Source organism: Corynebacterium sp. (assembly GCF_030538285.1).
Lineage (GTDB): Bacteria > Actinomycetota > Actinomycetes > Mycobacteriales > Mycobacteriaceae > Corynebacterium.
The window spans coordinates 1-57,671 of the sequence record NZ_JAUNUG010000007.1 but is presented as its reverse complement, the minus strand read 5'-3'; the positions used below and the strand labels follow the sequence as shown (position 1 = coordinate 57,671).

Sequence of the window (57,671 nt, the reverse complement as noted above, 5' to 3'; positions counted from 1 at the left end):
CGGTTCTACTGGCCGCGGGGCTAAAGGGCATCCGCGAGGAGTACGAACTGGAGGACCCAGCGGAGGACGATATTTCTGCCCTGACCCGGCGGGAGCGTATGGCCATGGGGTACAAGGACCTGCCGGCTTCCCTCGACCAGGCGTTGCGAGTGCTGGAGAAATCGGATTTCGTCGCCGATATCCTCGGCGAGCAGGTTTACGAGTACTTCCTGCGATCCAAGTGGAACGAGTGGCACAACTACCAGGAGCAGATCACGCCCTGGGAGTTGCGTAACACCCTGGACTACTAGCCTGAAGGAGCTACGCACGTGGCGAGCATGAAACGGAAGTCGGTCCCCTCCCTGGCGGTACTCAAGCTTTCCGGCCCGCGGGCTGCGGAGGATCTCACCTGGCTGGGGTGGGACAACGAGGAATCCGTGGCACTGTTGTGGGCTCTGGCGGGGGCGGGTGACCCCGATCTGGCGCTCAATACCCTCATCCGTGTGATGACTGCGCTTGGCGATGACCGTGATGAATTCGACCAAGCGCTGCGCGCGAACCCTGGCCTGCGAGTGCGGTTGTTTGCCCTGCTGGGCGGTTCCACGGCCCTGGGTGATCACCTCGCGGCGAACCCTCACCTCTGGCACGAGCTCAGCCTGGGGCTGCCCACCGGTGAGGAACTCATGCAGGCGATGCTGCATGCCGTTGAGGCTCGCCCCGCGACCGTTGAGATCGACGATGAGTCTGAAGACTTCGCTGACACCGCCACTGAGGACCTCTCCACCCCCGGTACCTATCGGGCGGGGATGAGCGGCCCGGAAGCGGCCACCGCATTGCGGTTGATTTACCGCACGTTGGTCATGCGCATCGCAGCATACGACCTGGCCGGCACTTTCGAGGCACGGCGCGATGCGGTCCCGGAGCAGCCACACATCGAGTTCACCACCGTCACCGAACTGCTGACCGCGCTTGCCGACGCCGCGCTGACCGCTGCCCTCGCCGTCGCCGTCACCGGTGTATACGGGGATGACAGCGTAGATACGCGGCTGGCTGTCATGGCGATGGGCAAATGCGGTGCCGGGGAGCTGAATTACATCTCCGATGTCGACGTCATCTTCGTCGCCGAGCCGGTCACCACCAAGGCCACCCGCTTGGCGGGGGAGTTCATGCGCATCGGATCGAAGGCCTTCTTCGAGGTCGATGCCAACCTGCGTCCGGAAGGGAAATCCGGGGCGCTGGTACGCACCCTCGACAGCCATATCGCCTATTACCAGCGCTGGGCGGAGACCTGGGAGTTCCAGGCCCTGCTCAAGGCGCGACCGATGACGGGTGCGATGCAACTGGGTCACCGCTACATTGAGGCGTTGGCGCCGATGGTGTGGACGGCGTCGCAACGCGATTCTTTTGTCGACGATGTGCAGGCGATGCGGCGCCGCGTGCTGGAGAATGTGCCCGAGGCGATGCGTGAGCGGGAGCTCAAGTTGGGCACCGGCGGGTTGCGTGATGTCGAGTTCGCGATCCAGTTGCTCCAGCTCGTGCACGGCCGCTCCGATGAATCCTTGCGTGTGCTGGCTACCGTCGAGACCTTGGATGCGCTGGTCAAGGGAGGTTATGTCGGCCGTGAGGATGGTCATCAGCTCATCGAAGCCTATGAGTTCCTCCGGCTCCTCGAACACCGCCTGCAGCTGCATCGCCTGCGCCGCACCCACACCATGCCTGCCGACGATGATGACAAGAACCTCACCTGGCTTGCCGCCACCGCAGGTTTCACGGCGACGGGTAAGAAGACTGCAGTGGAGGAGCTGCAGAAGCACCTGCGCCAGATCCGTCTGCTCATCTCGGATCTGCACTCGCGCCTGTTCTACCGTCCGCTGCTGCACACCGTGGTCAATCTCTCGATCGACGAGATCTCGCTCACCCCGGAGGCGGCGAAACTTCAGCTCGCAGCGTTGGGATACCGCCACCCGGCCCGCGCTTTCGAGCATCTCACCGCCCTCGCGGCGGGCGGCTCACGCAAGGCGAAGCTGCAGGCCATGCTGCTACCGACACTGATGACCTGGTTGTCGGACACCGCCGACCCGGATGCGGGCCTGCTCAACTACCGTAAGCTTTCCGACGCTGCGTACAACCGCGTGTGGTTCTTGCGGATGCTGCGCGATGAGGGCGTGGTCGGTCAGCGGCTCATGCGTATCCTGGGCACCTCTCCCTACACTTCTGATCTCATTATTTCTTCCCCGGATTTCGTCAAACAGCTTGGCGACGGGGCCGCCGGACCGCGCGTTATGGTTCCTGCCCCGGATCAGGTGTGTAAGGCGTTGGTGGCGTCATCGAAACGCCACGCCGATCCGGACCGGGCAGTGTCCGTGGCCCGTTCCCTGCGGCGCGTGGAGCTCGCGCGCATCGCCTCCGCGGACCTGCTCGACTTCATGCCCGTCGACCAGGTGTGCATGGAATTGTCGCTGGTGTGGGATGCTGTGCTGCAGGCCAGCCTGCTGGCGGAGGTGCGGTGGAGCCTGAAGGAACATGGCCTGGAGGAACCCCCGGCACGCATCGCCATCATCGGTATGGGGCGTCTCGGCGGCGCGGAGCTCGGCTACGGATCCGACGCCGACGTCATGTTCGTGTGCGAGCCCGCCGAAGGGGTCGAGGACACCGATGCCGTGAAGTGGGCCATCGGTATCTGCGATGAGATGCGGCGCCGCCTGGCAAAACCCTCCGGTGATCCGCCACTGGAGGTTGATCTGGGCCTGCGCCCGGAGGGCCGGTCGGGTGCTGCCGTGCGCACCCTGGAATCCTATCGGCGCTACTACGAAAAATGGGGCGAGGTGTGGGAAACTCAGGCTCTGCTCCGCGCCACTGTGGTCGCCGGCGACCCGGATCTGGGTACCCGTTTCCTCACCATGATTGACCGGTTCAGGTACCCGGCGGAGGGGGCGTCGACAAGCGATATCCGCGAGATCCGCCGCATGAAGGCACGTATCGACGATGAACGCCTACCCCGCGGCGCCGACCGCAACACCCACACCAAACTGGGACGCGGAGCCTTGACCGACATCGAATGGACCGCTCAGCTGCTGACGATGATGCATGCGCATCAACATCCCGAGCTGCACAACACCTCCACCCTGGAGGTGCTCGACGTGGTGAAGAACAAGGAGATTTTGCCTGCTGAGCAGGTGGATGTCCTGCGGGAGGCGTGGTTGTGCGCCACCAACGCCCGAAACGCGTTGGTGCTGGTCAAGGGGCGGCGCACGGACCAGTTGCCCGGCCCTGGACCGGCACTCGCGCAGGTCGCTGGCGCGGCCGGCTGGGATCCGGAAGATTATCAGGGCTTCCTGGAGCACTACCTTCGCCTGACCAGGAAGGCCCGGCAGGTCGTCGACGAGGTGTTCTGGGGCGAGGTGGTCATCGAACCTTAAACGGGGTCAGGTGGAGCCCCTAAGGGTGGTGACAGCCCCCGAGTCTCGCACCTACGCTGGGGGTGGCACAAAAGTTCGCCCTCGTAAAGGAGCCCATCATGTCCCTTTCCCTGTCGATCGATCTCAACAACGCCACCTTCGCCGACCTGCGTGCGCTTGTCGACGCCGCACGCACGGCCGGTGTCCAGGACTCAGTCAAGCTCGACCTCGAAGACACCACACTGCTGGTAACCGCCGACGCCGCGGAGCGGGACGAGGTCAGCTCTTCCGCAGCGGGGGAGCGACCCCGCCCGGAACCGCCGCGCAGCCCTTTCGGCGGGCAGGGCAGCCAGATCGGTGACGCCGCGATCCGCAGTGTCATCGATATTCTCACTGGACGTCAGGAGCCGCCGCGCCGCACGGAGTGAGCAGCGTGACTAGCATTGGTCTATGTTCATCAATTCGGTGCGGGTGGAGGCCATCCGGGAAGATTCCTTCATCCGCCAAATCCCGGTGGTGCGCCACCTCGAAGAGTTCGACGCTTTAAGGTTCTCCACCCCGGTGACCTGCTTCGTCGGTGACAACGGGGCGGGTAAATCCACCCTGGTCGAGGCGATAGCCATCGCCGCGGGTTTCGACGCCGCTGGCGGCCCGCTGCGCGATCTGGATTTCAGGGGAGTCATTCACCCCACCCATTCGCCTCTGTCGAAATGGATTCATCTGCGCGGCAACGATATTCCGGCGCACGGCTACTTCCTCCGTGCCGAAACTCACTACGACACGGTGACAATTTTCGATTCCCGCGAGGAAGCGGAACGCTCCCGCCACGCCATGTCGCACGGCGAATCGGTGCTGTCCGTGCTCGAGGAACAGGTCGACGGCCCAGGCTTGTACATCCTCGATGAGCCCGAGTCTGGCCTATCGGTGGTGCGGCAGATGGCGCTGGTGGCGGAGATTCACCAGGCGGTTAAGCGGGGTGGCCAGTTCATCATCGCGACGCACTCACCCATCATGATGGCCATCCCGGATGCGTCCATCATCGACATCACCGAAGACGGGTTGGAGGACACCGTTTACGAGGAAGCTGAGGCGGTGGTGGCCACCCGCGAGTTCCTGGAGGATCCGTACGGCACGATCCGCTACATCCTGGGTTAAGCCACGGCCGGGCGGCTGCTCCGGCGAGCGACGCCCTTCGACACCGTCGAGACGAGACCTTCGAGGGGGCCGCGTCCCACGGAAAAGTACCAGAAGGTGGCGAAGAACCCAGCTACCAGGAGTTGGACGAAGGTCCACAGATAGGGCTGATCAGCGGTGTGGATGAGTCCCATGGTGACCAGATGAACCGCGTACAAGGTCAGCGACATGCTTCCGGTCGCGATCAGCGGGGTGAGACCCTTGCCGGCGACCTGCGCGAGCAGTAGGAACAGTCCGATCGCGATCAGGCCGAATCCGATCCCGCCCAAAAGGGCCAGGGGGGTGTTTGTATGAGGACCATCAGTAGCCAGCCACCACCAGGTGTCAGTGGGGAGAGAAGCATTGGTCTCCGGGCCGTACACATCGACGTAGTAGGCGCGCTGGATATCAAAACCCGGGGTCTTTTCCGTGATGTGGCCCCATCCGCCGAAATCCACCAGCAGCGTGTTCGACAGCATCGGAGCGATGAGCAGGAATGCGGTGCCGATGATGAGGATGTAGATCTGGGTGGCCAGCGTGCCCAGCGGAAGCCGGCCGAGTCCGATTCCTACCAGGACGAAGGTGATCCATGTCACTGCGGGATAGGTGCCGCCAACAAGCATGCTCAGGAAGAGGTCACTAGGGCGGGTGAAGAGGGTGACCCAGTCAGCTGCGCGATCCGCCTCGAAGGGGATGGTGGACAATCCGGCGAACATGAGGACCGGGCCGAGTACGAGCATGATCGCCGCCAGCACGAACGCCTTCACCGCATTGAGGACGGTGAATGGGATGGCCAGGATGAACAGCAGACCGTAGTACGGGAGGATGTTGTATACGGGGAGCTCAAGGTGGTTGAGGCTTAGCCCCAGGGCGAAGATCATCATCGCGCGAATTAGCAAAGCGACGGCGCTGGATCTCCAGCGGGCACCAGTGTGTGGTTTATCGCGGCCGGTCACGAGAGCGAGTGCCAGCCCGGCCATGATGGCGAACAAGGCGGCGGCGCGGCCACTGAACAACGCGTGGAGGAACGTCGGGTCACCCGTGTAGGGGTTCACGGGCGGTGCGACGTGAACCACGATCATCCCGAGGAGGGCGAAACCACGGACAGCATCGAGCCCGAGTAATCGTCCGAGCTTCTTGGTCCGGACTTCTTCTTCCGGTAGGTCGGTGGGATCGATAGCTCCGGACCAGATGTCTCGGGCGGGGCGGGGGCCGGGCTGCGGGTGTTCCCCGGGGGTGAGATCACCTTCGGGGACCTGGAGCTCGGGACGGCGAGTGTTGACTTGTAGGGTCATGGTCTTCTGGCTCCTAGGCGCTGGCTGACGGGTGGGGTGAGGTTGGCACCATCTGGGCGGGGTTTCCTTCCCAGTCGGTGTGAGCTGGGATGGAATCTCCACGCAGAACGAGTGACGCGGGGCCGATGGTGGAGCACTCACCGACCGAGGATCCTGGGAGGAGGAAACTGTTCGGGCCCAAGGTGGATCCTGCGTGCAGTGTCACCGGTTCCAGCGACATGACGCGGTCGTGGAACAGATGGGTTTGCACGACGGTGCCGCGGTTGACAGTGGCATGGTCGCCGATGGTGATCAGGTCGAACTCGGGAAGCCACCAGGATTCGACCCAGGCATGGCGACCGATGCGAGTGCCCATGGCCCGGGCCCACAGGTTGAAGACGGGGCTACCGAGGCTCATGCGGACGAGGCTGGGGACTGCCAGCGGTTCTGAGATGTTGTCGGCCAGCTCGCTGCGCCACACGAACGATGAAAACAGGGCCTTTTGTTCGGTGCGGAAACGGCCCACCAACAGCCACTTGGCAATGATCGGGATGAGACTTGCGACGATGCCACCGCACAGGACAACCGGGCCAGCCCACAGGGCCGCCAGCAACAACCCATAAGCGCGATCGTCGGCGGCTACTCCGTGCATGTAGATCTGGGTGAGGACGTAGATGATTGTCACGTCGATCCAGGCGGCGATGACCGCGGGGGCCATGCGGAGCAATTCGACGGCGGCGCGCGCCAGCTTCAAGCGTTGCGGTGGGCGGTAGGTCACCGCTGTGTCCGATTCGATGCGTTGGCGGGGGATGTCCATTGGTGGGCGCCCCAACCAGGTCGTACCACTGCGTGGGTGATACGGGGCCGTGGAGAGGACGGCGACGAGGGAATCCCGTGGCAGGTCCCGGTCGGGTCCGACGATGCCGGAGTTTCCGACGAAGCTGCCTTCCCCGATGACGGTGGTGCCCACATGCATCCACCCCTGGCGGTGGCGCGGGGCTGAGGCCAGGGCATGGTCGGCGACGAAGCTGCGGTCTTGGATCCATGTGAGGTGGGGGATAGTGACGATCGTGGAGATCTCGGTATCTTTGCCGACTTTGGCACCCATGAGGCGCAGCAGGGTCGGGGTGCACCATGATGCGTAGAGGAAATAGGTGGAGATGAGTGTGCGCTCCATGAGGGCTTGTGTCATCCACACGGCCCAGGCGGGGAGGCTGCGCTGCGGGTAGAACCCAGGGGTAATCCAGGCCGACATCGCGCGGACGGTGGTGATCACCAGGGAGACCCACGTGAGCATGGTCAACAATACGAACGCGGGAGCCCAGGCCATCAGGACCGGAAAGACGTCGTTGAAGCTGCGGGTGTACATCACCATCTCGAAGATCATGAACACACCGGGAATGATGGACAGCAGCGGCAGGATTTTGATCCAGGCGAGTCCCAGCCAGCTTAGGATCCGGAAGTCGAAGGCACCCATCTGTTCCGCGGGGGCGGATGCCGGCCAGTTCTGACCGGCTTGGCCGTACATGACCAGGGGCGAGCCTCCCCACAGTTCCTGCGCTGGCACCGCGCGGTCGACGCGGGCTCCAGGGAGGATCTCAGCTCCTTCATGGATAGTGACACCCGGGCACACGAAAGTACGGGTCCCGACGCGGGCATCGCTTTCGATGGTGATGGCCCCGATGTGGAAGACATCGCCTTCTATCCAGTGCCCGTCGATGTCGACCTCGGACTCCACCGAGACATTGTCGCCCACTGTCAACAGGCCCGTGACGGGGGGTTGTGTGGACAACACGCAGTCTTTACCGACCCTATTGCCCAGGAGGCGGTAGAGAAGTGGGGCGGTCGGAGTTCCCAGGACGTAGTCGAGATTCTGGAATGTGAGCAGACGTTCCGCCGCCCACACACGGAGATGGGTGAGACCGCCGCGTCGATAAGCACCGGGGCGAAGCCCCCGGGTCAGGAGGCGGACACCCACGGTGGCCTGGATGATGCGTCCGGGAATGGAAAAGACGAACAACCACGCGGCGATAATCGGGATGGCGGGCGGACGAGGAACCCAGGCGGCTTCGAGAACAACGGACAGTAGGAGTACCACGAGGAGGGATCCGGTCACGTACTTGAGGCCATTGATCATATAAAGCCCCGCGATGAAAGCTGACTGGATATATCCCGAGTACCAGGGCAGCGGCTCAGGAAGGGGCCGTTCCACCCTGCTGGAGGACAGAGTCTCCAGGTAGGCTCCCATTTCACCGAGCGTCCGGTTGTTGTAGAGCTCGGCGATATCGGCACCGGGATACCGTTCGCGCAGCTCCGTGACAAGCTTTGCCACCGCAACCGAGGAACCACCGAGGTCAAAGAAGTCACTTGCCGTCGTCAGGGGGACCGGGCCCAGCTGATCGGCCCACCGTTGCGCCAGCCACTTCAGCTGTTCCGGGATATCGGAAGTGCCGGTCGAATCGGACGGGAGCGGCCAAGGCAGAGCCTTGCGATCGACCTTGCCCGAGGTCTTCATCGGCATTTCCTCCAGTTGGTGGAGCACCGGGGTGATACCTGCGGGGAGGACACTGCCAAGTTCCTGGCGAATGGCCTGCAGATCTAGCGGCTCGCCATCTTCTGAAACGAGGTAGCCGACCAGGACATCGGAATCCGCGGCAGTTTTGTGGAGTGCTGCGGCACCTGACGACACACCAGTGGCGTTGGTGAGGGCGTCATCGAGCTCACCGAGTTCTATGCGGCGACCACCGAACTTGATCTGGTCGTCGGCACGACCGATGAACACCATGCCTTCCTTGTCGGCGCGGACGATATCGCCGGTACGGTAGGCGCGATCCCACCCCATGGAAGGAAGCGGCGCGTATACTTCGGCATCTTTGATCGGGTCGAGGTAGCGGCCCAGACCAATGCCACCGACGATGAGTTCGCCGGTATCCCCCCACGCCACGGGCTGACCATCACTGTCGACGACGACCAGTTCCCAGCCTGGGATGGGGCGACCGATACGGACTGGAGGCTGATCGTCCATGAGCTCGCCGGAGACGATGACGGTGGTTTCGGTGGGCCCGTAGGTATTCCAGATTTCGCGACCGGGGTGCGTGAGCTTTGCGACGAGCGGCAGTGGGCAGGCCTCGCCGCCGAAAATGAGCAGGCGAACTTTCTCGAGGGACTCGGGGCGCCAGAAGGAAGCCAGGGTAGGCACCGTCGAGACCACGCTGATGTCCCTATCGATAAGCCATTCTCCCAGGACGTCACCCGAGCGCACCACACTGCGTTCGGCGGCGACGAGTGTTGCGCCGTAGCGCCACGCCAGCCACATTTCCTCGCAGGAGGCGTCGAAACTGACAGACAAGCCGGCCATGACGCGGTCGCCGGGGCCGAGTGGGGCGGAAAGGAGGAACATGCGGGATTCCGCATCCACCCAGGCACCCGCAGAGCGGTGAGTAATGGCCACACCCTTGGGTTTGCCGGTGGAACCCGAGGTGAAGATAATCCAGCAGTCGTTGTCGAGCCCAGGGAAACGGCGCTCGACTGCAGCCGATGGGGACGACATGGGGGTGAGCGTGAGATCGCGGCCGTAGACGGCATCCACACCGGCTTCTTCCCACACAGTACGGGCGCGATCGTCGGTGTCGTCCCAGTCGACCGGGACGTAGGCCGCACCGGCCCACAGAGTTGCCAGGATGGCGACGTAGAGATCAGTGGTGCCGGAGGGAACTCGAATGCCGACCCGTGAGCCGCAGCCAATGCCTAGCTCGGCCAGCCGGGAAGCCTCCTCGTTGAGGATGTCCTCGAGTTCTCCATAGGTCACGGTCCCGTAGCTGCTCTCGATGGCGATGACTTCAGGGTGTGTCTGGATGCTGTGTTGCAGAATGTCGATGAGGGTGCGTGGTGGGGAGGGCATCTGCACGCCGTAGATGGCGAGATGGTCGTCATCCTCCGAGAGGTGGCCCAGAGGGCAACCAGACACTTTCGGAACTAGTGCTGGTGTCATATGTCCTACCTAGTCGTCAGTTTCAGACTTTCCCGCCTTCGCTGTGGATCTCTGGGGAAGCCTGAAAAGTACCTGTACGTAAACGTGGACTTCCTGTGACGTTTGTCGAGGCGAGAAAAACTATAGTTAACCTAGGGGAATGGCTAAATTATTGTGGCTCTCGCCGAGTCCATGTGCAGACTATGACAGGGGGGAAACGCTTGCAATAGTTGAACTATCCATAGGTGTATTAATATAAGTTAAGAATGTCTGTAAGTGTCCGTACATACTTGGTTGTGTCTGTAGCTGGGCGTGGGTTGACGCGTCTTTGCAGGAACATGTGAGGGTGCGTGCAGGGAACCGGCAATCGTGCCAGGTTTGAATAGTTGCTGTGACTTTCATCACTGGCGCTGCTGATGGGGGCGGAGCGTAGCAGCGGATCTGCAATCTCCCAGTAGACGATCAGTTGTGTGGAACTGTCCGACAACGTAGAACGCTGGGAACTCAGTGGAAATCTAGGGTTTAGTCTGTCTTTCGCTCGCGATGTAGGGTATCGGCGAGCACATTGATCTGGTCGATGGTGAAGTGATCAGCTTCGCGCATGAAGTCCATGGTCACCCGTTGAAAGCCTTGCTGCCGGTAGAACAGCGAACCCCGTGATGCTGCGGTCAGGGCATCGAAGTCCGCCGCGGGATCGTCCCCCGTGTCGTAGCGGCCGGTGGACCAAATGAGGGGAAGGCTCCGGCGTTGCTCGGGGGTCGCAACGATGTCCGCATCCCAGGTGGGGGCGCCGCCGCCACCGATCATGATGGCTCCGCCACTGACTATGCCCGTCTCGGTGGGGAGGAGCCCGTAGGTGATGATTTCTGCACCACCGGAATAACCCATCCACCACACGGAGTCTTTGTCGATCTCCGGGTAGTCGACCAGGAGAAAATGGTGCAGGGACTTCAGCCAAGCGGTGTTGGGGCGGATTTCTGTCCACCAGGTGAGGTCTGCCGACGGGGTCCGAGGATTCACCACAATCAGGTTGTGGGAGTTGGCTTGGGCGGCCAGGCAGGCCATGAAACGCTGCGCCTCGTCGAACTCGTAGCCGCCGTCGCCATGCAGACGGATCAGCAGACCCACCGGCTGCTCGGGGTCGATGCCGGAGTCATATACGCGGTAGGGGCTGGTGCGACCGTCATGGGTGAACTCCGCCTCTGAGTACTCCGTTGCCACCTCGGGCTCATCCTCGGTTGCCAGGCAGGCGCATTCCTGGGCGTGTGTCGGGATGCAGGGACCGCCGCGCCGATCGAGGACGATCGCGGTCAGGGTGACCGCGAGCAGCATCATCGAGACGATGGCGACGACCAGCACAACACGATTGGTATGAGACCTCACACCAAGGATGTTAAGTCAATCTCGCCGGGGAGGTACTTCCCTGTCTGTGTGGGGGCACGTTCCTGGTCTGAGCGAACCTATTCGGAGGTCTCCACGATGCGAACGGTGCTGCGACCTTGGAGTGCGCGGCGGGTGCGGCGGCGGGCCACGATAATGCGGAAGGTGATCAGGCCGAGCCATCCGAAGCCCCACACGAGGTGGATGGCCCACCAGGAGCTGCGGAAATCATCCCAGGTGTAGGCCTGCCCCTGGGAGTAGTGGTCGAGGAGTAGGCCGACGGCCTGGGCGGCGATCATGCCGGCGAAGAAGCCACCCATGTTGGACATGCCGGTGGCGGTGGCGACGATGCGCCGGTCGAGGTCTTCGCGGATGTCATCGAATCCGTAATTAGAGGTGGGGGTGAACAGGGCCATGATGATGTTGACCACGATGATGGCGGCGACGCCGCGGGGTTCTGCGGGCAGGAAGAACCACAGCCAGGCGAACCCGATGCAGCCGGCGAAGATGATGGCGGCGACGACGCGGTTGTTGCCCAGGCGGGCGGAGATCGGACCGAGGATGGGGCCAGCGCACATGGAGGCGATGACATTGATGCTCAGGACCATGCCGATGGTGGCTGGCGACAGGCCCATGCCGAGTGTCATGAGCGGCACACCCCACAGGAGGGTGAACACGATCTGCGGCATCATTGAGGCGTAGTGGTTGAAAAACCCTTGCCAGCAGAGTGGTTCCCGGAAGACGGTGAGCAGGAGCTGCCCGATGGGCATGGCGTTGGGTGGGGATTGTTGTTCCCGGACGTGGTCGGGGTCTTTGGCGAGTTTGGCGGCCTCCCAGGTTTCCGGGGAGTCGGCGACGGCGACGCCGGCGGCGATGGCGATGAGCAGGCCGATGGCACCGAGGCTGATGAACGCGGTGGTCCAGCCAGGCCCGTGGAGGAGCGCGAGGAAGGGCACCGCGGAGAGGAACTGGCCGATTTGCCCGATGGCTGCGGTCATCTGGGTGAACAGTGGGGTCTTTTTCAGCGGGAACCAGTAGGGGAGGATGCGCATGACCGAGAGGAAGGCGGTGGCGTCACCGGCGCCGATGAGCACGCGCGCCCCGATGGCCACCCAGTAGGAGCTGGTAAAACCTAAAAGCACCTGCCCAGAGGCCATGATGAGGGCGCCGACGACGAGGAGTTTGCGGGGGCCGAAGCGGTCGATGAGCATGCCGACGGGAATCTGCGCGAAGGCGTAGACACCGATCTGGACGGCGGTGAACACGGCGATGCGGGAGGCGTCGACACTGAAGCGGTCGATCGCGTCCACCGAGGCGACACCGAAGGAGGTGCGCCCGGTGATGGCGACGACGTACACCATCACGGCGGTTACCCAGACGATGATTGCTTTGCGGGTCACCTGCTCGCGGGGGTGTGGGTTCAGTGTCGATTGAGTCACGCATCACACCATATACCTTCGGTCTGACCACAGGAAGGTAGGGGGATCAGCGAGCACACCCGCACGGGGGCCACGTATGGTGTTGAGCGTGGATTACATTTCGACGCGCGACGCCTCCCGCACCCCCGCCACCTTCACCGATATTCTGCTCGGCGGCTTGGCCCCCGACGGCGGCCTCTATCTGCCTGCTGAATACCCCCAGCTGACGGACGCCCAGCTCAATGACTGGCGCCAACTGCTGGCAGATCAGGGCTACGCCGCGGTCGCCGCGGAGGTGCTCAAGCTCTTCGTCGACGACATCCCGGCCGAGGACCTGGAGGCGATCGCCGCCCGCGCCTACACCACCCCGAAGTTCGCGCACGAGGAAATCGTGCCGGTCACCGAGCTGGAGGACGGCCTCTACATTGGGCACCTCTCCGAGGGGCCGACCGCCGCGTTCAAGGACATGGCGATGCAGCTGCTCGGCGAGCTCTTCGAATACGAGCTGGCGCGCCGGGGCGAGACGCTCAACATCCTGGGTGCCACCTCGGGGGACACGGGTTCCTCGGCGGAGTACGCCATGCGCGGCCGCCAGGGGATCCGCGTGTTCATGCTCACCCCGGCAGGGCGTATGACCCCGTTCCAGCAGGCGCAGATGTTCGGCCTCGATGATCCGAATATCTTCAACATCGCACTCGATGGCGTCTTCGATGACTGCCAGGACGTGGTCAAGGCGGTGTCCGCCGATGCGACCTTCAAGGCGGAGAACCGCATCGGCGCGGTCAACTCGATCAACTGGGCGCGCCTGATGGCGCAGGTGGTCTACTACATCACCTCGTGGCTGAAGATGACCGAGAATAACGATGAGAAGGTCTCCTTCTGCGTGCCCACGGGCAACTTCGGTGACATTTGCGCTGGCCATATCGCGCGCCTCATGGGTCTGCCGATCGACCGCCTCGTCGTGGCCACCAACGAAAACGACGTGCTCGACGAGTTCTTCCGCACCGGCAACTACCGTCCGCGCCCCTCGGCGGAGACGATGGCCACCTCCTCGCCGTCGATGGATATCTCCCGCGCGTCGAACTTCGAGCGTTTCGTCTACCACCTGCTCGGTGGCGATGCGGAGCGTATCGCCCAGCACTTCGGCATCGACGTCAAGGGCGACGGCTTTTCGCTTGCCGACGACCCCGCCTTCCCCGACGCCGCGCAGAAGTTCGGTTTCCTTTCCGGTCGCTCCACCCACGCCGATCGCCTGGACACGATCAAGGATGTGTGGGAGCGCCTGGACATCATGCTCGATCCGCACACCGCGGATGGTGTGCACGTCGCCCGCCAGTGGCGCGCGGAGGTGGACACCCCGATCGTGTGCCTGGAAACCGCCCTGCCGGTGAAGTTCGCGGAGACCATCGAGGAGGCCACGGGCACAACGCCGGAGGTCCCGGAGCGATTCGCCGATATCCTGGACGCTGATCGTCACGTCACCGACCTGCCGAATGACGCCGACAAGGTCAAGGCGTTCATCGCCGACTCCATCCGGACGACGGAGGTCTAGCCCCATGGGTGTGGAATTCAAGTTCAGCCAGGAATACTTCGAGGATTTCGATCCGGAGAAGTTCGCCGAGATGATCAAGGCACAGGCGGAAGCAGACAACGCCGAGGAAGACGGCGTCGATAAGCAGTGAACATCCGCGCCTGGGCGGCGCTGGTGGCGGCGACCACCGCCGGCGTCACGGCGCTGATCGGCACCGCCGTCACTGAGCAGCGCCAAAATCCCACCCCGATCGCCGAGATCATCGCGGCGGAGCCCGTGCAGGTCTCGGCGGAGTTCCGCGCGCCCGCATCCAGCCCCTGGGTGCCGGGGACGGCGGTGATGATCACGAAGACGCTGCCCGTGCCGGGGCAGACGATCCAGGTGGGGCAGTGCACCGTCGCGTACAGCTTTACGGCGGGGGAGCGCGCCTTCGCAGTGACGGCCTCGCACTGCGGCACCGTGGGTGATTACGTGTGGCCCGTGGCGGAGGGGACGGAAGCGGATTTCCGGGCGCCGGTCGGGCAGTTCATCTACTCGGACCTGTATGACGAAGCCTCCAGTCGGCTGGATGTGGGGATCATTGAGATCTCGAACCCGTGGCTGTCGATGTCCGCGCCCGAGCCCGCCGGCCCGACCATCGTCGCGGAGATGACGGGGCAGCTGCCGGAGATCATCTGTAAATACGGCATGACCACCGGGGAGACTTGCGGGGCGCCGATCAATCAGACGGGGATTGAGATCCTCGCTGATCACGACGGCGTCGAGTTGCGTGCCTTGGCCGCGACCGCCAGCGTGTGCGCGCGGGCGGGTGATTCCGGTGGGCCGGTGTACGCCGATATTGAGGGGCAGCGGGTGATCATCGGCTTGGTGTCCGGCACCCGGGACGCCGATAAGTCGCTGAGCTGCGATGACCCTGCGGCGGGCCCCATGACCATGTCCTATACCTCGGTCCCCGCTGTCCAGGTGGTGCTTGACCGAGTCATTCCGGAGGCTGAATACCAGTGACCCTTAGTTCACCTGTCGCCGTCCTCGACCTGGAGACCACCGGTTTAAGGGCTTCTGACCGGGTCATCGAAATCGGTGTGGTGCTTCTCGACGCCCACCTCAACCCCGAGGCCACCTTCCAGACCCTCATCCAGCCGGACCGGGATATCGCCAACTCGCACGTCCACGGCATCTCCGCCACGGATCTGGTCGACGCCCCGCGTTTCGGGGGCATTGCAGCCCAGCTGGCCGCGCTTCTCGACGGCCGCGTCCTCATCGCCCACAACGCCCCCTTCGACACCCGTTTCCTCGCCGCCGAATTCGCCCGCCTCGACGTCGACCTCCCGGCGGCCTCCGCGTGGTCCCTGTGCACCCGCGTGCTGTCCAAGCGCCTGTTGCCCGGCGCCCCGGAGAAACTGGCGGATTGCCTGACCTGCGCCGGACTGTCGAATTCCCGCCCGCACGCGGCTTTGGCAGATGCCGAGGCCACCGCCGAGCTCTTCCGCCACCTGGTGCACACCCACGGCGCGGACCTCGGAAAGGCCGCCGCGCTGCGTGTCAGCTGCCCGGACCTGCCCGCGCAGCCGCCACTGACCCGCGAGCGCACCGACACCGCCCACTGGCTGGAACGCCTCAGCGCTGGTGTGCCCACCACCGGCGTCGCGGAGATCGATGACTACCGGAAGCTGTTGCGGGGCGCACTGCTCGATCATCACCTCTCCACCTCCGAGATCAACCAGCTGCTCCACCAGGCAGGCGAGCTGGGGCTGGGCCGCGCCGAGGTCAACGACATCCACCTCGATTACCTCCGCCAGCTCGCCGTCGAGGCCTGGGCCGATGGGGTGGTCACCGCCGCCGAACGCGCGCACCTCCACGACATGGCCGTGCAGCTGGGCGTCAACCCCGAATCCGTCGATGAACTGCTCGCCGAACCCATCTACGGTGAGGTCGAGGACTACGGCCTCCAGCCCGGCGACCGCGTCGCCTTCACCGGCGCCCTCACCCTCGGCTATGAGACCTGGGAGCAGCGGTCCCGTGCGGCGGGACTCGAGGTCGGAGGGGTCACCCGCACCACGAAGCTGGTGGTCGCGGCCAATCCCGATTCGATGAGTGGCAAGGCCCGTAAGGCCCGCGATCTGGGTGTGCCCATCGTGGACGAGACGGCCTTCGCCCGCATGGTGCGCGACCTGGTGCTGGTGGATCCCCCCACCGACGAAGACGGCACCCTGGCGCCCGAGTTCAGCGAGGTCTTCCCCTGGATCGAATCCCTCGACCTGCGCCCGCGCGGACCGGAGGACATCGCGCAGGCCTGGCTGGAGCGACACCGCACGGTCCCCATGCACGAGTTGTCCCCGCGCCTGGATCCCACAGAAGTGCCGGACTCCTTGCCGCGCACCGGTTCGGTGGTCCATCGGTGGCTCAACCTCTACCCGCGGCCCTTGGATGCCTCGGCAGCGCAGCTTTCCGACGTCCCCGGCTTCGGTCGCCTGCGCGTCCACCGCACGGTCGTCGCGGCGGTGCGCTCGGCCTTGGAATCGCCTGCCGGCGATTATCTTCTCGCCACCACGGAGGACATTTACCTCGACGATGCTGCGGAAGACCCCGGCCCACCGCGGACGGTGGAGACAATCACCGAATGGCTGGCCCTGACCGGTGCCCTCCCGCAGATCCCGGAGGAGATCCCCGCCCCGGTGCTGCGTGCCCGGGACACCCTCGCCGCCGACCGCTACTGGGCCGACCCGGCAGGCGATGCGATCCGCCGCGTGAGGGGCGAAGTCGTCCGCCGCATCGGCACCGATCCCCGCGACGTCGACATCTACACCCACCGCATCATGGGCTCGCGCACCCTGGAGGAGCTGGGCACCGACCACGGCATCACCCGGGAGCGCATCCGCCAGCTGGAGACCCAGCTCAAGCGCCGCCTGGTCGAACCGGATGACACCCTCCACCTGGTGCTCGACGCCCTTCCCCAGCGCTACGGCGCCCTGGCCCCGGTTGTGGACCTCCACCGCGACCTGCCCGCACTCGCCGAGGACGGGCCAGCCCCCGGCCACACGATGCTCGATGTGCTGGCCTGGCTCGCTGACGCCTGGGAGGTCCGCGGCGACTGGTTCCAACGCACCGGTTTCGACGATGACCTCGCTGCTGCGCTGGCAGATTTCGCCGATGACTTCGGCGTTGTGTCGCTGGCTGCGGTGGCGGAGCACCTGGGCGTCGATAAGCAGCTGTTGGCCGCGCGGCTGGCCGGGGAAGTGACCATCCACGGTGAGCACCTGCTTACCCGGACCCGCTCCGCGCAGGACCGGGCGGCCGCGCTGCTGGCCATCGCGGGCGAGCCGCTCGGCGGCCCGGAACTGGTGGAGCACCTGGGCGAGGCGAACCCGCGCACCCTCTACAACGCCATGGGCGCCGATCCCCGCATCATCCGCGTCGGCCGCGACCGCTGGGCACTGGCCGACTGGGGGATGGAGGAATACTCCACGCTCGCCGAGTGGATCGGACAACGTGTGGAGACCGGGCCCGTGCCGCTGCGTCGCCTGCTCGAGGAGGCCTCCACCCTCGGCGTCGCGGAGAGCTCCGTGCGCCTGTATGCCTCCTCCGCCGACTTTCAGACCGTCGACGGGATGGTCAGCCGTGCCGAGGAGGTGCAGGAGATCGCCGCCGACCCCGACGAGACTCCCGGCCTCTACCGCATCGACGGCGACCTCCACCTGCTCACCACCGTCACCCACGATCATCTCCGCGGCTCCGGTTCGGGCGTGCCGCGCGGCCTCGCCGTCGCACTCGAGGTGCCTGTGTTGGGGAAGAAGACCCTGGTCAGCGATCTCGGTGACCTTGCCGTAAGCAACGGCCGCAGCGGCGCCGCCATCACCACCATCCGCCGCTTCCTGGAGGCCGCCGACATCAGTGAAGGCGAGCGTATCTGGCTGCAGTTCACCGCCGACGGGCGTTTCGACGTCCAGCGCGCCACCCCGCGCCGCGCGGGATCCGGCCTCGCGGAGGTACTCAACCTCACGGGTCTGGACACCTGGTTCGCGCCCAGCGAAAACGCCCTCGGACGCCTCAACACCGCGATCGGCCTCGACGCCACGGCCCCGCGCCGGCGCACCGTGTCGCGTTTCCGCCACCGCCGCCAGGATGACATCGCCGACCTCATCACCGCCCTGTAGAAAGGACCGCCCCCGTGCCCACCCCTGAATTCATCCTCCGTCTGCGCGAGAAGATCGGCACCGAAGAACTGTGGCTGCCGGCTGTCACCGCCGTGGTTATCCGGGATGTGCCGCCGGGCGCCCCCGTATGGGAGGTGCCTTCGGTGCTGTTGGTCAAGCGTTCCGATAATGGCGCGTGGACCCCCGTGTGCGGCATCTGCGAGCCCGGCGAGGACCCCCAGGTCACCGCCGTGCGGGAGGTCAAGGAAGAGACGCTTCTCGACGCCCGCGTCGAGGCCCTCCTCGGTGTCGGTGCAGTGGGCCCTGTGGAACACGTCAATGGTGACATCACCAGCTACATGGACACTGCAATGCGCCTGAGCGTCGTGGGTTCTGATGAGCCTGCGGTCGGCGACGATGAGTCGACGGATGTCGGCTGGTTCTCCGTGGCCCAGCTACCGCCGATCAGCCCGCGATTCCGAATGGTGATCGCCGATGCTGTCGCGCAGATGAAACACCCGGGTGGTTTCCGGCCGCGGATGGGGTACCGGAAGCGCTCGTAATTACGACGCTCGCAATTGCGTTGAACCTGTCGATTAATGGAAACGCATAGTGCCAGGTGAAACCTGGCATGCGCTGAGCGTTATGGTCGTAAATGCGAGCATCGTAATTACGGGTGGCTAGATCTTCTTCACGATCGAGCTTTTGAGTTTCATCTGCCCGAAGCCGTCGACGCGGGCATCGATGTCGTGGCCGTCGGTGGCGTCGACAAGCCTGATGTGGCGCACCGTGGTGCCGGCCTTGATCGGCTGGCTGGCGCCCTTGACCTTGAGTGTTTTGACCACGGTGACGGTGTCGCCGTCGGCCAGCACGTTGCCGACCGAGTCCTTGATCACCGGGCCAGCTTTTTCGGGCTCGTGCGGATCCCACTCGTGGCCGCACTCCGGGCAGACGAGCAGGGGATCCATCTCGTAGGTGTACTCGCTGCCGCACTCGGGGCAGGGCGGGAAGTTTGTGTCGCTCATACCGGTCATTATCGCATTGAAGTGGGCGGGAGTGTGGGCCACCGCGACAATCTCACCCGGATTCGCCACCTCCTCGGCCGTGGCGAAGTCTCCGCAGATGATGACATCCGGTGGACCCGGAGACACGCCAATGAGTAACCCGCACTCGCCCAGTGCGTGGAGCAGATGGGCGAGCGCGGCGTCGAAAAGTACTGGGGGAGTGGTGGCGTGGAACCCGCGGGCCCCTGATCCGAGGAATGAGACCTCGAGCACGGGAAGGCCGCCAACGAGCACCCAGGTGCCGGAGCGGCGGTAGGGCGCGAGGACCCGGCGGACGGCGTCGAGATCGACATCCGTGCCGCCGAGGATGAAGGAGCGTCTCAGCGCTGCTCCCAGAGATCATCCTCCGGCTCCTCGACGGCCGGGGAGTACTCGCCGCCCCGGATGCCCCAGGCCTTGAGGTACTGCGCTGACGCCCACCAGGTAGCGCCGATTCCGATGAGGGCGGCGGGGACGAGGATGGCGAGGGTCATATCCTGAACCTAGCAGTTGAAGTAGAGCTCGAATTCCTTCGGCGTCGGGCCCTGGCGCAGCGGGTTGATCTCATTGTCGTACTTGAGCTCGATGTAGGACTCGATGAGATCCTCGGTGAAGACGTCGCCCTCGGTGAGGAATTCGTGATCATTTTCCAGCGCGTAGAGGGAGGACTCCAGGGAGTGCGGGACGCGCGGCACCTGCTGGGCCTCCTCGGCGGGAAGCTCGTAGAGATCCTTGTCCACGGGATCGCCGGGCTCGATGCGGTTCTTGATGCCGTCGAGGCCCGCCAGCAGCTGGGCCGCGAAACCCAGGTAGGGGTTGCCGGAGGGGTCGGGGGCGCGGAACTCGATGCGCTTGGCAGCTGCAGAGGGACCCGTCACCGGGATGCGAATCGCGGCGGAGCGGTTGCGCTGAGAGTAGACGAGGTTCACCGGGGCTTCGAAGCCGGAGTAGAGGCGGCGGTAGGAGTTCACGGTCGGGTTGGTGAACGCCAGTACCGCCGGGGCATGCGCCAGCAGGCCGCCGATGTAGTGGCGGGCGGTATCGGACAGGCCAGCGTAGCCCTCCTCGTCGTAGAACAGCGGCTTGCCGTCCTTCCACAGGGACTGGTGGGCGTGCATGCCGCAGCCGCCGTCGTCGAGAAGCGGCTTGGGCATGAACGTGGCCACTTTGCCGTGCTCATCGGCGGTGTTTTTCACCACGTACTTGAACTTCTGCAGGTCATCCGCGGCGTGGAGGAGGGTGTTGAACTTGTAGTTGACCTCCTGGATGCCGCCGGTGGCCACCTCGTGGTGGAAGCGCTCGATCTCGAAGCCGACCTCGCCGAGGTAGTGGGCAATCTCATCGCGCACCGGGATGGTCTTGTCGTAGGGGGCGACGGGGAAGTAACCGTCGTTGACGCGGATCTTGTTGCCCAGGTTGGGGGAACCGTCGGTCATGGTCTCCGCGTCGGAGTTCCACCAACCCTCATCCGAGTCGACTTGGTGGAAGGAGCGGTGGACATCAGTGGAGTAGCGCACGGAGTCGAAGACGAAGAACTCGGCTTCGGCGCCGATGTAGCAGGTGTCGGCGATGCCGGTGGACACCATGTACTCCTCGGCCTTGCGCGCGATGTTGCGCGGGTCGCGGGAGAAGGGCTCGTGGGTGAAGGGGTCATGCACGAAGAACTGCATGTTCACCGTCTTGCGGCGGCGGAAGGGGTCGACGTAGGCGGTGGAGACGTCCGGCATGAGAGTCATGTCGGACTCGTCGACCGTGGTGAAACCGGCGATCGACGAGCCGTCGAAGGCGAAACCCTCGGCTGCCGACTCCTCGGTGAGGGCCGAGGCAGGGACCGTCAACGCGTGTTCGGTGCCGGGGACGTCCGTGAAACGGATGTCCAGGTATTCCACCTCCTCATCGCGCATGAAGTCGATCAGGGCTGCAGTGGATTCGAAGGACACGTTTTCGTTCAGGGCTCCTAGTTGGGTGGTGTGGTTATTTCAGGACGGGGGCGTCCCACAGGTTGAGCTTGGTGCCGATGCCCTTCTCCAGGGCGTTGTGGTAGACGTCATAGGCCCAGGCGACGTCCTCGACAGGCATGCCGCCGATGGAGTAGCAGAAGATCTGCTCGTCGTTGACGCGGCCCGGGGCGCGACCGGCGGCGATGTCGCCGATGTTGACCAGCTTCTTGGCCGGGAGGGTGCCCTCCTTGGTCATGTCCCACCAGTGGTTGCCGGGGATGCCGAGCAGTTGCTCGTAGGTGACGTCGGGGCCGTTCTCGTTGAACCACTCGGCGTAGAGGCCGGTGTAATCGACGACGAGGTTGGCGTCATCGGACTTAATGAAGTCATCGTCGAAACGCGCGGCGGCCGGGCACAGGATGAGTGCGCCGGGCTTGATCCACTCCTTCTTGAAGTACGGGAAGCCGGAGGGGCCGTCCGGGGAGGTGGAGGTGCCGGCGATGAGGATGTCGGAGCCTTCGATGGCGGCCTGCTCGGAGTCGACGACCTCGATGGACTCCAGCTCCGGGTAGGTCTCGCGGAACCATTCTGCGACGCGTTCGGTGGAGCCAGCGGAACGGCCCTTGATCTTCACGTTCTTGATGGAGGGGCGCTGGGAGTAGGCGGAAGCGAAGATGGTGCGGGACATCACGCCGGGGCCGATGATGCCGACGGTCTCAGCGTTGTCGACGGCCAGATGCTTGACGCCCACACCCGGGACGGCGCCGGTGCGGTAGGCGGAGAGCAGGTTGGCGGACATCATGGCCAGCGGGGCACCGGTGACGGCGTCGTTGAGCACAAAGACGTGGATGGAACGCGGCAGGTCGTGCGCACGGTTTTCAGTGTTGGAGCCGTACCACTTGACGCCGGCGGAGCGGAAACGTCCGCCGAGGTAGGCGGGCATCGCCATGAAGCGGCGGTCCGGGCCGTCGGCGGGCATGCCCTCGTGCTCGGGGTTCTTCGGGAAGTTGATCTGCGCACCGTGGGAGTTCGCCGAGGCGCCGGCCATGCGGTAGTCGCCGTCGGCCAGCAGAATGAGGGTTTCCTCCATGGTTTCCACACAGGCCGCTGAATCGGTCACCCCCGCTTCGATCATGTCCGGCTCGCTGAGCCAGAGGAAGTCAATACGGGGGGTGTCTGCGTAGGGGGAGTTCACATCTGCCTTTCCTGGGGAAATGGGGTCAGTACTCCACCGTACATAAGCGAAACCTTCCGAATAGATGTGTTGGAGGGGGTGAGGGGCGATCAATCCAGGTGAGGCGGTGGTTATGCCGGTGGTGTGATGTCGCCCCCATTTCGGGGGTAGTGCTTGTCGACGCCGCCCAATTGGCCGCTTCCCTCAGTGCAGGGTACTATTGGTAACAGTTTTCAATACGTTGTCAATAAGGATTTCAGGAGGCCCGCATGCGGGTTCGTATTGCTGTTGGCCTGGTCGCCACCACCGCCCTGGCATTGTCTGCCTGCTCGGATACCGATTCTGGTACCGATGCGGCCACGGAGGACATCTCGCTGGTCGTCACCACCACCCCGCTGGGTTCGATCACCGAGCAGATCGCCGCCTGTGCCGGCGGCACCTCCACCACCCTCATGCCGGTCAACGCCGACCCGCACGATTTCTCGGCCTCCTCCGCGCAGGTCGCCGACATGGTCAAGGCCGACCTGGTAATCGCCAACGGCCTGGGCCTGGAGGGCGGCCTCGACGCTTCCCTCCAGCAGGTCGAGGCTGACGGGACTGAAGTCCTCCATGTCGCCGAGCACGTCGACCCGCTGCCCTTCGGCGGCGACCACGATCATGACCACGAGCACGAGCACGAGCATGAGCACGCCCACGGTGATTATGATCCGCACTTCTGGCTCGATGCCGGGCGCATGGCGGATGCCGCGCAGCTCATCGGTGATCAGGTGGCGGAGTTGACCGAGGATGACCAGTGGGCAGAGTGCGGCGCACAGATCTCGGATGAGCTCACCGCCCTGGACGAGGAGATCCGGGAGGGGCTGGCCGGGATCCCGGAGGAGCGCCGCGTGATTGTCACCGACCACCAGGCGTTCGGTTACTTCAACGATGCCTATGATTTCCACTCCGCCGGGGTGGTCATCCCGGGCGGTTCCACGGAGGCGCAGCCTTCCTCGCAGGAGCTGGCCGCCCTCGCCGCTGTTATCCGCGAGGAGAACGTCCCGGTGATCTTCACCAACGCCGCCGTTGACCAGAAGCTGGTCGACGCCGTCGCAGCGGAAGTCGGCGACCAGGTCCAGGTGGTCTCCCTCTACGAGGGCTCCGTCGGGCCGCAGGATTCTCCGGCCGCCGATTATCAGGGCATGATGCGTGAGAACGTCCGCCTCATCAACGAGGCGCTGGGCTGACTAGAGTTAATTCGTGCTTGATTGGCTTTTCGATCCTTTCCTGCTGGGCTTCCAGCAGCGTGCGCTCATCGGCGGTCTGATCGCCGCGGTGATGAGCGCGACCGTCGGCGTGTGGCTCGTGCTCCGTGGCATGAGCTTTTTCGGTGACGCTTTCGTTCATGGCGTCCTGCCCGGTATCGCGGCCGCCGTGGTCTTCGACTTCAATCCCATCCTGGGCGCGGCCGTCGCCGCAGTGGTCATGGTCGGTGCGGTGGAGGTGATCCACCGGCATACGCACCTGAAAGAGGACACGGCCATCGGCCTGCTGTTTGTCGGCATGATGGCGCTGGGTGTGGTGATCATCTCCCGCTCGGACTCCTACTCCGGATCGCTGACCAGCATCCTCTTCGGTGATGCGTTGGGTGTGTCCTGGGAGGCGATCCGCCAGCAGGCGGTGCTGGCGGTCATCGTCATCGCCGGATCCCTCCTGCTCTACCGCCCACTCATGGCTTTGTCGTTCTCGCCGGTCAAGGCGGAGAGCCTGGGCATGCGTCCGAAGCTGACGCACGCACTGCTGCTCGTGCTCATCGCGACCAGCGTCATCGGCAGCTTCCAGGCGGTGGGCACGATGCTGGTGTTCAGTCTGCTCGTTGCTCCGCCGGCGACAGCCGCGCTGCTCTCGCGCTCGATCTCGACGATGATCGCGGTATCCGCGGTCATTGGCGCGGCTTCGGTGCTCATCGGCCTCATCCTGTCCTTCCATCTGGGCACCGCGGCGGCCGCGACCATGGCGCTGGTGCCGATTGCCGCGTTCCTGGTCATCATGGAGGTCCAGCACCTGCAGCGACGTTTGGCCAGGAGGTCCGCATGAGTGGGAATCTCGCCGTCGGACGCGGGCTCCAGCTCGGCTACGAACGCACTGTCGCCGTCGCCCCCTCCGATGTCACCATCCCCCTGGGCAAGCTCACCGCCATCATCGGCCCCAACGGCTCAGGCAAATCCACGCTGCTCCACGCTATCGGTGGGCTGACTCAGCCACAGGCCGGTGAGCTTGAGGTCGCCTTCCCGCGCGAGCGTATCTCCTATGTCATGCAGTCGGTCGCCTTCCCCGAGGGGGTGCCCTTGTCGGTGCGGGAGGTGGTCCGGATGGGCCGCTACCCATCGTCGGGCTGGCTGGGGCGTTTCCGGGGCGTCGATAAGCAAAAAGTGGATGAGGTGATGGCCCGCCTCAATGTGAGCGACCTGGCGAAACGCCATCTGGAGGAGCTGTCCGGAGGACAGCGACAGCGCGTCTATGTGGCGCAGGGCATGGCGCAGGACCATGACGTGTTGCTTCTCGACGAGCCCCTCACCGGACTCGACATCGTCTCCGCGCGCATCATCGATGAGATCATCCACGATGAGACTGACCGCGGCAGTACCGTCGTCCTCACCACCCATGACCTGGCGGAAGCCAATGCCGCGGACCATGTGGTGCTCATGTCGGGGCGCGTGGTGGCCTCTGGCCCGCCGGAGAAGGTGCTCACGGAATCGAACCTGCGGCAGGCCTACAACCTCGGTGAGCTGCACGATGACGGTGGCCTGTTCATCGACAGCCCTCACGAGGAGTGCTAGCTACATCCGGATGTAGCGGGCGCGGGCGATGGAGTAGGCGCCATACAGTGCCAGCCCGATGCCGATGGTGATGAGCAGGACGGAACCGAAGGGTTGCTCGCCGAGGGTGCGCAGCGCGGCATCAAGTCCCGCGGCCTGCTCCGGGTCGGACCTCCATCCGGCGATGACGACGAGGATGCCCAGGATGGCGAAGGCGATGCCGCGCGCGATGTAGCCGGCCATGCCCGCGCCGACGATCGCGGTGCCGACATTGCCTGCCCCGGCGCCCGCTTCGAGATCCTCCTTGAAGCCCTTCGTCGCGCCGTTGTAGATGCTGTACAAGCCGACGCCGAGCACGACCAGACCGGCGATGATGACCAGGACTACACCCCAGGGCTGCTCCAGGACCGTGGCGGTGACGTCGGTGGCGGTGTCGCCGTCGGAGGTGGAGCCGCCACGCGCGAAGGTGGCGGTGGTGAAGGACAGGGAGGCGAAGACGAAGAAGAGGGCGCCGCCCTTGGCCTTGTCTTTGAGTTCTTCGCCGACAAACAGCTGGGTGAGGCGCCACAGGGCCAGTGCGGCGAGGGCAACCACGGCCACCCACAGCAGGATCTGTCCGCCGGGTGCCTGAGCGATGGTGCCGAGGGCCCCGGAGTTGGAGGCTTCCTCGCCGCCGGAGCCGGTGGCGATGCGGAAGGCGATCCAGCCGATGATGATGTGCAGTACGCCCATGACCACGAATCCGATGCGGGCCATCATTTTCACGGCGGGGTGTTGATGGGCTTTGCCTGCGTGTCGCTGGGCCGTGTTTTTGGCTTTGCGTCCGGCGCTACGTGTATCCATAAGTCCATTCAACCGTGTTGTGGTGAGCTCGGCCACAGGAACTTGCATTAGTTCTCGGCAGGCACCTAATGTTGACGTGTCACCAAGGAAAGGGAATTCATGAAGATCGCAGTGTTCGTCGGCTCCATCCGCGAGGGTCGCACCGGAATCACCATCGGCCAGTGGGCCATCGGACAGCTCGAGGCTCGCCAGGACGGCCACACCTACGAGCTTATCGACATCCTCGAGCAGAACCTCAACCCGAACACCGCCATCCCGCCGCGCATGGTCGAAGGCGGGGAATACTCGGACCCGCAGACCCGCGTCTGGGCGCAGCTCATCGACGGCTTCGACGCCTTCATCTTCGTCACCCCCGAATACAACGCCTCTATCCCGGGCCCGATGAAGGACGCCTACGACCTGCTCTTCGCCGAGTGGACCGGCAAGCCCATCGGCTTCATCGGCTACGGCTCCGACGCCGCCCGCACCGCCGTGCGCCACTGGAACGACATCGTCACCCGCGTCGGCATGACCTTGGTGCCGGCGCAGGCCGAGTTCACCTTCCAGGAGCACTTCCCCGAGTACGTCTTCACCCCGGGTGAGCAGGGTACTGTCTGGATCAACGCCCTCGCTGACGAGCTTATCGACGCCGCCGACCGCGCCACCGCCAAGGTCGAGGCTTAATCCTCGTCCTGCGAGGTGACGACCGCGACCGGGATCACCACATCCGTGCCGTCCATGGAGACATGGCAGGAGAAATCCTGACGCACGGGGGTGCCCCAGCCATTGGGGAAGTCGACGACACCTTCGCTGCGCCAGACGCTGGAATCATTGACCCGCTCGTACTCGAGCTCATGCGGGAATGACACACCTCCCGGGTATTTCGCCCACTCGGTCACCGACTCGCGGCAAGCCTCGTCGACCGCAGCTAGAACCTGACTCTGCTGCCACTGCTGCCAGGCGATCGCCGCGGCGAGCGCGACTGCTGCCAGTACGGCCAGGCTGATCACCAGGGTGCGCCCTCTGCGGGACGGGGCTGGCTGGGGCTCGGGGAGGTTAAGTGGTGTGGACATGGTGTTTCCTTTTCAGTTTCGGTTACTGACAGGAAAACTTACGGTGCGACCCAGACATGATCTTTCGTCCGCTCGAACAGGCAGGCGGGTGCGTCAATAAAGTTGCGCCGCGCGTGCCCACAGATCATCGATCGGGGTACCGGGCGGGAAGCGGCCGTCGATCTCCAGAATCGCCAGGCCATGCAGGGTGGCGAAGAAGGTCTGTGCATCGACGGGGGAGTCGGTGACCAGCCCGAAAGGGGCGCCGGCCCATTCCTCCAGGCCTTCCGGTAGGGCTGCCCGGTCGAGGGGGCCGTGGGTGGCTAAACGGTAGTGCTGGGGGGAGGTGGTGGCGTGGTGCCGATAAGTGGCGGCGAGGCTGGTCGGCGACTTATCGACGGCCACTGCCTGCCACAGTGCATCCCCCAACTCAAGGAATGCCTGGGTGAGGATGAGAGTGCGCAGCTCCTCCTTGTTCGCCGCGTGGTTGTACAGCGAGGGCGCACGCATGCCGACCTTCTCGGCGAGGATTCGGAGGGTGAGAGCCTCCCAGCCGAGCTCCTCAAGCAGGCCGCGGGCGGTGCCGAGGATCTCGGCGGTGCGGGGGCGCAAGGGCGGGGGAGTAGGTCGCATGGAGTGCAATTTACCCCTGCTTCTCGACGTGCGCGGCCAGCGCCTTCGTACTCACCGCGAATTCTTCGTCGAGCTTGAACCAGGGGCGCAGTAGCGTGACCAGCACTCCCCGGAAAACCTCACCCTGGGTGATGGTGATCTGCTCCGGTGTGGGGCCGGGGTCGATGCGGTAGTAGTGCTCCCCGTCGGCCAACCCCCGCATGCCGAGGCTGCCGCGCCAGCGCAACTCACGGTTCGGCTCTGCGATGAGTACCTCAGGGTGGAAGGTGATCTCCGTGTTGCCGGAGCGGGTGTGGTTGACCAGCCGCGTGCCGACGGTTGCTTCGCCCGCTAAGTGCACGACATGCGGGTTCCAGGTGGGGTAATTCTCCAGATCGGCAATGACTGCCCAGGCGGTCTCGCGGTCGGCGGTGGCGATTTCGCTGTGTTCCACCTGGTAGGGCAGGAGGAGGCCGCTGAGGGCGGTCGCGGCGACTGTGGCGGTGAGGGTGAGGGCGATGGTGCGGATCATCATGATGGACTCCTTGCTAGTGTAATTAGCTGTTAGACTAACAGCGTTAGTTTCGCGGGTCAAGGGTGTCATACTTTCCGATATGGAAAACAAGGAGGCTCGCCGGGTGCTGGAACGGCTGGAGAATGATGCCCACGTCGGGGCCTACGAGCCTTCCCGCGCGGTCGCCGTGCTGCTCGCAGTTATATACGGTGGCGTTTTACTCGCTGCCGGTTGGCGGCAGTGGTGGTGGATGGCGGGTTTGTTCATCGCGTTGGCCGCTGGTCTGTGGTTCTTTCGCCATCGCGTCATGGATACTCGGACCCGCGACCGGGCCCAGGAAACCCTTCGGTGGCACCCCTCCCAGTTCTTCTCTCTGTGGCTACCGACGATCCCCCTGGTGGCGCGCCTTGCTGAGGGTGTGGTCGTGGTTGTGGCCCTCACCGTCGCTGTGCACCTTTATTGGCTCCTGGCCCGCGGCGGCTGGCGATGAGCCTGGATCCTGTTATCCATCCAGTCAACCGACTGCGCATCTGCGCAGCCCTGCACAATGTCGGGGCGGTGGCACGGGGGAAAATGGGACGGGAGATGCGCTTCTCGGAACTGCGTGAACAGCTCGAACTCACCGACGCCACCCTGTCCAAGCAGCTCTCCGCGCTGGAGTCCCACGGCTACGTCACCCGCTCCCGGGAATATGGGTCGACCCGTGCGAAAGATGTTGTCTGGGTGGCGCTGACCGAGGCGGGGGAGCAGGCGCTCACCGCCCACCTGGCCGCGCTGCGCGAGATCGCGGGGATGTGACTTCCCCGCAGCCGCCGGGCGGAAGAGACGCCGATGGAGATCGGTGTGCAGTAGTGGGATTTTGCAGCCTCAAAAAGGAAGCTACTGCACGGCGATCTACCAAAAGGTGGGAACACGTCGACGCCCCCGCGGGGAGCGGGGGCGTCGATAAGCAGGCGACTAGCAGTCGTAGTACATTTCGAACTCGAGCGGAGTCGGGCGCAGGCGGGCCGGCGCGATTTCGTTGTCGTACTTGAGCTTGATGTAGGTGTCGATGAGGTCCTCGGTGAACACGTCACCCTCGGTGAGGAAGTCCATGTCCTCCTGCAGGGCCTCCAGGGAGGCTTCGAGGGAGGTCGGGGCCTGCGGGATGGAGGCGGCCTCCTCCGGCGGGAGCTCGTAGAGGTCCTTGTCCACCGGGGCGTGCGGCTCGATGCGGTTCTTCACGCCGTCGAGGCCGGCGAGCATCATCGCGGCGAAACCGAAGTAGGGGTTGCCGGACGGGTCCGGGGCGCGGAACTCGATGCGCTTGGCCTTCGGGTTGGAACCCGTGATCGGGATACGCACGGCCGCGGAGCGGTTGCGCTGGGAGTACACGAGGTTGATGGGGGCCTCGAAGCCCGGCACCAGGCGGTGGTAGGAGTTGAGCGTCGGGTTGGTAAACGCCAAGACTGCGCCGGCGTGGTGCAGGATGCCGCCGATGTAGTAGCGGGCGATATCGGACAGGCCCGCGTAGCCGGACTCGTCGTGGAACAGCGGCTCGCCGTCCTTCCACAGCGACTGGTGGGCGTGCATGCCGGAGCCGTTGTCGCCGGCCAGGGGCTTGGGCATGAAGGTGGCGGTCTTGCCGTTGGCGTAGGCCGTGTTCTTCACGATGTACTTGAAGGACTGCAGATCATCCGCCGCATGCAGCAGGGTGTTGAAGCGGTAGTTGATCTCCTGCTGGCCGCCGGTGCCCACCTCGTGGTGGAAACGCTCGATGTCGTAACCGGCGTTGGCCAGGTGGCGGACCATTTCATCACGGATGCCCACGGACTGATCATAAGGCGGGACCGGGAAGTAGCCGCCCTTGAGGCGGGTCTTGTAGCCGAGGTTGCGCTGGCCGTCGAGGCGGTCTTCCTTGCCGCGGTTCCACCAGCCCTCATCGGAGTCGACCTCGTAGAAGCCGGAGTTGATGCCGGTCTCGAAGCGGACGGTGTCGAAGAGGTAGAACTCGGCTTCGGCGCCGAAGAAGCAGGTGTCGGCGATGCCGGTGGAGGCCAGGTACTCCTCGGCCTTGCGGGCGACGTTGCGGGGGTCGCGGGAGAAGGGCTCGCGGGTGAAGGGGTCGTGGACGAAGAACTTGATGTTCAGGGTCTTGGCTTCGCGGAAGGGGTCGATCTTCGCGGTGGCCAGGTCCGGCAGGAGGTTCATGTCGGACTCGTCGATGGTGGTGAAGCCGCGGACGGAGGAGCCGTCGAAGGCGAGGCCTTCCTCTGCCGCCTCCTCGTCGAACATGGAGGCCGGGATGGTGAAGTGCTGCTCAATTCCCGGGACATCCGTGAAACGGACGTCGACGAATTCGACGTTTTCATCCTTGATGTACTTGACGACATCTTCGATCGTGTTGAAGGCCACGATGACTCCTTGGTTGTTGACGCTCTCGGTCCTTGGTATCTCGGCCAGTCTACAGGTGCAGAACCTGCCCTCGATTACCTGTCGACCATTCTAAACTATTTTCTGTCGAGCTATCAATAGTCGAAGGGGGTGAAAGACATTTTCCCTGCCCCCGCACCCCCGGCTAATGTCTAGTGTATGGCGAATCCCAAGCGCAGCTGGCTCGACGGCCCCCAGATCCCCGGAGAACACGACGACCCGTTTGCCCCCGGTCGCTACCCCGGCGAAAAGCTGGGCCTCCCCGAGTCCGGCCCCGGCTCGCTGGCCTCTGTCGCCCGCCGCGCCGGGGGAGTGCTCATCGACTGGTTCATCTGCCTCGGCCTGGCCATCACCTTCACCAACTACTCTGACGCGCTGGGTTCCACCGGCACGGTCGTTTACATCTTCTGGGTGATCCTCGGCATCGTCTTCGGCTGGCTGTTCGCCCGCACCCCGGGGCACTTGCTGCTCGGCATGGGTGTCGCGCGTATCGACGTCGGCGGCGCCAAGGTCGGCCTCTGGCGTGCGGTTGTCCGCACGCTGCTTACCGGCCTCATTCTCCCGGCCGCCATGGTCGACTCCGATGGCCGCGGCCTGCATGACCGTGCCACCGGCACTTCCGTCATCCGCGGCTAGGAGTCGCGCTTCCACGGCGGATGTGTATTTCCATACGTGGGGGCATTCCGGGGCTGGTGATTCTTGGCCCCGCCCCTTAAATCAGCATGAACAGCAGGATCTGCGCGGCGAGGATCTTCGCCACCATCGACACCGGGTACACCGAGGTGTAGCCCATGGCCGGTAGATCGTTCTTGGTCACATCCGAGACATAAGACAGCACCGCCGGGTGGGTCTGCATGCCGGCGAGAATGCCGGCGGTCTCACCGAAGGACAGCTTCATCACCTTGTGACCGATGACCAGCACCAGCACGGAGATGAGCAGCGTAATCAAGGCGCCGACGCCGATGATGGTCAGCGAGGTCGGGTCAGACAAGGCGGAGCGGAAACCGGCACCGGCAGTGGTACCGATCGCCGCGAGGAAGAGCGTGATGCCCAGCTGGCGCAGAGCCAGGTTGGCGCCGTAAGGGATCTGCCACACGACACGGCCCGAGCGGCCCAGAGCACCGAGAATAAGCGCGACCACCAAGGGACCACCGGCGGTACCCAGCTTCAGGGAAGCGCCACCGGGCAGCGGGATGGCGATCATGCCGACGAGGACACCCAGGACGAGGCCGGCGACGAGGGGGAGCAGGTTGACGTCGGAGAGGCGTCGATAAGAGTCGCCGAACAGGCGGGTGACCTTGCCCATGCGCTCATGGGCGGCCACGACGCGGACGCGGTCGCCGAGCTGCAGGATGGTCTCCGGGGTGGCCACCATATCGTGGTCGCCGCGGCGCACGCGGGTGATGAGCATGCCGGACAGCTGCGGGCGCAGCTTCTCCAGGGGGATGCCGACCAGGTCGTTGTTGGAGACGAAGATGCGCCGGTAATCCAGGTCATGGCCGTGGAAGGGATCGCCCGGCAAGGCCTCGCCGATGAGGACGGCGGCGCGGTCGAGCTCCTCGGCGGTACCGACGACGGAGAGGACATCGCCCGGCTTCGCCCACGCACCGTTGCCCGGCAGACGCTGTTCGCCCTCGCGCTCGAGGCGGGAGACGATGACCTCCAGTCCGAGGTCCTCCGGCAAGTCGGCGATGGCCTGCAGGTCATCGCGCTGGACCTGGATGCGGCGGGTGTAGAGCTCGTGGACGGCGACCCCGTGGTCGATGGCCTCCTGCTGGTGGTCGACGCGGAAGACCTTGCCCAGCACGGCGATGGCGAAGATGACCACCATGACACCCAGCGGATAGGCTAAGGAGTAGGCCACCAGGGGCAGGGACTCGACGGCGCGGTACGCCGACTCATCCGTGATCAGTGAAGGCAGGGCGTCGACGACGGCGGCCATGGCCGGGGTGTTGGTCAACGCTCCGGTGAACATGCCGGCACCCGTCACCGAGTTGATGTCCATGAGGCGGATGAGCGCGTAAGACGCGGCGGTGATGACCACGAAAATACCGATGGCCAGGGTGTTGTTGCGTAGGCCCTTGGAGCGGAACGTCGCAAAGAAATCGTGGCCGGACTCCAGGCCGATCGTGTACACGAACAACGCCAGGCCTACGATGTAGATGAGCGGCGGGATCTGGATCGCAGGTTCGATGGCCGCCATCACCAGGCCGACGAAGAGGACGGCGGCGACGCCGAGACGGAACCCGAAGATCTCCAGCCGGCCGAAAAACAGGCCGACCGCCATGATCACCAGTAGGGCGAGAAGGGGATTCTCCACGAAAATGCTCACGCCCACATCGTGCCAGACAACCCCTGAAAAGGCAGAACGTCCCGGGCTCCCTGTGAGGGGGAGCACGGGACGGACGAAAAGCGGGGCGAAACTACTTTCCGCGGCGCTCGTTCGCGCGGCGCATACGACGGTTCATTCCGGAGAGGTTGCCACCCTTCGGCAGCGGACCCTTCGGCAGTCCGGCACCCGGCTGTGAGGAACCGATGGTGTCCATCGCCTCGATCTTCGCGTTGACCGAGTACACCTCATTCTTGCGGTAGTTACGCGGCAGCTTCAGCAGCTCACGCTGCAGGCTCTTCAGCGGGACCTGGCCCTCGCCGTCACCGACGTACATCTCATAGACCGGCACGTCACCGGCGAGGCGGTCCAGGCGACGCTTCTGATCCTTGACCAGCGCCTTCGCGGCAGACGGGCTGCCCTCCGCGACGAGTACCACACCCGGGTTACCCACCACCCGGTGGACGATGGCGGACAGGGAACGGTTCATCGCCACGCCCTGCTTGGTGTGCCACACAATGCCGACGGTGTTGCGCAGGTTGTCCAACGCCCAGCCGGCCGCCCCCGGCTGATCACCGATGCGGTCGTACATGGAGGTCTGCAGACGGCGGGAGAAAAGGTACATTGCCAGGACAGCGCCCAGGAAGATACCCAGGATGAGCATGAACCACTGCCCACCCCAGGCCAGGCCGATGAGGAAGAACAGCGCGGCCACACCCACCACGGACAGGACCATGAGCGGGATGAGCATCTTGTCCTGCTTGCGCTGCATGTTGAAGGCCTGCCACAGCTGTGAGCGGGTCTCCTTGCTCTTCGCGCGCTTGGCGGCGCGTGCCTCTGCCTTCGCGGCCTTCGCGGCCGCCTTCTGCTTGTCGTCTGCCATGGGCTCTACTTTAGGTCAGGGGTCAACCCGTACCTAACGGGAGGTGACCGGTGTGTCCTGGGAGGGGCCGTACTTGGCCAGCAGGGTGGTCGCCTCTTGGTCGGTGGACCCCTGGGAGGTCTCCGCGAGGTGCTTGAGGTTCTCCGGGATCTGCAGGCCCCGGGCGGCCATCGCCTGCGAGTAGAGACGGCCCGCGCGGTAGGAGGAACGCACCAGCGGGCCGGACATGACGGCGCCGAAACCAAGTTCCTCGGCGAAGTCCTTGTGCTCGACGAACTCCTCCGGCTTCACCCAGCGGTCGATCGGGTGGTACATGGGGCCGGGGCGCAGGTACTGGGTGATGGTGATGATGTCGCAGCCGGCGTTGTGCAGGTCGGTCAGGGCCTCGCGGATCTCCTCGACCGTCTCACCCATGCCGAGGATGAGGTTCGACTTGGTAATCAGGCCGAAGTCACGCGCCTGACGGATGACGTCGAGGGAGCGCTCATAACGGAAGGCCGGGCGGATTCGCTTGAAGATGCGCGGCACCGTCTCCACGTTGTGGGCAAACACTTCCGGGCGGGACTCGAAGACCTGCTCCAGCAGTTCGGGGCGGCCGGAGAAGTCCGGGACCAGGTTCTCCACGCCGGTGTTGGGGTTGAGCTCGTGGATCTGGCGGACCACCTCGGCGTAGAGCCAGGCGCCCTCATCGTCGAGGTCATCGCGGGTGACACCGGTGATCGTGGAGTAGTTCAGGCCCATTTCGCGGACGGACTCGGCGACGCGGCGCGGCTCATCGCGGTCCAGCGGCTCCGGTTTGGCGGAGTTGATTTGGCAGAAGTCACAGCGGCGGGAGCAGTTGGCGCCACCGATGAGGAAGGTGGCTTCCCGCGATTCCCAGCACTCGTGGATATTCGGGCAGCCGGCCTCCTGGCACACGGTGTGCAGGGAGGCACCGGCGACCTTCTTCTTCATGTCCTCATACTCCGGCCCGGTTTTCACCGCGTTGCGGATCCAGCGGGGCTTGGTTTCGATGGGGGTCTGCGCGTTGCGCTTCTCCACCCGGAGCATCTTGCGTCCTTCAGGTGCGATAGTCACACCGGCCACCCTACTTGGTTGGATCAGGAGCTGAACCGAAGGTGTGGTCGGAGACGGCGAGTTCGCCGGCGAGGGCGGCGGTGAGGGCGTCGATAAGCGGGGCGGTGACCTCCGCGACGGTGACCTTCCGGCCCAGCTCCAGGCTGAGGGTGGTCACGTCGGCATCATCGATACCGCAGGCGACGATGTGCCCATAATTCTCGAGGGTGTTGTCGCAGTTGAGGCTCAGGCCGTGCATGGTCACGCCACGGGTGATGCGGATGCCCAGCGCGGCGACTTTGCGGTCGCGTCGCTGTTCGTCGGCGGGGACCCAGACTCCGGAGCGGCCGTCGATACGCCCCGCCTTATCGACGCCCACCCCACGCACCGTCGCAATCACCGCTTCCTCGATGCGTCGGACATAGTCGACGACATCCACCGGGTCGGCCAGTTTGATGATGGGGTAGGCGACGAGTTGTCCTTCGCCGTGCCAGGTGATGCGCCCGCCGCGGTCGACGTCGATAACCGGCAGGCCATTGGTGGGGCGGTCCGCAGGTTGCGTGCGCTTGCCGGCGGTGTACACGCTGGGATGCTCGAGTAGCAGGAGCTGATCGCCGATCTCCTCGGCGGCACGTTGCCGGGCGAGTGAGGCCTGCAGGTCCCAGGCCTCCTGGTAGTCCACCACCCCGAGGTGACGGATCTCCCAGGGCTGATCAGAGGCGCGGATCGAGCGGTCGGCGGGGAAGAAAGGTTCGCGAGGGGCGGTCATGCGACGCCGTTGGCCTCCGCGTACTCGGCGGCGGTCATCAGCGGCCCGGCTTCGTCGACCTCGACCTCGAAGAGCCAGCCAGCGCCGAAAGGATCGGAGTTGATGATCGAGTAATCGTCGTGGACCGCGTCGTTGACGGCGGTGACGGTGCCGGTGACCGGGGCGAAGAGGTCGGAGACGGACTTGGTGGATTCAACCTCACCACACGGCTCACCGGCGGTGACGGTGTCGCCCACCTCCGGCAGCTCGGCGTAGACGACCTCGCCGAGGCGCTCGGTGGCCACGGAGGTGATGCCGACCTTGACGGTCGCGCCGGCGGCCTGATCAGCGGATACATCGATCCACTCGTGGTCCTCGGAGTAGGAGAAGTTCTCGGGCAAAGAGCTCATTGGTGTGCCTTTCCATTGGGGTGTGAGATTGATGTTAGCGCTCGGCGCGGGTGTAGAACGGCAACTTGACGATGACCACCGGGTGGCGTTTGCCGCGGATGTCCACCTCCAGCTCGGTACCTACCTCGGTGGCATCCGGCTGCAGCCGCGCCAGGGCGATGGGGTGGCCCAGGACTGGCGAGGGCTGCCCGGAGGTGACCACACCGACGCGCTCATCGCCGCGGTAGACGTCGGCGCCTTCGCGGGCGGCGCGACGGCCCAGGCCCTTGAGTCCGACGATGGCAGACGTTGCCTCCCGGCCCGCCAGGGCCTGCCGACCCACGAAGTCCGATTCCTTGGTGGCGAAGGCGCGCGCCATCCCGGCCTCCACCGGCGTGATGTCCGTGCCCAGCTCCTGGCCGTAGAGAGGCATGCCGGCCTCCAGGCGCAGGGAATCGCGGGCGGCCAGACCCGCGGGCAGCAGGTCATAGGCGGCGCCGGCGTTGAGTAGGGCATCCCACAGTTCGCCGGCCTCGGCGTTGGGGAGGTAGAGCTCGTAGCCGTCCTCGCCGGTGTAGCCGGTACGTGCCAGCAGGGTGTCGTACCCGGCGACGGTGACGGGGGCGGCGGAGTAGTACTTCATGCCGCGCACCACCGTCTCATCATCACCGGCGACCAGGTCGGCGATGAGCTCCTCGGCGCGCGGGCCTTGCACGGCGATGAGCGCGGTGTCGAGGGATTCGTTAGTCAGTTCCACATCAAAATCTGCGGCACGGTCCTGAAACTCCGACCAAACCACATCGGTGTTCCCGGCGTTGGGTACGACGAGGTACTCGTCCTCGGCCAGCCGGTAGGAGATGAGGTCGTCCAGAATTCCGCCCTCGGCGTTGACGATCATCGAGTATTTGGCCTTGCCCACCGGGATCGTCGACAGGGTGGAAATGAGCGCATAATCGAGGAACTCACCGGCCTGCGGGCCGCGCACCCGGATCTCACCCATATGGGAGAGATCAAACAACCCGGCGCTGCTGCGCACGGCGCGATGCTCATCGAGCTCGTTGCCGTATTTCAGCGGCATCGTCCACGGACCGAAGGGGGTGAAGGTGGCGCCGAGATCCTCGTGGCGCTCATGCAGGGGACTGGTACGCAGATCAGACACGTTAGTTCTCCTCGGAGATGTCGAAGGCTTCAGGCGGCGGGCAGGAACAGACGAGGTTGCGGTCACCATAGGCCTCGTTGAGGCGGCGCACCGGCGGGAAGTACTTGTTACGCCGCAGCCCCGGTACCGGCCACGCAGCCTGCTCGCGGCTGAACTCATACTCCCACTTCTCGCGGGAGACGCTCCACGCGGTGTACGGGGCGTGGTGGAGGACGGAATCCTCGTAAGCGATGTGGCCGTTGATGATCTCGTCGATCTCGGCGCGGATGGTGCGCATCGCCTCGATGAAGCGGTCCAGTTCAGCGAGGTCCTCCGACTCGGTCGGCTCCACCATGAGGGTGCCGGCGACGGGGAAGGCGAGGGTGGGGGCGTGGAAGCCGAAATCGATGAGACGCTTGGCGACGTCCGCCGCGGTCACCCCCGACTTCTTCGTCAGCTCGCGCAGGTCGAGGATGCATTCGTGGGCGACGAGATCACCACGGCCGGTGTAGAGCACGGGGAAGGCCTCGTGCAGGGAGCGGGCCACGTAGTTGGCGGCGAGGATCGCCCCGGCGGAGGCACGGGCCAGCCCCTTGGTGCCCATCATGGCGATATACGCCCACGAGATCTGCAGCACGCCGGCGGAGCCGTAGCGTGTGGCCGAGATGGGGACTCCGCTGCCGGTTGCGGCGGGGGAGGTGGCGTCTATAAGCAATGGGTCGGCGGGCAGGAAGGGGACCAGGTGCTCGGCGACGCACACCGGGCCCACACCCGGACCGCCGCCGCCGTGCGGGATGGTGAAGGTCTTGTGCAGGTTGAGGTGGGAGACGTCGCCGCCGAATTGGCCCGGCTGCGCCAGCCCGGTGAGGGCGTTCATGTTGGCGCCGTCGATGTATACCTGCCCGCCGACGGCGTGGACCTTGTCGCATACCTGGCGCACCGTGTCCTCGAAAACGCCGTGGGTGGAGGGGTAGGTGATCATGATCGCGGCGACGCGCGGGCCGTGTTCCTCCAGCTTGGCGTCGAGGTCAGCGAGGTCGATGGAACCATCTTCCGCGGTCGCCACCACGACGACCCGCAGGTTGGCGAGTGTGGCCGAGGCCGCATTCGTGCCGTGCGCGGACGCCGGGACGATACAGATATCGCGTTCCATGTCGCCGTTCGCCACATGGAAACGCCGGATGGCCAGCAGTCCGGCGAGCTCACCCTGGGAGCCCGCGTTGGGCTGCACGGATACCTTGGCATAGCCGGTGAGCTCCGCGAGCCAGCCCTCCAGCTCTTCGATGAGCGCTATCCATCCCGCGGCCTGCTCGGCAGGTGCATAGGGGTGAATGTTGGCGAACTCCGGCCAGGTGATCGTTTCCATCCCGGCGGTCGGGTTGAGCTTCATCGTGCACGAACCCAGCGGAATCATCGTCCGGTCGAGTGCCAGATCCTTGTCGGAGAGCTGGCGCAGGTAACGCAGCATCTGCGTCTCCGAGTGGATGGAGCTGAAGATCTCGTGCGTTAACGTCGGGGTCTCACGCGGGACACCTAGCGCGGAGTCGCCCTCGGCGAGGGTGCCGCCGAAAGCCTCCACGAGCTTCTCGACGTCCCCTTCCGTCGCCGACTCACCGAAGCTCACGCCGACCAGGGTGTCACTGATCGGGCGCACGAGGTAGCCGGCGTCAGCGAGCTTGTCGACCATCGCGTGGGCATCCGCCACCTCGACGGCGACGGTGTCAAAGAAGTTGTGGTGCTTCACACCCTCAACGGAGGCGGCGAAATCACTGGCCAGGCCGTGAATGCGCTCCGCGATGCGTGTCAGTCCCTCCGCGCCGTGATACACGGCATACATTGACGCAGTGACGGCGAGGAGGGCCTGCGCAGTGCAGATATTCGAGGTCGCGCGCTCGCGGCGGATGTGCTGCTCCCGGGTCTGCAGGGCGAGGCGGTACGCGGGCGCCCCTTCCGCGTCGACAGAGACACCCACCAGGCGGCCCGGCATCTGGCGCTTGAGCGCATCAGATACCGCCATGAACGCGGCATGCGGGCCACCGTAGAACAACGGCACACCGAAACGTTGCGAGGAACCGATCGCGATATCCGCGCCCAGCTCACCGGGCGATTCGATGAGCATGAGCGCCAGAGGATCGGTGACCACGGTGGCCAGGCCTCCGCGCTCATGGATCGCGTCGATGACCGGGCGGGGATCGGTGATATCACCCTCGGTGCCCGGGTAGGCGATGACGACACCGCAGTAATCCTCGCCCACCAGCTCGGCCGAGAGATCTTCCACCGCGACTTCCAGGTCGATGGCACGGGCCCGCTCGGCGGCCACCGCCAGCACCTGCGGATGCAGGCGGGAATCCAGCACCACGCGGCGGCCCTTCTTCTTCGCCCGCGACATCAGGCCGATGGCCTCAGCGGCGGCGGAGGCTTCGTCGAGAAGCGAAGCATTGGCGATGGGCAGACCGGTGAGCTCGGAGATCATCGTCTGGAAATTGAGCAGCGCCTCCAGGCGGCCCTGCGAGATCTCCGGCTGGTACGGCGTATATGCCGTGTACCAGCCCGGATCCTCCACCACATTGCGGCGGATCACCGGCGGGGTGATCGTGTCGGAGAAACCCTGCCCGTAGAAGGACTTCAGCACCGTGTTGCGCTCGGCGTAGGTGCGCAGCCGGGCCTGCGCGTCCGTTTCGCTGAGCGGGGCCCGCTCGGGCAGCTGCCCGGGGATGCGGATGTCGGCGGGGAGGGCGGCGTCGATAAGCGAATCAAGGGTGTCATATCCCAGGGCATCCAGCATCACCTGCTCTTCGCTGCTGTCAGGCCCGGTGTGTCGGGCCAGGTAGGAGGCTGAATCGGTGATCGGTGGCAGTGTCATGCGGGATCGGCTCCTCGGTGGGGGATCTGATGACACCAAGTATAAGAAAAACCGCCACCCCGGCGAGGGTGACGGTTTTCTCAGTTCAGACTAGAGAGCCAGATCGGACTCGAAGTCCGCGGTCTCCAGACGATCCTTGATGGTGGTGATGAAGCGACCAGCGTCCGCACCGTCGATCACCTGGTGATCGTAGGTGAACGGCAGGTAGCACATCTGACGGATGGCGATCGAGTCGACACCGTCATCGGTCACCACAACCGGACGCTTCTCGATGGCCGCGGTACCCAGGATTCCGGCCTGCGGCGGGGTGAGCACCGGGGTATCCAGCAGAGCACCCTCGGAACCGATGTTGGTCACGGTGAAGGTGCCACCGGAGAGATCGTCCGGGCGCAGCTTGCGGTTGCGGGCCCGCTCGGCCAGGTCGGTGATCGCGGCGGCGATCTCGACGAGGGAGAGATCCTGCGCCTTCTTGATCACCGGCACCAGCAGACCCTGCGGGGTGTCCACGGCGATGCCGATGTTGACGTCCTCGTGGTAGGTCATCTCCTTGGTCTCCGCGTTGTAGGACGCGTTGACGTTCGGGTGCGAGACCAGGGCCTCGGCGACAGCCTTGACGATGAACACCAGGTAGGTCGGGTTCGCCTCATGCTTGGAGACAAACGCCTCCTTGTTGGCCTTGCGCAGCTCCGCGATGCGGGTCATGTCGACTTCCTGGACATGGGTCAGCTGAGCCGACTTCTGCAGGGACTCGATCATGGTCTTCGCCGTGATCTCGCGAATGCGGTTGACCTTCTGGGTGGTGCCGATGAGCTCGGCCTTCTCCGGATCCACGGACTTGGTGGACCAGTTGGAGCGGGCACCCTTGTCCTCGGACTTCTCGGACTTCTCGGACTCAGCGTCGGCGCCACCCTCGGCGGCAGCCAGGACATCCTGCTTACGGATGCGGCCACCGACACCGGTGCCCTCCACCTTGGTCAGATCGACACCGTGCTTGTCAGCGAGCTTGCGGACCAGCGGAGTGACATAGGGGACATCGGCGTTGGACTTCTTCTCTTCCTTCTCCTCCTTGGGCTCGGACTTCTCAGCCTTGGGAGCCTCCTTCTTCTTCGGCTCCTCCTTCTCGTTGTCCTCGGCGAGCTTCTCAGCCTCTGCCTCGGCCTTGTCGGTGTCCTTCTTGTCCTCGTCCTTGGCGTCCTTCTTGGCGGCCTTCTTCGGGGAACCGGAACCGACGCGGGCGATGACCTCGCCGACATCGACGGTCTCGTCCTCATCGGCGAGGATCTCCAGCAGGGTGCCAGCGACCGGGGATGGGATCTCGGTGTCGACCTTGTCGGTGGAGACCTCGAGCAGCGGCTCGTCAACCTCGACGTTGTCGCCGACCTGCTTCAGCCACTGGGTGATGGTGCCCTCGGTGACGGACTCGCCGAGCTCCGGCATCTCGACATCAGTGGAATCGCCGGAGACATCCTCGTCCTCGGAGTCATCTTCGTCGGCGTCGGCGGCCTCCTCGACGGTGTCGTTGTCCTCCTTGGACTCGGCCTCCTCGATCTCCTCCTCGGAGGGGACGTCCTCATCCTCATCGTCATCGTCGGAGTCGTCAGAGTCGTCAGCATCGGCGTCACCGATGCGGACGATAACCTCGCCCACATCAACCGTGTCATCCTCATCCGCGAGGATCTCCAGGATGGTGCCGGCCACCGGGGACGGGATCTCGGTGTCAACCTTGTCGGTGGAAACCTCCAGCAGCGCCTCGTCGACCTCGACGGTGTCGCCGACCTGCTTCAGCCACTGGGTGATGGTGCCCTCGGTGACGGACTCACCCAGCTCCGGCATCTCCACATCCGTGGCCTTGCCGGAAGACTTCGGAGCGGACTTCTTCTCCTCCTTGGGAGCCTCCTCCTTCTCCTCAGCCTCGTCAGCCTCGGCCTCAGCTTCGTCGTCGGAGTCATCGGAAGAGTCGGCCTCTTCGCCTTCCTCACCGATGATGGCGATCACGGAACCCACATCAACCGTGTCGTCCTCCTCAGCCTTGATCTCCAGGAGGACACCAGCCTTGGGAGAGGGGATCTCAGTGTCGACCTTGTCGGTGGAGACCTCGAGCAACGGCTCGTCGACCTCGACGGTGTCGCCGACCTGCTTCAGCCACTGGGTGATGGTGCCTTCGGTGACGGATTCGCCCAGTTCGGGCATCTCTACGGAGAACGCCATAGTGTTTCTGACTCCTCGAAAGTCGTTTGTTGTTCGATAGCTAATAGGCCCCAGCGTACCGGGGTTTAGGCGGCCGGGTATTCAGTGCCCCTACAATTGTAAGTCGTGTTCAATCTATTCGGTCGCAACAAGTCCCGGTCCGGTCTCCGGCCCCCGCGCGCACCCGGCGACACCATCCGCCAGGAGGACGCAGACCACCTTCGCGCATGGGTGCAGGGCAAGGCGTTCGTCGAGGCTTATGTCGAGCCGGAAACCGTGGTCAACGAGATGTCCGTGGTGCTTGTCGACGAACACGGGGACTTCACCCGCCGCCGCATCGGAGGGCCGAAAGGTATTGACGCGGTGGCGAAGATGCTCGGTGTCTCCATCTTCGATGTGGAAGAGACCGGGTACCCCCAGCGGATGCGCGAGCGGATCGAACGCGATCGGTTGCTGCGCAAGCGCGAAGAGCAGAAGCGCCGCCGCGCCGCCTTCGAACGGGGCGAGCTCCCGGACTGAGCCGGGGCACTAAAGCGAGAACGTGTATATCCCCCATGCTCATGCACGGGGGATATACACGTTCGTCAGGGGAATTACTCGGCGGAGATCTCCGCCAGTAGCGACAGGAAGGTGCGCACCGGCACACCGGTGGCGCGCTTCGGGGTGTAGCCGTGGACGGAGCCGGAGTTGAAGGACGGGCCGGCGATGTCCAGGTGGGCCCACTGAATACCCTCGCCGATGAACTTCGATAGGTAGAGCCCGGCGTATTCCATGCCACCCCAGCGGGTGTTGTCGATGTTGCGGAGGTCCGCGGTGGGGGACTTGATGGTCTCCTCGTGCTCTTCCAGCAGCGGCATGGCCCAGGCGGGCTCGCCGACTTCACGGCCGACTTCGGCGACGCGGTCGCGGAACTCATCGGAGCCCATGACACCGGTGGTGCGGGTACCCAGGGCAACCATCTGGGCGCCGGTGAGGGTGGCCACCTCCAGCAGGTAGTCGGGGTTGTCCTCGGTGGCGCGGGCGAGGGCGTCGGCCAGCACGATGCGGCCCTCGGCGTCGGTGTTGATGATCTCGGAGGTGATCCCGCCGTAGTGGGTGATCACGTCGCCGGGGCGGGTGGCGCGGCCATCGGGCATGTTCTCGGCGAGCGGCAGGGTGGCGGTGATGCGCACCGGCAGCTTGAGTTTCGCGGCGGCCAGCACGGTGGCGGCGACGGCCGCCGAGCCACCCATGTCGGAAATCATGTTCTCCATGTTCGCGCCCGGCTTGAGCGAGATGCCGCCGGTGTCGAAGGTGATGCCCTTGCCCACCATGGCGACGGCCTTGCTGGCCTTGCGCGGGGCCCAGGTCAGGCGCACGAGGCGCGGGGCCCGCTCCGAGCCGCGGCCCACGGCGAGGATGCCGCCGAAGCCCTGTTTCTCCAGATCCTTCTCGTCGAGGATCTCGACTTTGACGCCGGCGTCGGCGGAGGCGTCGGCAAGCACGCCTGCGTAGGACTCGGGGTAGAGGTGCGAGGAGGGGGTGTTGACCAGGTCGCGGGCGAAAACGACGGCCTCCGCGGTGGTCACCGCGGTCTCGAACTCCTTCTTGTCGCCCTCGACGAACACGAGCTTCTCGACGCCGCCGTTCTCCTCCTTTTCACTCCGGATACCGCGGTAGTGGTACGCGCCGAGGATGAGGCCCTCGACGGCCGGCGCCAGACCGAAGACACCCAGGGTGGTGGCGACGGTGCCGACACCCTTGAGGGCGCGGGCGGCGCAACCGGCGGCGCGGCGGACGGTCTCGTCGTCGAGTTCCTCCGGATCACCCAGGCCCACGGCGATCACCAGCTGCTCGTCGATGACGACACGGGTGATCTCCCCTTCCTTGCCTTTCGCGCCGACTGCGGTGAGGGAGGTGAGAGCCTGGCGCAAGGCGGCGTCGTCAAGCAATGCAGAGGCAGGCAGCTCGGGGCCGTCCTCACCGCACAGCACCGGCACGAGCACGGCATCGACGGACTTCGGGGCCTTCTTCGCCAGCTCGACGGCGGGGGTGGTGCCGCGGGCGGGAAGGGTGAACGTGGTTTTCGCCATAGAAAAATAACCTCCTGGACGTGGAATGGGATGAATCCAGCTTATAGAGATCGCCCGGTCGGTGTCGGTGTAGCGTTGTCCGCATGACGTCTCTCAACTTCACCGTGAACCGCACGAGCAGCCCGACATCCGATGAGGCGCGCGAGGAGATTCTGCAGAATCCGCGGTTCGGCAAGAACTTCACCGATCACATGGTCACCATCGAGTGGACCGAGGAGAAGGGCTGGCACGACGCCCGCGTGCGTCCCTACGAGGCGATCCCCATGGACCCGGCGACCACCGTGTTCCATTACGGCCAGGCAATCTTCGAGGGTATTAAGGCCTACCGCCAGCCGGACGGCTCCATCGCGACCTTCCGCCCCGAGCGCAACGCCGAGCGCATGCAGCGTTCCGCCGAGCGCATGGCGATGCCGCCGCTGCCGACTGCGGACTTCCTCGAGGCGATCCGACTGCTTGTCGACGTCGACCAGGCTTGGGTTCCCGCTGCCGGCGGCGAAGCCAGCCTCTACCTGCGCCCCTTCATGATCTCCACCGAGGTCTCCCTGGGTGTCAGCCCCGCGAATAAGTACACCTTCTTCGTTATCGCCTCGCCCGTCGGCGCCTATTTCACCGGGGGCGTCAAGCCGGTGTCGGTGTGGCTGTCCGAGGACTTTGTCCGCGCCGCGCCGGGTGGCACCGGGGCGGCCAAGTTCGCCGGCAACTACGCCGCCTCCCTGCTCGCGCAGGCGCAGGCGGAGGAGAAGGGCTGCGACCAGGTTGTGTGGCTGGACGCCATCGAGCACACCTACATCGAGGAGATGGGTGGCATGAACCTCTTCTTCGTGTACGGCTCGGGCGAGGACGCGAAGATCATCACACCGGCGCTATCCGGCTCCCTGCTCGCCGGTGTCACCCGCGACTCCCTGCTGCAGGTCGCCCGCGACCTCGGTTATGAGACGGAGGAGCGCAAGATCACCAAGTTCGAGTGGCGCGATGATGTGGAGTCCGGGGCGATGACTGAGGCCATGGCCTGCGGCACCGCCGCCGTGATCACCCCGGTCGGGCGGGTGCTGTCCAACCACGGTGAGTTCGACATCAACGGTAACCAGCCGGGTGAGATCACCATGGCCATGCGCGAACGCCTCACCCACATCCAGCGCGGTGAGTATGAGGACACCCACGGCTGGGTGCACACGCTGGTGGACGCTTAATCAGCCAGCAGGTCGGCGGCGGCCCGCAGCAGCGGGAGCGCGGCCAGCGCGCCGGCGCCCTGGCCGGCGTTCATGTCCAGGGCCACCAAGGGGGTCAACTCCAGTGCCTGCAGCGCGATAAGGTGCGCGGGCTCCGGGCTCAGCTGCCCGGCCTGGCACCAGGCGCGGGTGCCGGGGGAGAAACGTTCGGCGAGGTAGGCGGCGACGGTGACGGGGGCGCCGTCGAGAAGCACGGGGGTGCGGCGTGCCGCAGCCTGCGCGATAAAGGCCGTCAGCGCCACCAGGTCCGGGGAGCCGATGCGGCGCAGCACCTCCTCCGGATCATCGCTTAAGCCGCGGACACGGAACATGGCATCGCGGATGGCCTCGACCTTGATCTTCCAGCGTTCGGTATCCAGGCCGGCACCCGGGCCGACGACCGCCACCGGTTCCGTCCCCGAGAAAGCCCCCAGCACTGCGGCGGCGACGGTGGTGTTGCCTGCCCCCAGGTCGCCGGGGATGAGCAGGTCCGCGCCGGAATCGATCTCCTGGTCAGCGACACGACGCCCGATCTCCACGGCGCGGGAAAACTGCTCCGCATCCATGGCGTCCTCGACGTCGATGGAGCCCGTGGAACGCGCCACGCGTTCCTCCCCCCACGCCTCGTGGTCGAGGGAAATATCCACCACGCGTATCGAGGCCCCCGCCACCCGCGCCAGCACATTCGCCGCACCGTCGCCCGCCTCGATCTCGGCGGCACACTCGACGGAATGCTCCGGTGGCAGGGAAGACACCCCACGCTGTGCGACGCCGTGATCCCCCGCAAACACAACCACCCGACAACGCTGCAGAGCACGCGGCGGGAAATGGCCCTGACATGCAGCGATCCAGGCGCCGAGCTCAGCGAGCCGGCCCGTACCCTGTCCTGCTGCAGCCCCAAGGGCGGCCTCCCGGGCGTGGTCGTCGGGGGCGGTGGGGGCGGCGTCGATAAGCATGGCTACACCTTATCGCCGACCGCGACGCGCGGCTTCGGGGAACGCCACTTACGGGGCTGCGTCATACGCGAATAGGTGTAGAAGCCCAGGCCGAAACCGGTCGCGGTGGTCTCCGGGAAGCGCTCCCGGACGGCCTTGTTCGCGGCCATACCTGCCCACATGCCCTCAATGAAGAAGACCACCATCAGCGCCATCGCGATGAGTGACATGATGTTGGCGAACGTCGGCGCGAAAGTACCGATGAACATAATCACCAGCAGACCCAGCGCGACCGGCAGTACCCAGTTGTTGATGAATCGACGGGAATCGACCCAGTCTCGGACGAAACGACGCTCCACGCCCTGGTCACGGGGCAGAAGATAACGCTCATCGCCGTCATCCATCGCCTTCTGCACCTGCTGCTGTTGCTTACGGCTTTCGGCGCGCTCCTTGGCCTTGTACTCCTTCCACTCCTGCTTGGACATGGACTTCTTCAGTTCCTTGCGCTGCGCACTGGCCTGCGCCTGGGAACGGGGAGCGGTGCGGTCACGGATGACACCACGCTCAATCTCCGCTTCACGACGCTTCGGAGTCGGCCGACCCTTCGGCGGCGTGTAGCCCTTCGGCAGCGGCTGCTCAGGCTGTTCAGTGGTGGTGACCTCCGGCGTCGCCGCAGGCTCGGCCGGGGAGGATGCTTCAGATTTCTGCCAGGGGAGTTTCACGAGTCCCAGGCTACAAGGCCCCGGCCGGAATACGGGAATACGGGTGGCATGAGGTGCGTTGTAAACGGGTAAGCGCACCCTTTCTCGGGCGACGAGTACAGTGGGCGCGTAACAAAAGCTTTCCCCACGCAAGGAGATCAACATCATGACCGCTCCCGCATCCAGCACCGGCGTCATCCTCACCGACGCAGCCGCCGCGAAGGCGAAGGCCCTGCTCGACCAGGAGGGCCGCGACGACCTGGCTCTGCGCATCGCCGTCCAGCCGGGTGGCTGCGCTGGCCTGCGTTACCAGCTCTACTTCGACGACCGCGATTTGGACGGCGACAAGGCCGATGAGGTCGGCGGAGTCCGCCTCGTGGTGGACAAGATGAGTGTCCCGTACCTCACCGGCGCGAAGATCGATTTCTCCGACACCATCGAGTCCCAGGGTTTCACCATCGATAACCCCAACGCGGGCGGCGCCTGCGCCTGCGGCGACTCCTTCAACTAAACGTCACCAGACGAAAAGGCGCCCGCCCTCCCGGTAGGGGAGAGCGGGCGCCTTCTCGCGCCTCAGATATCGATCGGGTAGTCCTTCTCCTCAATCTGCGGGTCGATGCGGTCCTCCACGAAGATGCCGTGCCAGACCATGAACGCCAGCACGGTCCACAGACGTCGGGAGTGATCGGAGATGCCGTCGCGGTGTTCCTTGAGCATCTCCATGACAGCCTTCCGGTCGAAGATGTCGTCGGTCTGCGAGTCATTGATCGTGTCCTGTGCCCAGCCGAAGAGCTCATCGCCGGCCAGCCAGTGGCGCATGGGCACCGGGAAGCCAAGCTTCTTCCGGTGCAGAACATGCGGCGGGACGATTTGCTCCATGGCCTTACGCAGAGCGTACTTGGTGGTGCCCCCGGCGATCTTCAGATCGTGCGGGATGGACTGCGCGACGGCGAAGACCTCCTTATCCAGGAAGGGCACACGTAGTTCGAGGGAGTTGGCCATGTTGATCTTGTCGGCCTTGACCAGAATGTCGCCGCGCATCCAGGTGAAAAGGTCCAGGTGCTGCATCCGGGCGACCGGGTCCATGTGGCGGGACTGCGCGTAGATGGGGGCGGTGACCTCCTTGTGGTCCCATTCCTCCCTGGCCCACGGCAGTACGCGCTGCAGCTGCTCGAAGTTGAAGGAGCGCGCGTTGCCGTAATAGCGCTCCTCCATGGTCATGGAACCCCGATCTAGCAGGGACTTGCCCTTCATGCCATCGGGCAGGATGCGGGCCAGACGGCCCAGACCCCGGCGCAGGGGGGTGGGGACCTTCTCGAAAGGTGCCAGCGAGAGCGGTTCCTTATATATGGTGTAGCCGCCGAAGAGTTCATCGGCGCCCTCCCCGGAGAGCACTACCTTGACGTGCTTGCGGGCCTCCTGCGCCACGAAATACAGCGGCACGAGGGAAGGGTCGGCGACGGGATCGTCGAGGTACCACATGATCTTCGGGATCGCGGCGGCGTATTCCTCGGGGGAGACCACCTTGACGATGTGCTCCACACCGATCGCGGCGGCCGACTCCGCGGCGACATCAACCTCGGAGTAACCCTCCCGCTCGAAGCCGGTGGTGAAGGTCAGCAGGTTCGGGTTGTGGCGTTTGGCCAGGGTGGCGATGGCGGTGGAGTCGATGCCGCCGGAGAGGAAGGATCCGACGGTGACGTCGGCACGCATGTGCTTTTCGACGCTGTCCTCCAGCGCCCGGGCAATACGGTCGAAAAGGTCCTGCTCGGCGCCCTTGGGCACGGGGGTGACGTCGAAGCGCGGCTTGAAGTAGCGGCGGGCAGTGACGGTGCCGCCGGCCTGGAGGGTGGCGGTGCAACCGGACTCCAGGCGTTGGATGGAGGCGTGGAGAGTCTCCGGCTCGGGCACGTACTGGAGGTCGACGTAGTGTTCGATCGCGCGGCGGTCAAGGTCCAGGCCGAGACCCAGCTCGGGTGCCATCTCCAGGATGGACTTCTTCTCGGAGGAGAACACGGTACCGGCCGGGGTGGTGGCGTAGAACAGCGGCTTGATGCCGAACTGGTCACGTGCGACGAACAGCGACTTCTCCTGGGTGTCCCACACCGCGAAAGCGAACATGCCGCGCAGGTGCTCGACGACATCCTCACCCCAGTGGTGGAAGCCGACGACAATGGTCTCAGAGTCACCCTCGGTGCGGAACGCGTGGCCGGCGGCCTGCAGTTCCTCGCGCAGCTCCACGTAGTTGTAGATCTCGCCGTTGAAAATGAGGGCGTAGCGCTCGGGGTTGTCGGCCGGGCCCCACACCAGGGGCTGGTGGGAGTGCTCGAGGTCGACGATGGCCAGGCGGTTGAAACCGAAGACGACGTCCTCGTCGTGCCACGTGCCGTCATCGTCGGGGCCGCGGTGACGCATGCACGGCAGTGCCCGGGTCACGGCGTCGACAAACGAGCCCGCGTCACCCGCGGCGGTGAGCATGCCTAGAAAACCGCACATCTGGAATTGTTCTCCTCTATATAACGGACGTATTCGGTCCTACGATACGGCCCATCCCGGTCCGGGGATGACATCGGCACGGTTGTCAGGCTGGATGGGGGAGGGGGTAGAAAAGGGTCCACTTACGGAGGGATACTTTCGGATGATGCCGCCACCTGCGGATTGTGAAATGGGTTACACCGAATCGGGAGGGGGTGGGGCTACATTCGCGGGTAAGCCCACATGGGCTGTAACATCCGGGGTACTTCGAGGAACACAGGTAGCGACCTGAACAACTTCGCAGGTGGAAAACGGCATGGATAACCACCGTGAATGAACTATCCTGCAGTATCAGGAATGCTTAAACCAGTGTTCAAGGATTTAGTGTGGACAGGAAGGCAGACACACGTGGAACAGCGTAAGAAGCGTGGCTTCGCCCGTAAGGCGGGCCTCGGCGGTGTGATGGCTCTTGGCGGCCTCGCCCTCGCCGGTTGTGACGTGGCTCCCCCGGAGAGCGTCGGCAGGATCATCGGCATGGGTTGGCCGACGGGTATTACCCCGGAGGCAACCGCCATGTACAACTTCTGGGTCTGGGTCTGGGTTACTGCCTGGATCATCGGCATCATCATGTGGGCTCTCATGCTCGTCGCCGTGTTCAGCTGGAACGCCAAGAAGGCGGAGAAGCGTGGCGACGGTGAGTTCCCGAAGCAGCTGCAGTACAACGTGCCGCTGGAGCTCGTGCTCACGATCATGCCGATCTTCATCGTCATGGGCCTGTTCTTCTTCACTGTGCAGACCCAGCAGAAGGTCACCGCACTGGATAAGAACCCGGAGGTCACCGTCGACGTGACCGCCTTCCAGTGGAACTGGAAGTTCGGCTACCAGAACGTCGCCGCCGGCCTGAGCCCGACCGGCTCTGATTACGACGGCAATGATGAGGAGCGTCAGGCCCTGGCCGACGCCACCCGCTTCGATGACCCGGAGACGGTGAAGAACCCGAACCCGATCCACGGCATGTCCAAGGGCGACCAGTCCTACCTGAACTTCAACGAGATCGAGACCGTCGGCACCACCGACGAGATCCCGGTCCTGGTCCTCCCCTCCAACACCCCGATCGAGTTCCAGCTCGCCTCCGGCGATGTGGCCCACTCCTTCTGGATCCCGGAGTTCCTTTTCAAGCGTGACGCCTTCGCTCATCCAGAGGCCAACCAGCAGCAGCGCGCCTTCCAGATCGAGGCCATCGAAGAAGAGGGTGCCTTCGTCGGGCGCTGTGCCGAGATGTGCGGTACCTACCACGCGATGATGAACTTCGAGCTCCGTGTCGTCTCTCCGGAGGCCTTCACCGAGTACTTGCAGTTCCGTCTGGACAACCCGGGCGCCCCGAACTCTGAGGCCCTGGCTTCCATCGGCGAGGCCCCGTACGCCACCACCACCCACCCGTTCAACTCGTCCCGTCAGACCTGGGACGGCGAGAACTACGTGGATCACAACGCCAACATCTAACGGAGGAATCTCACCATGAACTCTGGTTCTAAACTGATGTACGGCATCGCCGCGTTCCTCGCTCTGATGTCTGTCATCTACATCTTCGCTACCGGCTTCGTCGGCGATGACGGTTACCTCGGCGGCACTGAGTGGGTCGGCGTCACCGCCCTCATCCTCTCCACCGCGCTGGCTGTCATGCTGGGTGTCTACCTTCACTTCACCTCCTCCCGCTCTGACATCCTCCCCGAGGACTGGGAAGAGGCAGAGGTCGAGGACAAGGCCGGTATCCTCGGCTTCTTCTCCCCGAACTCCATCTACCCGATCTGGATGGCCGGCGCTGTCGGCGTCACCGGTCTGGGTATCGCCTTCTGGCACTTCTGGCTCATCGCCATGGGCGCCGTCCTGCTGATCTGGGCTACCTACGGCCTCAGCCTGCAGTACGGTGTGCCGAAGGAAAAGCACTAGCCTCCACCGGTTCCGGCCACACGAATCTCGCACCAGGCACCCGCCCCGTTTATCGGGCCGGGTGCCTGGTTGTTTTCGCAGTCGTTTTCGCACCTGCTTATCGACGCCCGCGTGGGGGACGCGGGGCGTCGATAAGCATCGCTTTCTGGTGGGTGGGGGAGGGAAACCGCAGCTAGAAGGGGGTCAACCGAAAGTTGGAACCCGTGGATGAGGCGTGAAAACCTGTGTGATTTACATCTCTCAGGGTTCGGGGACGGAACTCCAGACGGCCGGGATTGTTTGAGGTATGGTTACCCGCAACGAGTGCCACGGGGGAGTTCAAGAGGCACTGGGGGACATGACCTGCAGGAATAGTGCGTCGGATGGCGTCGGAAAAAGTTCCCGCGGGTGTAGGGAAACTTCTCGGGGGCACTTCAACAAAGAAAACCGCTGGTGGTATTCCTATTTCGGCGACACGGGCGGGGGGTGATGAAGTGACTTTGTGCGCGAGAGCCGTCATACTAGTCAGCGTGACGAGCGCAGTTTCAAACTCAGGTATGGCAGCACCACAGCGTGTTCCCGCACTGAACCGACCCAACATGGTCAGTGTCGGCACGATTGTGTTCCTGTCTCAGGAATTGATGTTCTTCGCCGGACTCTTCGCGATGTACTTCACCTCGCGTGCGAACGGCCTGGCAGGCGACTGGAATGAGCAGACAGCAAATCTCAATGTGCTGTTCGGCTTTATCATCACGGCCATTCTGGTCGCCTCCTCGGTTACTTCGCAGTTCGGCGTCTTCGCAGCAGAAAGGGGTGACGTTTACGGGCTTCGTCGTTGGTTCCTCATTACCGTTGGTCTGGCAGTTGGCTTCCTCGCCTTCCTGGCATACGAGTGGTATGAGCTCATCCTCCACGGAGTGACCGTCCAGTCGAGCGTTTTCGGCTCGGTCTTCTACATCATCACGGGCTTCCACGCCGCACACGTGACTGCAGGTGTTATCGCCTTCATTGTCATTCTGCGTCGTATCACCGTGTCCAAGTTCACGCCGGCACAGGCCACCGCCGCAATGGCAGTGTCCTACTACTGGCACTTCGTTGACGTCATCTGGATCGGCGTCTTCATCACTCTCTACCTTGTCCAGTAGGCCGTAGCCTGCCGAGCAATCGGCCTGCAGCCATTCACTTTCCACACCGAATTCTCTAAAGGAAAATGATGGATACCAATCCGAACATTGCCGCCAACGGCGACGCACAGTCGCCCGCGCCGGCCAAGAAGGCACGCAGCCGCCGCAAGATGCGCCGGACTGCCGTTGGTGCCTTCGCGCTTACCGTGGGCCTGACCGGCGCCGGCGTTCTCGCCACCGCGCTGACCCCGGACGCGCAGGTCGCCACCGCACAGCGTGACGACCAGGCACTCATCCAGGAGGGCAAGGACCTCTACGACGTCGCCTGCATCACCTGCCACGGTGCCAACCTGCAGGGTGTCCAGGACCGCGGTCCCTCCCTCATCGGTATCGGCGAAGGCGCCGTGTACTTCCAGGTGCACTCCGGCCGTATGCCGATGATGTCCAACGACGCTCAGGCAGAGCGTAAGGCCCCGCGTTACACCGAGGCTCAGTCCCTGGCCATGGCTGCCTACGTGGCAGCCAACGGCGGCGGACCGGAGCTGGTGTACAACGAGGACGGCACCCTCGCCATGGAGTCCCTCCGCGGCAAGAACTACAACGGCATGATTGACGCGCAGGACATCGCCCGCGGTGGCGAGCTCTTCCGCCTCAACTGCGCCTCCTGCCACAGCTTCACCGGCCGTGGCGGCGCCCTGTCGTCCGGTAAGTACGCACCGCCGCTGGATCCCGCCAACGAGCAGGAGATCTACCAGGCCATGCTGACCGGCCCGCAGAACATGCCGAAGTTCTCCGATCGTCAGCTCTCCGCTGACGAGAAGAAGGACATCATCGCCTTCATCAAGGCCACCAAGGAGACCCCGTCTCCGGGTGGTTGGGGCCTCGGCGGCCTCGGCCCGGTCTCTGAGGGTATGGCCATGTGGTTCATCGGCATCACCATCCTGGGTCTTGCCGCTATGTGGATTGGATCGCGTTCATGAGCAACGAAGTGAAGAAGAACTACACCAACCAGGAGCTCAACGCGATGAGCAACGACGAGCTCGCCCGCCTGGGCACCGAGCTCGACGATGTGACCGTCGCCTTCCGCAAGGAGCGCTTCCCGGTTGCCAACGACCCGGCTGAAAAGCGTGCGGCCCGCGCCGTGGGCATCTGGCTGGCAGTCGGCATCGTCGCCGCCATCGCCTTCCTGGCCATCTACATCTTCTGGCCGTGGGAGTTCAAGAACCTGGGCGAGGAGGGCCACCTGTGGCACACCTTCTACACCCCGGCTCTGGGCCTGACCTCCGGCATCTCCATTATCGCCCTGGGTATCGCGGTGGTCCTCTACGTGAAGACCATTATCCCCGAGGAGATCTCGGTGCAGCGTCGCCACGACGGCCCCTCCTCCGAGGTCGACCGCCGGACCCTGACCGCACTGCTCAATGACTCCTGGCAGACCTCCACCCTCGGTCGCCGCAAGGCACTGCAGGGTCTGCTCGGCGGCGCCGGCATCCTCTTTGGCCTGGTCGTCATCGCCCCGCTGGGCGGCATGATCAAGAACCCGTGGAAGCGCGGCGAGCTCGGCATCATGGGTGACGGCACCCTGTGGACCTCCGGCTGGACCCTGCACGAGAACGGCGTCAAGCTGTACCTCGCGCGTGACACCGGAGCCATCGCCGAGCAGCACACCGGCGACACCGGCACCCACTGGACCACCACCGGTGTCTCCCGCCTGGTGCGCGTCCGCCCCGAGGACATCGACGCCGGCGGTATGGAGACCGTGTACCCGCTGCCGGAGGAGTACGTCAACGACGGCGATCAGTACAACGCCGAGCGCGACGTCTACGTCGAGCAGATGCACTCCGTCCACGGTCCGCGTAACCCCGTCATGCTGATCCGCCTGCGCACCGCCGACGCCGAGAAGGCCGTCGAGCGCGAAGGCCAGGAGGACTTCCACTACGGCGACTACTACGCGTACTCGAAGATCTGCACCCACATCGCCTGCCCGACCTCTCTGTACGAGGCACAGACCAACCGCATCCTGTGCCCGTGCCACCAGTCGCAGTTCGACGCACTGCAGTACGGCAAGCCGGTCTTCGGCCCGGCCGCCCGCGCACTGCCGCAGCTGCCGATCACGGTTGACGAAGAGGGTTACCTCATCGCCAAGGGCAACTTCATCGAGCCCGTTGGCCCTGCATTCTGGGAGCGTAAGTCCTAATGAGCACAAAGATGGCCCAAGCGGCCAACAACATTGATTCGCGCTACACGGCGTCAGGCCTGCTGCGCCCGCAGCTGAACAAGGTCTTTCCGACCCACTGGTCCTTCATGCTCGGTGAGATGGCTCTCTACAGCTTCATCATCCTGCTGCTGACCGGTGTCTACCTGGCACTGTTCTTCGACCCGTCGATCACCAAGGTGATCTACCAGGGCGGCTATCTGCCGCTCAACGGCGTCGAGATGTCCCGCGCCTACGCAACCGCACTGGACATCTCCTTCGAGGTCCGCGGTGGACTCTTCGTCCGCCAGATGCACCACTGGGCCGCCCTGATGTTCATGATGTCCATGGTCGCGCACATGCTGCGTGTCTTCTTCACCGGTGCTTTCCGACGCCCGCGTGAGGCCAACTGGATCATCGGCTGCACCCTGATCATCCTGGGCATGGCCGAGGGCTTCATGGGTTACTCCCTTCCGGATGACCTGCTCTCCGGCGTCGGCCTCCGCATCATGTCTGCCATCATCCTGGGCCTGCCGATCATCGGCACCTGGCTGCACTGGCTGATCTTCGGCGGTGACTTCCCGTCCGACCTCATGCTCGACCGTTTCTACATCGCACACGTGCTGATCCTGCCGGGCATCATCCTCGGCCTGATCGCCGCCCACCTGGCGCTGGTCTGGTACCAGAAGCACACCCAGTTCCCGGGCGCTGGCCGCACCGAGAACAACGTCGTCGGTGTCCGCATCATGCCGGTCTTCGCTACCAAGGCCATCGGCTACGGCCTGCTGACCGCTGGTGTCCTGGCCCTGATGTCCGGTCTGACCACCATCAACGCGATCTGGAACATCGGCCCCTACAACCCGTCGCAGGTCTCCGCTGGTTCCCAGCCTGACGTCTACATGCTGTGGACTGATGGCGTCGCCCGTGTCATGCCGGCTTGGGAGCTCTACCTCGGCAACTACACCATTCCGTCCGCCTTCTGGGTCGCCCTGGTCTGTGGTTTGATGGTTGTCCTGCTGTTCGCTTACCCGTGGATCGAGAAGAACGCCACCGGCGACGACGCTCACCACAACCTGCTGCAGCGTCCGCGTGACGTTCCGGTCCGTACCGGTATCGGCGCCATGGCCATCACCTTCTTCCTGCTGGTGACCATCTCCGGTGGTAACGACCACGTTGCGCACTTCTTCCAGATCTCCCTAAACGCTATGACCTGGTTCGGTCGTATCGGTGTCATCATCCTGCCGCCGATCGCCTACTTCATCACCCACCGCATCTGTGTCGGCCTGCAGCGCTCTGACCGCGCTGTGCTGGAGCACGGCATCGAGACCGGTGTGATCAAGCAGATGCCGAACGGTGCTTTCGTCGAGATCCACCAGCCGCTGGGCCCGGTCGACGAGCACGGCCACCCGCTGCCGCTGGCCTACGCCGGTGCTGCTGTCCCGAAGCGTATGAACCAGCTGGGCTTCGCAGACCGCATCTCCCGCGGCTCCCTCATCAAGGCTGACGACCAGCGTTACACTGACGCTGCTGTCGATACCGCTCACGCCAACCACCGTGAAGAGGCCGCGATGCTGGATAACCTCAACGAGGCCAACCGCGCCAAGGACCGCGAAGACGGTTACCTGGACTAGTACCTCCTGCAGTAGTCACTGCGCTCACGAGTAGAGGCCCCGCCACCCCGATACCTGGGGGAGGCGGGGTCTCCTCGTCGTTCACGGGCTCGGTTCATGGTCGCGAGGTAAATGCAGAATTCGCATTGCTCGCGAGTCTTCTTGACGTTCAATGGACGGCGTCTGTCGGGGAGCCGTTTGATTGGCTGGCTTGCGACAGCATCGTTCTCTCGCAGAGCGTGAGTCCGCAGCTGCGGACTGCTGTTAAGCGTCGTAAAGCGCCAGAAACCGCGCACGTGCGCGCTTTTGGGGACTCGCTCGTCTAGCCCGCTGGCGGCATAACCCTCTTCCTACAGGGCTTGAGTCCGCAGCTGCGGACTGTTACCGCGCGTACCGCATACCGCCCGAAACCGCGCACGTGCGCGCTTTTGGGGACTCGCTCGTCTAGCCCGCTGGCGGTATAACCCTCTTCCTGCAGGGCTTGAGTCCGCAGCTGCGGACTGCTGCCCATCCCCCGTACAGCGCCAGGAACCGCGCGCATGCGCGCTTCTGCGTCGCGAAAGCACCCGAGACGTAGGCGAAGACCCGCCGGGGTTCGAGCACTATCTCCGCGGACGACGGCCCGGCTATGTCGCAAAAGCATCACGAAACTCATGTGACTCCAGTGGAAGGTGGGGCATACAATGGGTCACTCGCGATGAATGTGTTGCAAATCACAGTGAAGCCCTCCAGTGGTTGCGGTCGCATAGTTTCAAGGGGTTGCCATCTTCCTCAGGGTTTCCCCTGATGTGCCGTCTTCGCAGGTCAGGGTGGGGCACTTGGTGGTCTCGTCATCCATCTGGTGGTGGGGGCGCAGTGTTGCCTCCAGCTCCTTTCCGGCGCCACTTTTTCGATAACGGCTTGATAACGAGGACGCGCCGAAGGGTCGCGTTGGACAACGTTCGTTGTTATTTCGTAACCTATTCGAGACATTGCGGGGCTTCCTGATGAAGCCGCCGAATGACTGAACTGAAAAGAATGCCTAATCCCCGCACAGGGGAGCCGGGGAACCAATGAGTTTTCTGGGGTACATCCTCCGCGAGAGCGTCGCAAAGCGGCGTGGACCGGGGGAGGGAAGCTTCCGAAGAATCCCAACCCGTCAGCTAACCCGGCAGGCACAAGGAAGATCTGGAGAAACATTCGTGGCTCAGCACCGTCGCCTCAACAA

Annotated in this window: 50 protein-coding genes and 1 riboswitch (1 of these 51 running past the window's edge); of the genes, 25 read left to right on the top strand and 25 right to left on the bottom strand. The window is 64.5% G+C overall.

Translation table 11 applies throughout. The annotated features are described in order from the left end of the window. The 4 genes from Q4G50_RS03930 to Q4G50_RS03915 form a co-directional block, all read left to right on the top strand. On the top strand, positions 1-290 hold the end of the coding sequence (locus tag Q4G50_RS03930) for a glutamine synthetase family protein (protein WP_303376341.1). Its footprint begins 1,048 nt before the window's first position; 290 of the gene's 1,338 nt are visible here — the last part of the coding sequence; its start codon lies beyond the left edge, outside the window; its stop codon occupies positions 288-290. Between the two features lie 27 nt (positions 291-317). Further along, complete coding sequence (locus tag Q4G50_RS03925; RefSeq protein WP_303376372.1) at positions 318-3,398, top strand: bifunctional [glutamine synthetase] adenylyltransferase/[glutamine synthetase]-adenylyl-L-tyrosine phosphorylase; 3,081 nt, start codon at positions 318-320, stop codon at positions 3,396-3,398. A gap of 98 nt (positions 3,399-3,496) precedes the next feature. Continuing rightward, positions 3,497-3,805, top strand: coding sequence for a hypothetical protein (locus tag Q4G50_RS03920; RefSeq protein WP_303376340.1), 309 nt, complete (start codon positions 3,497-3,499; stop codon positions 3,803-3,805). 22 nt (positions 3,806-3,827) lie between these two features. Then, positions 3,828-4,532, top strand: coding sequence for an AAA family ATPase (locus Q4G50_RS03915; protein ID WP_303376339.1), 705 nt, complete (start codon positions 3,828-3,830; stop codon positions 4,530-4,532). Here Q4G50_RS03915 and Q4G50_RS03910 read toward each other — a convergent pair. From Q4G50_RS03910 to Q4G50_RS03895, 4 genes are all read right to left on the bottom strand, one after another. Then, on the bottom strand, positions 4,529-5,845 hold the full coding sequence (locus Q4G50_RS03910; RefSeq protein WP_303376338.1) for a heparan-alpha-glucosaminide N-acetyltransferase domain-containing protein: 1,317 nt from the start codon (positions 5,843-5,845) through the stop codon (positions 4,529-4,531). The genes Q4G50_RS03915 and Q4G50_RS03910 overlap by 4 nt on opposite strands. A 13-nt stretch (positions 5,846-5,858) precedes the next feature. Further along, positions 5,859-9,791, bottom strand: a complete 3,933-nt coding sequence (locus Q4G50_RS03905) for a Pls/PosA family non-ribosomal peptide synthetase (protein ID WP_303376337.1) — start codon at positions 9,789-9,791, stop codon at positions 5,859-5,861. 525 nt (positions 9,792-10,316) lie between these two features. Continuing rightward, positions 10,317-11,177 carry a hypothetical protein gene (locus tag Q4G50_RS03900; RefSeq protein WP_303376336.1) on the bottom strand — a complete coding sequence of 287 codons (861 nt, stop codon included), beginning with the start codon at positions 11,175-11,177 and terminating at the stop codon, positions 10,317-10,319. Between the two features lie 77 nt (positions 11,178-11,254). Beyond that, entirely contained in the window at positions 11,255-12,613 is a 1,359-nt protein-coding gene (locus tag Q4G50_RS03895; protein WP_303376335.1) for a nitrate/nitrite transporter, read from the bottom strand. An 88-nt stretch (positions 12,614-12,701) separates the two neighbouring features. Between Q4G50_RS03895 and thrC the strand changes: the two genes are divergently transcribed. Genes thrC through Q4G50_RS03870 form a run of 5 tightly spaced genes read left to right on the top strand, consistent with a single transcriptional unit; the run spans position 12,702 to position 18,819 of the window. Beyond that, positions 12,702-14,144: a threonine synthase gene (gene thrC / locus Q4G50_RS03890; RefSeq protein ID WP_303376334.1), complete on the top strand. Its 1,443-nt coding sequence runs from the start codon at positions 12,702-12,704 to the stop codon at positions 14,142-14,144. A 4-nt stretch (positions 14,145-14,148) separates the two neighbouring features. Further along, positions 14,149-14,274 carry a hypothetical protein gene (locus Q4G50_RS03885; protein WP_303376333.1) on the top strand — a complete coding sequence of 42 codons (126 nt, stop codon included), beginning with the start codon at positions 14,149-14,151 and terminating at the stop codon, positions 14,272-14,274. Then, the gene (locus tag Q4G50_RS03880) at positions 14,271-15,128 is read left to right on the top strand and encodes a trypsin-like serine protease (protein WP_303376332.1); all 858 of its coding nucleotides are present in this window, start codon (positions 14,271-14,273) and stop codon (positions 15,126-15,128) included. Before Q4G50_RS03885 ends, Q4G50_RS03880 begins: the two co-directional genes overlap by 4 nt. Beyond that, positions 15,125-18,277, top strand: coding sequence for an exonuclease domain-containing protein (locus tag Q4G50_RS03875; RefSeq protein WP_303376331.1), 3,153 nt, complete (start codon positions 15,125-15,127; stop codon positions 18,275-18,277). Before Q4G50_RS03880 ends, Q4G50_RS03875 begins: the two co-directional genes overlap by 4 nt. 14 nt (positions 18,278-18,291) lie before the next feature. Then, positions 18,292-18,819 (top strand): NUDIX domain-containing protein, encoded by a 528-nt coding sequence (locus tag Q4G50_RS03870; RefSeq protein WP_303376330.1) that lies wholly within the window; start codon positions 18,292-18,294, stop codon positions 18,817-18,819. 117 nt (positions 18,820-18,936) lie between these two features. Here Q4G50_RS03870 and Q4G50_RS03865 read toward each other — a convergent pair whose 3' ends face one another. The 4 genes from Q4G50_RS03865 to Q4G50_RS03850 form a co-directional block, all read right to left on the bottom strand. Beyond that, the gene (locus tag Q4G50_RS03865; RefSeq protein ID WP_303376371.1) at positions 18,937-19,281 is read right to left on the bottom strand and encodes a zinc ribbon domain-containing protein YjdM; all 345 of its coding nucleotides are present in this window, start codon (positions 19,279-19,281) and stop codon (positions 18,937-18,939) included. A 359-nt stretch (positions 19,282-19,640) separates the two neighbouring features. Further along, entirely contained in the window at positions 19,641-19,793 is a 153-nt protein-coding gene (locus Q4G50_RS03860) for a hypothetical protein (protein ID WP_303376329.1), read from the bottom strand. Positions 19,794-19,802: 9 nt separating this feature from the next. Then, positions 19,803-21,239, bottom strand: a complete 1,437-nt coding sequence (gene glnA / locus Q4G50_RS03855; protein ID WP_303376328.1) for a type I glutamate--ammonia ligase — start codon at positions 21,237-21,239, stop codon at positions 19,803-19,805. 34 nt (positions 21,240-21,273) lie between these two features. Next, complete coding sequence (locus Q4G50_RS03850) at positions 21,274-22,434, bottom strand: tyramine oxidase subunit B (RefSeq protein ID WP_303376327.1); 1,161 nt, start codon at positions 22,432-22,434, stop codon at positions 21,274-21,276. A gap of 248 nt (positions 22,435-22,682) precedes the next feature. Here Q4G50_RS03850 and Q4G50_RS03845 point away from each other — a divergent pair, with 248 nt between their 5' ends. The 3 genes from Q4G50_RS03845 to Q4G50_RS03835 are packed head-to-tail and all read left to right on the top strand — an operon-like array spanning position 22,683 to position 25,232. Then, positions 22,683-23,639, top strand: a complete 957-nt coding sequence (locus Q4G50_RS03845; protein ID WP_303376326.1) for a metal ABC transporter substrate-binding protein — start codon at positions 22,683-22,685, stop codon at positions 23,637-23,639. Positions 23,640-23,652: 13 nt separating this feature from the next. Continuing rightward, positions 23,653-24,489, top strand: a complete 837-nt coding sequence (locus Q4G50_RS03840; RefSeq protein ID WP_303376325.1) for a metal ABC transporter permease — start codon at positions 23,653-23,655, stop codon at positions 24,487-24,489. Beyond that, positions 24,486-25,232: a metal ABC transporter ATP-binding protein gene (locus Q4G50_RS03835; RefSeq protein ID WP_303376324.1), complete on the top strand. Its 747-nt coding sequence runs from the start codon at positions 24,486-24,488 to the stop codon at positions 25,230-25,232. Before Q4G50_RS03840 ends, Q4G50_RS03835 begins: the two co-directional genes overlap by 4 nt. Here the strand turns inward: Q4G50_RS03835 and Q4G50_RS03830 are convergent, their stop codons facing one another. Next, positions 25,233-25,970, bottom strand: a complete 738-nt coding sequence (locus Q4G50_RS03830) for a DUF1206 domain-containing protein (protein WP_303376323.1) — start codon at positions 25,968-25,970, stop codon at positions 25,233-25,235. A 183-nt stretch (positions 25,971-26,153) separates the two neighbouring features. On the opposite strand from Q4G50_RS03830, the gene Q4G50_RS03825 reads away from it, so the two are divergent. Further along, a complete protein-coding gene (locus tag Q4G50_RS03825) occupies positions 26,154-26,717 on the top strand; it encodes an NADPH-dependent FMN reductase (protein ID WP_303376322.1) in 564 nt (187 codons plus the stop codon). On the opposite strand, the gene Q4G50_RS03820 is transcribed toward Q4G50_RS03825, so the two are convergent. The 3 genes from Q4G50_RS03820 to Q4G50_RS03810 all read right to left on the bottom strand — a co-directional run bounded on the left by Q4G50_RS03820 (position 26,714) and on the right by Q4G50_RS03810 (position 28,232). After that, a complete protein-coding gene (locus Q4G50_RS03820) occupies positions 26,714-27,106 on the bottom strand; it encodes a hypothetical protein (protein WP_303376321.1) in 393 nt (130 codons plus the stop codon). The genes Q4G50_RS03825 and Q4G50_RS03820 overlap by 4 nt on opposite strands. A 93-nt stretch (positions 27,107-27,199) precedes the next feature. Next, positions 27,200-27,718, bottom strand: a complete 519-nt coding sequence (locus Q4G50_RS03815) for a TetR/AcrR family transcriptional regulator (protein WP_303376320.1) — start codon at positions 27,716-27,718, stop codon at positions 27,200-27,202. A 10-nt stretch (positions 27,719-27,728) separates the two neighbouring features. Then, positions 27,729-28,232, bottom strand: coding sequence for an SRPBCC domain-containing protein (locus tag Q4G50_RS03810; RefSeq protein WP_303376319.1), 504 nt, complete (start codon positions 28,230-28,232; stop codon positions 27,729-27,731). A gap of 79 nt (positions 28,233-28,311) precedes the next feature. On the opposite strand from Q4G50_RS03810, the gene Q4G50_RS03805 reads away from it, so the two are divergent. Continuing rightward, complete coding sequence (locus Q4G50_RS03805) at positions 28,312-28,701, top strand: hypothetical protein (RefSeq protein WP_303376318.1); 390 nt, start codon at positions 28,312-28,314, stop codon at positions 28,699-28,701. Beyond that, the gene (locus tag Q4G50_RS03800) at positions 28,698-29,009 is read left to right on the top strand and encodes a transcriptional regulator (RefSeq protein ID WP_303376317.1); all 312 of its coding nucleotides are present in this window, start codon (positions 28,698-28,700) and stop codon (positions 29,007-29,009) included. The genes Q4G50_RS03805 and Q4G50_RS03800 overlap by 4 nt, the downstream gene beginning before the upstream one ends. A 159-nt stretch (positions 29,010-29,168) precedes the next feature. Here the strand turns inward: Q4G50_RS03800 and glnA (Q4G50_RS03795) are convergent, their stop codons facing one another. Then, the gene (glnA, locus tag Q4G50_RS03795; protein ID WP_303376316.1) at positions 29,169-30,605 is read right to left on the bottom strand and encodes a type I glutamate--ammonia ligase; all 1,437 of its coding nucleotides are present in this window, start codon (positions 30,603-30,605) and stop codon (positions 29,169-29,171) included. Between the two features lie 177 nt (positions 30,606-30,782). Here glnA (Q4G50_RS03795) and Q4G50_RS03790 point away from each other — a divergent pair, with 177 nt between their 5' ends. Further along, positions 30,783-31,259, top strand: coding sequence for an RDD family protein (locus tag Q4G50_RS03790; RefSeq protein WP_303376315.1), 477 nt, complete (start codon positions 30,783-30,785; stop codon positions 31,257-31,259). 76 nt (positions 31,260-31,335) lie between these two features. Here the strand turns inward: Q4G50_RS03790 and Q4G50_RS03785 are convergent, their stop codons facing one another. The 8 genes from Q4G50_RS03785 to sucB form a co-directional block, all read right to left on the bottom strand. Beyond that, positions 31,336-32,955 carry an aspartate:alanine exchanger family transporter gene (locus Q4G50_RS03785; RefSeq protein ID WP_303376314.1) on the bottom strand — a complete coding sequence of 540 codons (1,620 nt, stop codon included), beginning with the start codon at positions 32,953-32,955 and terminating at the stop codon, positions 31,336-31,338. Positions 32,956-33,046: 91 nt separating this feature from the next. Further along, a complete protein-coding gene (locus tag Q4G50_RS03780; protein WP_303376313.1) occupies positions 33,047-33,835 on the bottom strand; it encodes a DUF4191 domain-containing protein in 789 nt (262 codons plus the stop codon). A gap of 33 nt (positions 33,836-33,868) precedes the next feature. After that, entirely contained in the window at positions 33,869-34,912 is a 1,044-nt protein-coding gene (gene lipA / locus Q4G50_RS03775; protein ID WP_303376312.1) for a lipoyl synthase, read from the bottom strand. 10 nt (positions 34,913-34,922) lie between these two features. Next, complete coding sequence (gene lipB / locus Q4G50_RS03770; RefSeq protein WP_303376311.1) at positions 34,923-35,660, bottom strand: lipoyl(octanoyl) transferase LipB; 738 nt, start codon at positions 35,658-35,660, stop codon at positions 34,923-34,925. Beyond that, positions 35,657-36,049, bottom strand: a complete 393-nt coding sequence (gene gcvH / locus Q4G50_RS03765; RefSeq protein WP_303376310.1) for a glycine cleavage system protein GcvH — start codon at positions 36,047-36,049, stop codon at positions 35,657-35,659. Before gcvH ends, lipB begins: the two co-directional genes overlap by 4 nt. A 34-nt stretch (positions 36,050-36,083) precedes the next feature. Beyond that, positions 36,084-37,187, bottom strand: a complete 1,104-nt coding sequence (gene gcvT, locus Q4G50_RS03760; RefSeq protein WP_303376309.1) for a glycine cleavage system aminomethyltransferase GcvT — start codon at positions 37,185-37,187, stop codon at positions 36,084-36,086. Position 37,188: 1 nt separating this feature from the next. Further along, positions 37,189-40,029: an aminomethyl-transferring glycine dehydrogenase gene (gene gcvP, locus Q4G50_RS03755; RefSeq protein WP_303376308.1), complete on the bottom strand. Its 2,841-nt coding sequence runs from the start codon at positions 40,027-40,029 to the stop codon at positions 37,189-37,191. 90 nt (positions 40,030-40,119) lie between these two features. After that, positions 40,120-42,237 (bottom strand): 2-oxoglutarate dehydrogenase, E2 component, dihydrolipoamide succinyltransferase, encoded by a 2,118-nt coding sequence (gene sucB / locus Q4G50_RS03750; protein WP_303376307.1) that lies wholly within the window; start codon positions 42,235-42,237, stop codon positions 40,120-40,122. A gap of 105 nt (positions 42,238-42,342) precedes the next feature. On the opposite strand from sucB, the gene Q4G50_RS03745 reads away from it, so the two are divergent. Beyond that, complete coding sequence (locus tag Q4G50_RS03745) at positions 42,343-42,735, top strand: oxidoreductase (RefSeq protein ID WP_303376306.1); 393 nt, start codon at positions 42,343-42,345, stop codon at positions 42,733-42,735. 74 nt (positions 42,736-42,809) lie between these two features. On the opposite strand, the gene Q4G50_RS03740 is transcribed toward Q4G50_RS03745, so the two are convergent. After that, complete coding sequence (locus Q4G50_RS03740; RefSeq protein ID WP_303376305.1) at positions 42,810-44,288, bottom strand: leucyl aminopeptidase; 1,479 nt, start codon at positions 44,286-44,288, stop codon at positions 42,810-42,812. Between the two features lie 83 nt (positions 44,289-44,371). Between Q4G50_RS03740 and Q4G50_RS03735 the strand changes: the two genes are divergently transcribed. Next, positions 44,372-45,478, top strand: a complete 1,107-nt coding sequence (locus Q4G50_RS03735) for a branched-chain amino acid aminotransferase (protein WP_303376304.1) — start codon at positions 44,372-44,374, stop codon at positions 45,476-45,478. Here the strand turns inward: Q4G50_RS03735 and Q4G50_RS03730 are convergent. After that, positions 45,475-46,452 carry a nicotinate-nucleotide--dimethylbenzimidazole phosphoribosyltransferase gene (locus Q4G50_RS03730; protein WP_303376303.1) on the bottom strand — a complete coding sequence of 326 codons (978 nt, stop codon included), beginning with the start codon at positions 46,450-46,452 and terminating at the stop codon, positions 45,475-45,477. The genes Q4G50_RS03735 and Q4G50_RS03730 overlap by 4 nt on opposite strands. Before the next feature lie 2 nt (positions 46,453-46,454). Beyond that, positions 46,455-47,153, bottom strand: coding sequence for a DUF3043 domain-containing protein (locus Q4G50_RS03725; protein ID WP_303376302.1), 699 nt, complete (start codon positions 47,151-47,153; stop codon positions 46,455-46,457). A 145-nt stretch (positions 47,154-47,298) separates the two neighbouring features. Between Q4G50_RS03725 and Q4G50_RS03720 the strand changes: the two genes are divergently transcribed. Beyond that, positions 47,299-47,643: an iron-sulfur cluster assembly accessory protein gene (locus Q4G50_RS03720; protein WP_303376301.1), complete on the top strand. Its 345-nt coding sequence runs from the start codon at positions 47,299-47,301 to the stop codon at positions 47,641-47,643. A gap of 62 nt (positions 47,644-47,705) precedes the next feature. Here Q4G50_RS03720 and asnB read toward each other — a convergent pair whose 3' ends face one another. Further along, the gene (gene asnB, locus Q4G50_RS03715; RefSeq protein WP_303376300.1) at positions 47,706-49,628 is read right to left on the bottom strand and encodes an asparagine synthase (glutamine-hydrolyzing); all 1,923 of its coding nucleotides are present in this window, start codon (positions 49,626-49,628) and stop codon (positions 47,706-47,708) included. Positions 49,629-50,015: 387 nt separating this feature from the next. Between asnB and Q4G50_RS03710 the strand changes: the two genes are divergently transcribed. The 6 genes from Q4G50_RS03710 (at position 50,016) to Q4G50_RS03685 (ending at position 56,485) form a co-directional block, all read left to right on the top strand. Next, entirely contained in the window at positions 50,016-51,110 is a 1,095-nt protein-coding gene (locus tag Q4G50_RS03710; RefSeq protein WP_303376299.1) for a cytochrome c oxidase subunit II, read from the top strand. A gap of 15 nt (positions 51,111-51,125) precedes the next feature. Continuing rightward, complete coding sequence (locus Q4G50_RS03705) at positions 51,126-51,557, top strand: cytochrome c oxidase subunit 4 (protein WP_303376298.1); 432 nt, start codon at positions 51,126-51,128, stop codon at positions 51,555-51,557. Positions 51,558-52,066: 509 nt separating this feature from the next. Further along, positions 52,067-52,681 (top strand): heme-copper oxidase subunit III, encoded by a 615-nt coding sequence (locus tag Q4G50_RS03700; protein ID WP_303376297.1) that lies wholly within the window; start codon positions 52,067-52,069, stop codon positions 52,679-52,681. Positions 52,682-52,746: 65 nt separating this feature from the next. Beyond that, positions 52,747-53,640, top strand: coding sequence for a c-type cytochrome (locus Q4G50_RS03695; RefSeq protein ID WP_303376296.1), 894 nt, complete (start codon positions 52,747-52,749; stop codon positions 53,638-53,640). Further along, a complete protein-coding gene (locus tag Q4G50_RS03690; protein WP_303376295.1) occupies positions 53,637-54,857 on the top strand; it encodes a ubiquinol-cytochrome c reductase iron-sulfur subunit in 1,221 nt (406 codons plus the stop codon). Before Q4G50_RS03695 ends, Q4G50_RS03690 begins: the two co-directional genes overlap by 4 nt. Then, complete coding sequence (locus Q4G50_RS03685; RefSeq protein ID WP_303376294.1) at positions 54,857-56,485, top strand: cytochrome bc complex cytochrome b subunit; 1,629 nt, start codon at positions 54,857-54,859, stop codon at positions 56,483-56,485. The genes Q4G50_RS03690 and Q4G50_RS03685 overlap by 1 nt, the downstream gene beginning before the upstream one ends. Positions 56,486-57,472: 987 nt before the next feature. Further along, positions 57,473-57,636: riboswitch (cyclic di-AMP (ydaO/yuaA leader) on the top strand. Positions 57,637-57,671 lie beyond the last annotated feature (35 nt).

What these genes read in the sequence shown, in the direction of transcription:
- Q4G50_RS03835 (WP_303376324.1), top strand. Translation starts at nt 24,486, where the DNA reads ATGAGTGGGAATCTCGCCGTCGGACGCGGGCTCCAGCTCGGCTACGAA.
- Q4G50_RS03740 (WP_303376305.1), bottom strand. Translation starts at nt 44,288, where the DNA reads ATGGCGAAAACCACGTTCACCCTTCCCGCCCGCGGCACCACCCCCGCC.
- Q4G50_RS03865 (WP_303376371.1), bottom strand. Translation starts at nt 19,281, where the DNA reads ATGAGCGACACAAACTTCCCGCCCTGCCCCGAGTGCGGCAGCGAGTAC.
- Q4G50_RS03790 (WP_303376315.1), top strand. Translation starts at nt 30,783, where the DNA reads ATGGCGAATCCCAAGCGCAGCTGGCTCGACGGCCCCCAGATCCCCGGA.
- Q4G50_RS03805 (WP_303376318.1), top strand. Translation starts at nt 28,312, where the DNA reads ATGGAAAACAAGGAGGCTCGCCGGGTGCTGGAACGGCTGGAGAATGAT.
- Q4G50_RS03815 (WP_303376320.1), bottom strand. Translation starts at nt 27,718, where the DNA reads ATGCGACCTACTCCCCCGCCCTTGCGCCCCCGCACCGCCGAGATCCTC.
- sucB (WP_303376307.1), bottom strand. Translation starts at nt 42,237, where the DNA reads ATGGCGTTCTCCGTAGAGATGCCCGAACTGGGCGAATCCGTCACCGAA.
- gcvP (WP_303376308.1), bottom strand. Translation starts at nt 40,029, where the DNA reads ATGACACTGCCACCGATCACCGATTCAGCCTCCTACCTGGCCCGACAC.
- Q4G50_RS03820 (WP_303376321.1), bottom strand. Translation starts at nt 27,106, where the DNA reads ATGTCCACACCACTTAACCTCCCCGAGCCCCAGCCAGCCCCGTCCCGC.
- asnB (WP_303376300.1), bottom strand. Translation starts at nt 49,628, where the DNA reads ATGTGCGGTTTTCTAGGCATGCTCACCGCCGCGGGTGACGCGGGCTCG.
- Q4G50_RS03705 (WP_303376298.1), top strand. Translation starts at nt 51,126, where the DNA reads ATGAACTCTGGTTCTAAACTGATGTACGGCATCGCCGCGTTCCTCGCT.
- Q4G50_RS03845 (WP_303376326.1), top strand. Translation starts at nt 22,683, where the DNA reads ATGCGGGTTCGTATTGCTGTTGGCCTGGTCGCCACCACCGCCCTGGCA.
- Q4G50_RS03885 (WP_303376333.1), top strand. Translation starts at nt 14,149, where the DNA reads ATGGGTGTGGAATTCAAGTTCAGCCAGGAATACTTCGAGGATTTCGAT.
- Q4G50_RS03910 (WP_303376338.1), bottom strand. Translation starts at nt 5,845, where the DNA reads ATGACCCTACAAGTCAACACTCGCCGTCCCGAGCTCCAGGTCCCCGAA.
- Q4G50_RS03825 (WP_303376322.1), top strand. Translation starts at nt 26,154, where the DNA reads ATGAAGATCGCAGTGTTCGTCGGCTCCATCCGCGAGGGTCGCACCGGA.
- Q4G50_RS03735 (WP_303376304.1), top strand. Translation starts at nt 44,372, where the DNA reads ATGACGTCTCTCAACTTCACCGTGAACCGCACGAGCAGCCCGACATCC.
- Q4G50_RS03915 (WP_303376339.1), top strand. Translation starts at nt 3,828, where the DNA reads ATGTTCATCAATTCGGTGCGGGTGGAGGCCATCCGGGAAGATTCCTTC.
- Q4G50_RS03810 (WP_303376319.1), bottom strand. Translation starts at nt 28,232, where the DNA reads ATGATGATCCGCACCATCGCCCTCACCCTCACCGCCACAGTCGCCGCG.
- Q4G50_RS03685 (WP_303376294.1), top strand. Translation starts at nt 54,857, where the DNA reads ATGAGCACAAAGATGGCCCAAGCGGCCAACAACATTGATTCGCGCTAC.
- Q4G50_RS03830 (WP_303376323.1), bottom strand. Translation starts at nt 25,970, where the DNA reads ATGATGGCCCGCATCGGATTCGTGGTCATGGGCGTACTGCACATCATC.
- Q4G50_RS03695 (WP_303376296.1), top strand. Translation starts at nt 52,747, where the DNA reads ATGATGGATACCAATCCGAACATTGCCGCCAACGGCGACGCACAGTCG.
- gcvH (WP_303376310.1), bottom strand. Translation starts at nt 36,049, where the DNA reads ATGAGCTCTTTGCCCGAGAACTTCTCCTACTCCGAGGACCACGAGTGG.
- Q4G50_RS03925 (WP_303376372.1), top strand. Translation starts at nt 318, where the DNA reads ATGAAACGGAAGTCGGTCCCCTCCCTGGCGGTACTCAAGCTTTCCGGC.
- Q4G50_RS03720 (WP_303376301.1), top strand. Translation starts at nt 47,299, where the DNA reads ATGACCGCTCCCGCATCCAGCACCGGCGTCATCCTCACCGACGCAGCC.
- Q4G50_RS03800 (WP_303376317.1), top strand. Translation starts at nt 28,698, where the DNA reads ATGAGCCTGGATCCTGTTATCCATCCAGTCAACCGACTGCGCATCTGC.
- Q4G50_RS03860 (WP_303376329.1), bottom strand. Translation starts at nt 19,793, where the DNA reads ATGACCCTCGCCATCCTCGTCCCCGCCGCCCTCATCGGAATCGGCGCT.
- Q4G50_RS03730 (WP_303376303.1), bottom strand. Translation starts at nt 46,452, where the DNA reads ATGCTTATCGACGCCGCCCCCACCGCCCCCGACGACCACGCCCGGGAG.
- Q4G50_RS03690 (WP_303376295.1), top strand. Translation starts at nt 53,637, where the DNA reads ATGAGCAACGAAGTGAAGAAGAACTACACCAACCAGGAGCTCAACGCG.
- Q4G50_RS03920 (WP_303376340.1), top strand. Translation starts at nt 3,497, where the DNA reads ATGTCCCTTTCCCTGTCGATCGATCTCAACAACGCCACCTTCGCCGAC.
- lipB (WP_303376311.1), bottom strand. Translation starts at nt 35,660, where the DNA reads ATGACCGCCCCTCGCGAACCTTTCTTCCCCGCCGACCGCTCGATCCGC.
- Q4G50_RS03780 (WP_303376313.1), bottom strand. Translation starts at nt 33,835, where the DNA reads ATGGCAGACGACAAGCAGAAGGCGGCCGCGAAGGCCGCGAAGGCAGAG.